The organism is Marinibaculum pumilum, from assembly GCF_042646425.1.
GTDB classification, from domain to species: domain Bacteria; phylum Pseudomonadota; class Alphaproteobacteria; order Ferrovibrionales; family Ferrovibrionaceae; genus Marinibaculum; species Marinibaculum pumilum.
On record NZ_JBHRTR010000003.1, the window covers coordinates 1 to 40588 of the forward strand.

Here is a 40588-nt window from a genome sequence, read left to right on the forward strand (position 1 = left end):
GAAAATGCCGGAAAACTACCTCGCACTCATCAAGCTCGCTGCTGTCCGAATTTGGCTGCGCGCTTATGAGTCGGTGTCCTAGTGTCTTCCTAGGTTTGGTAGAAAACGTGTCGTTCTCGGGCTTGACCCGAGAACCCATTCCGCCAGCTGCTCAGAAGCCGCAAAGTTGGCGGAATGGATCCCGGATCAAGTCCGGGATGACGATCGTGGTCGCGTCACCGCTTCCACTTGAGTTGGGACCGCGCTAGAAGCGTCCGGGCGATGTGTCGGGGGCTGGGTCAGCCGGAGGCGCGGTTCTCCCACCCCTTTTCGCCATGCTGCCAGTATTTCAGGCTGGCGCCCGCCGCCTTGGCCTTTCGCCAGCGGTCGCGCGCCGCGGCCACGGCACCGCTGTCGCTGCCGTCGAACAGGTCGCAGACCCGCTCATAGCCCTCCGCCGCCTCCAGGTCCGCCCCGTCGACCAGGAACAGGACCTGCGCGCCGTTCGGGTTCTCCGCCTGGTGGGTCAGCCAGATCGGCTGCGCGGCGGCCTCGCCGTCCTGCGCCGAGCCATGCGGCAGGAAGCTTTCCCGGTCGTAGTCCCAGAGCTGCCCGGTCAGGGCCTCCACCCGCTCCGGCGTGCTGGCGCGCACCACCGCGCGCCAGCCGCGCTGCAGGCACTTTTCCAGCAGCTGCGGCAGCGCCTTCTCCAGCGGCAGCCGCTCCAGGTGGTAGAAATGGACCTCTGGCACGGTGCAGGCCCGCGGGCCGGCCCGACGGCTCAGCCCTCGTAGTGGGCCGCCACCAGGGCGTCCAGCAGGCGCACGCCGAAGGCCGTCGCACCGCGCGGCGCGCCCGGCTTGTCCTTCTTGCTCCAGGTCACGCCGGCAATGTCCAGATGCGCCCAGGGCACCTCGTTGACGAAGCGCTGCAGGAACTGCGCCGCGGTGATCGAGCCGGCGCCGAAGCCGGGGCCGGCGATGTTCTGCATGTCCGCAATCGGCGATGCGAGGCCCTTGTCATAGGCGTCGCTGAGCGGCAGCCGCCACAGCGGCTCGCCGACCGTCTTGCCGGCGGCCAGCAGGCGTTCCGACAGGGCATCGTCGTTGGAGAACAGGCCGGCATGCTCGCTGCCCAGCGCGATGATAATCGCGCCCGTCAGGGTCGCCAGGTCCACCATGAACTGCGGCTTGTACTTGTCCTGGCAGTACCAGAGGGCGTCTGCCAGCACCAGGCGGCCCTCGGCGTCGGTGTTCAGCACCTCGATGGTCTGCCCGGACATCGAGGTGACGACATCGCCCGGCCGCTGCGCATTGCCGTCGGGCATGTTCTCGACCAGGCCGACGATGCCGATCGCATTAGTCTTGGCCTTGCGGCCGGCCAGGGCGGCCATCAGGCCGGTCACCACGCCGGCGCCGCCCATGTCCCACTTCATGTCTTCCATCGACTGGGCCGGTTTCAGCGACAGGCCGCCGGAGTCGAAGCAGACACCCTTGCCGACGAAGGCGACCGGTTTTTGGGACTTCTTGGCACCCTTCCACTCCATCACCACCAGCTGCGGCTTGTGCGTGGCGCCCTGCCCCACGCCCAGGAGCGCGCCCATGCCCAGCTTCTTCATCTGGGCCTCGTCCAGCACGGTCACGTCGATTCCCAGGCTGGAGAGCTTCTTGCACTCCTTGGCGAAGGTTTCCGGGTACAGCGTATTCGCCGGCTCCGACACCAGGTTGCGGGTCAGGAAGACGCCGTCGGCGATCTTGTCGAGCGGGCCATAGACCTTGCGCGCGCTGGCCGGCTTGGCGACGCCGATCTTCACCGCCTTCAGGCTCGGCTTCTCGCTGTCCTTCTGCTTGGTGCGGTACTTGTCGAACCGGTAGCCGCCGAGCCGCGCGCCCAGCGCCAGCCGGGCCGCCGCCTCGCCCGCCTTGAACGGCAATCCGTCCATCGCATCGACCAGGACCGTCAGTTCCTCCACGCCGGAGGTCAGCAGCCGGCGCACGCAGTCGCTGCCGGCGCGTTCGAACACCGCGGGCTCCGCCTTGTCGGCCTTGCCAATGCCGAACAGCAGGATCCGGTCGGCGCCCAGCTTCGGCGGCGCCATCAGCTCGAGCATCTGGCCGGCCTCGCCGGTGAAGCGGCTGCCCTTGATCGCACGGGCCACCATGCCGCCGGTCTGCGCATCCGCCTCCTTCGCCGCGGCGGAGAGCTTGCCGTCGGCTGCGACCGCGGCGGCAACCGCGCCGCCCTTCGGCCAGGACTGTTCGACGAAATTGATCTTCATGGATGGCAACCTCTCGCGGCGTGGCCCCGTCCGACGGCCCGCCTCTGGCCCGCTGACGGATCGGCAAGCAATTGGATTCGTTCGTCACTTCACTTAGCGCGGCGCCGCGCGGCCCACAAGCCGGCGGCATCCGCTACGATGCCGAAGGCCCCGCGCCGCGGCCTTTCCGGCCACCCGGTCGGACCCCCGCCCGGCCATTGCCGGCGCGACCCTGCGCGCCATGGCGCCATGCTGCGGCGCAGCTATACTGCGGCCGCAATGAGGTCACTCCAGTACTATATCCTGCGCCTTCTGATCGGCCCGTTCGCCTTCGTCGTCCTGGCCCTGACGGGCGTCGTGTGGCTGTCGCAGTCGCTGCGCTTCCTCGACCGCATCGTGAACCAGGGCCTGGACTTCGGCTCCTTCCTGTACCTGACCAGCCTGGTCCTGCCCGGCGTTCTGGCGGTGCTGATTCCGGTCGGCCTGTTCTGCGCCACCCTCTACACCTTCAACCGGCTGGCAACGGATTCCGAGCTTGTGGTGATGTGGGCGACCGGGTTCAGCCGCTGGGCCCTGGCCTGGCCGGCGTTGATCATGGCCGCCTTCTGCACCGTCCTGGTGCTGGCGATGAACCTCTATCTCACGCCGCTCGGCGCCCGCACCCTGCGCACCACACAGTATGAGCTGCGCACCAACCTGGCCGGGGTCCTGCTGCAGGAGGGGGTGTTCAACAACCCGGCGCCCGGCCTGACCGTCTATGTCCGCGAGCGCCTGCCGTCGGGCGAGATGCTGGGCATCCTGATCCACGACAACCGCGACAAGGCCAAGCCGATCACCATGATGGCGGAGCGCGGCGCGCTGATCCGCACCCCCGAGGGGCCGCGCTTCATGATGATCAACGGCAACCGCCAGCAGGTCGGCGGCGAGGGCAAGTCGCTCAGCCTGCTCTATTTCGACCGTTACGCGCTGGACCTGGACGCCTACACGCAGAGCGGCGGCGAAGGCTGGCAGGAGCCGCACGAACGCTACATGCACGAGCTGCTCTGGCCGGACATGGACAATCCCGACGACCGCAACAACTACTGGCGCTTCCAGGTGGAGGCGCATAACCGGCTCGCCGGGCCGCTGGGCACCATGACCCTGGCGCTGATCGCGCTGGCCGCGACCCTGGGCGGCGAATACAGCCGCCGCGGCCGCTACCGGCGGCTGGTGGCGGCGGCGTTCGGCGCCATCGGCTTCATGGTGCTGAGCATTGGCCTGCCCTATCTGGCCAACATCATCCCCTCGACGATCTTCCTGCTCTATCTGTCGCCGCTCATCGTGGCTGCCATCTCTGTCTGGCTGATGCTGCGCGACCGCCCGCTGGGCAGCGGACGGGTGGGCCGCTGGGTCGAGGCGCTGGGCGACCGCCTGCCGTCATGGCGCTTCGCACGGGCCAAAGGCTGAAGGGGCGGTCATGCAGATCTCGCGCACCCTCTCGATGTATTTCGGCCGGCAATATGTCGTCGGCTTCGCCAGCGTCTTCGGCGTGCTGCTGGCCCTCACCTTCATCTTCGACATGGTCGAGATGCTGCGGCGGGCCGGCAAGCGCGACGATGTCGGCCTCGACATGGTCGTGGAGATGTCGCTGCTGAAGCTGCCGGCCCTGTCGATGAAGCTGCTGCCATTCGCGGCGCTGTTCGGCGCCATGCTGGTGCTGTCGCGCCTGACCCGCACCAACGAGCTGACGGTGGCGCGGGCCGCCGGCATCTCCGCCTGGCAGTTCCTGATGCCGGCCCTGGCGATCGCCTTCCTGATCGGCGTCTTCACGATCACCGTCTACAATCCCATCGCCTCGACCCTCGTCTCCCGCTACGAACAGCTGGAGGCGAAGTATCTCAAGGGCCGGGCAAGCGCCCTCGCCGTCTCGGAGACCGGCTTCTGGCTGCGCGATTCCGAAGGCGACGGCCAGGCGGTGGTGCATGCCCTGCGGATGGCACAGAAGGATGTCGAGCTGAAGGACGTGATCCTGTTCTTCTACAAGGGCGACGACCGCTTCGTCCGGCGGATCGACGCGACCTCCGCGCGGCTGCAGCCGGGCGAGTGGAAGCTGACCGATGCGGTGATCACCGGTCCCAACCAGGCGCCCGAATACCAGGAGACGATGGTGATCCCGACCAGCATGACGGTCGGCCGGATCCAGGACAGCTTCGCCTCGCCGGAGACGATCTCGTTCTGGGCCCTGCCGCGGTTCATCAGCACCCTGGAGGATGCCGGCTTCTCCGCCGTGCGGCACCGGCTGCACTTCTACAGCCTGCTGGTCGTGCCGCTGCTGCTCTGCGCCATGGTGCTGCTGGCGGCGACCTTTTCCCTGCGGCTGACCCGTAGCGGCCGCACCGGCCTGTTGATGGCGGCCGGCGTGGCGATCGGCTTCCTGTTCTACTTCCTGTCCGACCTGGTCAGTGCATTGGGCATCTCCGGCAGCCTGCCGCCGACCCTCGCCGCGCTGGCGCCCACCGGCATCTTCCTGCTTCTGGGCATGGCGATGCTGTTCCATCTTGAAGATGGCTGACCGCTTGCCGGCGGTCACCGGCGGAAGGCGCTGTTCTGCGCCGTCGCTGCGCCGCATCGACGGCCGGCGCCTGGCGCGGGCGGTCCTTGTCCTGCTTTGCGTCCTGCTGGTAGCCGCGCCGGTGCCCAGCGGCCGCGCGCAGGTCAGCCAGGACACCAGCCAGCCCGTCCTGCTGTCCGCAGACAGCATGACCTACGACGAGGGCCTGCAGACCGTAATCGCCCGCGGCAATGTGGAGATCACGCAGGGTCCCCGCACCCTGCTGGCGGATACCGTGACCTACAACCAGCAGACGGAAGTGGTCACCGCCAGCGGCAATGTCGCCCTCATGGAACCGACCGGCGATGTTCTCTTTGCCGACTATCTGGAACTGAAGGAAGAGTTCCGGAACGGCGCGATCCAGGGCATCCGGGCGCTGCTGTCGGACAATTCCCGGATGGCGGCGAGTTCCGCGCGCCGCCGCGACGGCAACCGCACCGTGATGCGCAAGGCGGTCTATTCCCCCTGCAACCTCTGCGCGGAGGATCCGTCCCGCGCGCCGCTGTGGCAGGTGCGGGCGCAGCGGATCGTGCACGACCAGGAAGAGAAGGAGATCAGCTACCGCAACGCCACGTTCGATGTTTATGGCGTGCCGGTGCTCTACACCCCCTATTTCGCGCATCCCGACCCCAGCGTGGAGCGCAAGACGGGCTTCCTGCCGCCGGTGTTCCGGCAGAACAGCTATTTCGGCACCAACGCACAGATGCCCTACTATATCGTGCTCGACGATCAGACCGACTTGACCCTGACCCCCTGGCTGTCGACGGAACAGGCGCCGCAGCTGTACGGCGAGGCGCGCCGCCGCTTCTCGACCGGCGAAGTCGTGGCCGATGGCAGCATCACCCGCGGCACGGAGCGCGACGACAACAACAACGAGGTCGGCTCCGAACGCTGGCGCGGCCATGTCCGCGGCGTCGGCCGCTTCCGCATCGATCCGGAATGGCGCTGGGGCTTCAACCTCTTCCGCACCAGCGACGACACCTATCTGAAGCGCTACGACATCTCCAACCTGGATACCCTGACCAGCCGCGCCTTCATCGAGGGGGTCGACTACCGCAACTATGCCGTCGCCAACGCCTACAGCTTCCAGGACCTGCGCAGCGGCGTCGATGACGACCAGATCCCCGTGATCCTGCCCGACCTGCGCTACGAGTGGCAGTCCGATGCCGGCGACTATGGCGGGCGCTACACGGTCGATGCCTCGATGGTGGCCCTGACCCGGAACGAGGGCACCGACACCCGCCGGCTGGCGGTGAATGGCGGCTGGCAGCTTCCCTATACAGGGCCGATGGGCGACATCTACCGGGTGCGGGCGGAACTGCAGGGCGCCGTCTACTGGCTCGACGCCCAGCCGATCCCGGGCAGCGCCTCCTCGGTCAACGACAGCGGCACCTATGGCCGCCTGGTGCCCGCGCTCACCTTCGACTGGCGCTGGCCCCTGGTCCGCCAGATCGGCAATGTCCGGCAGGTGCTGGAGCCGATCGCGGGGATCGTCCTGACCCCCTATTCCGGCAGCAATTCCCTGATCCCCAACGAGGACAGCCAGGACGTCGAATTCGACACCACCAACCTGTTCGAGACCAACCGTTTCCCCGGGCTGGACCGCTGGGACGGCGGCCCGCGCTTCAATTACGGCGTGCGTACCGGCCTCTACTGGCCGGAGAGCGGCTATGGCGAGTTCTTCATCGGCCAGTCGATCCGCAACGGCGAGGATTACGAGTTCGACGAGGGCTCCGGCCTGCGCACCCAGGTCTCCGACATCGTGATGAGCACCAACCTGGCGCCGAACAAGTATTTCGACCTGCTGTGGCGCGCCCGGCTGGACCCGCGCGGCATGAACCTGCGCCGCAACGAGATCATCGCCGGCGCCGGCCCGGATGCGTTCCGGGTCAACGTGTCCTATGCCAAACTGGACGACACCCAGTTCCAAGGCAGCACCGGCGACCGCGAGGCGGTGCAGGTGCAGGGCAATCTGCGGATCAGCAAGTACTGGACGGCGACCGCCGCGCATCTCCAGGATCTCGGCGAGGATGGCGGTTCGCTTTACACAAATCTTGGCCTTCGATACACGGACGAGTGCTTCGACCTGCTACTCTTCGCGGATACCAGCTATTTCCGGAACCGGGACATCCAGCCGGAGACGACATTCGGCTTCCGTTTCCGGCTTGCCAACCTGAACTGACCGGTGGGCGGGGCATCGCCGATGACAGGCCGTGCCGGCCTGGCGGAATCTGCCGCAGGGCATGCAGGCGGCCGCGCGGCCCGGTACAGTCGGCACAGCTAACCCAGACGGATCGAGGCATCCCGTTGCACCCGAAGTCCAAGACCAACTCCGCGAGCCGCCTGCCCGGCGACGCTTCCACCGCCTGGGGCTTCCGCCTCGCCGCCATCCTGGCGCTACTTCTGGGGCTGGCCGCAGCCGGACTGCCGCAGCACGCGACGGCCCAGCAGCTGCAGCGGATCGTCGCGGTGGTGAACGACGAGGTGATCTCCGCCCACGACATGGAGGGGCGGCTGGACCTGGTCGTCCGCTCCGCCAACCTGCCCGACACCAAGGAGACGCGGCAGAACCTGCGACCGCAGATCCTGCGGACCCTGATCGACGAACGCCTGCAGCTGCAGGAAGCGGAAGCCCGCGGCATCGAGGTGACGGAGGAGGAACTGCAGAATTCCTTCGCCGCCCTGGAGCGCAACAACAACATGCAGCCGGGCACCCTGGACCAGGCGCTGGAATCCCGCGGCATCGACAAGTCGGCGGTGGCCGCGCAGGTGAAGGCGGAGATTGCCTGGGGCAAGCTGCTGCGCCAGCAGGTTCTGCCGCGGGTGCAGATCTCCGACCAGCAGGTGCAGAACGAGATCAAGCGCTGGCAGTCGCTGGAGGGGCAGACCGAATACCATCTGGCCGAGATCCTGCTGATCCCGGATTCGCCGGAGGATGCGGCCCGCGCCGGCGAGGTGGCGCAGCGGCTGGTGGAGGATATGCGCAAGGGCGCGCGCTTCTCCGTCACCGCACAGCAGTTCAGCCAGGGCCCGACGGCCGCCGCCGGCGGCGATATCGGCTGGGTCGACAGCGCCAGCATGCTGGAAGAGGTGCGCACCGTCGTGGAGGCGATGCCGGTCGGCGCCCTGACCGATCCGATCGAGATCCCGGGCGGCTGGACCATCATCTTCCTGCGCGACAAGCGGATCATCGGCGCCACCGACGGTTCCAACAGCCGCTTCACCCTGGCGCAGCTCGCCTGGGCGGCGCCAGAGCAGCTCAGTGCCGGCCAGCGGGAGGCGATCGCCCAGAAGGCGCGCGCCGCCAAGGCGCAGATCTCCGGCTGCGGCGATGTCGAGGCGGCGGCGAAGGCCCATGGCGCGGACGAAGCCGGACAGCTCGGCCAGGTCCGGCTGGCCGACCTGCCGCCGCAGTTCCGCCAGGCATTGCAGCCGCTGAAGGCCGGGGACGTGACCGACCCGGTGGACAATGGCCGCGGTTTCGTCCTTCTGGTGGTCTGCAACCGCGTGGACCAGGAGGATGACCGCACCGATCCGGAAAAGGTGCGCGAGCGCCTGGCGAACGACCGCATCGGCCTGCAGGCGCGGCGCTACCTGCGCGACCTGCGGCGCGATGCCCTGATTGAGATCCGCAACTAGGACCGCCGGAAGGAGCTGCCGCCATGAGCGAAGCGGGAGGCCTGCCGATCGCCCCGCTGTGCGTCAGCATGGGCGAGCCGGGCGGCATCGGCGCCGAGATCATGATGCAGTCCTGGTTGCAGCGGGAGGTCGAGGCAGTGCCGGCCTTCCTGGCGATCGATGATCCGGCGCGCCTGCGTGCCGCCGCGCAGGACCTGGGCTGGCCGGTGCCGGTGGCGGAGATCGGCGGGGCCGCGGAGGCCGCTTCCGTCTGGCCGCGCGCCCTTCCCGTCCTGCCGGTCGGCCATCGGGTGCCCTGGCAGCCCGGCCATGGCGATCCCGGGCTGGCCGGCGCGGTGGTGGCGGCGCTGCAGCGCGGCGTCGACCTGGCGATGGCGGGCGCGGCTGCGGCCCTGGTCACCAATCCGATCAACAAAAAGCTGCTCTATGACGGCGGCTTCGGCTTTCCCGGTCATACGGAATATCTCGCCGACCGCACCGGCGCACCGCATCACGCGATGATGCTGGCGGTGCCGGACACGGCGGAAGCCCCGGGCCTGCGGGCAATACCGGCGACGATCCACCTTTCGCTGAAGGACGCGATCCGGCAGTTGAGCACCGACCACCTCGTTATCCAGGGCCGCCTGATCGATCGCAGCCTGCGCCGCGATTTCGGCCTGGACCGGCCGCGGCTGGTGCTGTCGGGCCTGAACCCGCATGCCGGCGAGGAGGGCGCCCTGGGGCTGGAGGACAGGGAGATCGTGCATCCGGCAGTAGAGCGCCTGCGCGACGAGGGGATCGATGCCCGCGGACCGCTGCCCGGCGATACCCTGTTCCATGCGCGGGCGCGGGCCGGCTACGACGCGGCGCTCTGCATGTATCACGACCAGGCGCTGATCCCGGTGAAGACCATCGACTTCGACCGCGGGGTCAACGTCACCCTGGGCCTGCCGATCATCCGCACCTCCCCCGACCATGGCACGGCGATGGACATTGCCGGACGTGGCGTCGCGCGGCCCGTCAGCCTGATCGCGGCGCTGCGCATGGCGGCCGAGATGGCGGCCTGCCGCGCGGCGGCGGATGCCGCCTGAGTCGGACAATGGGCCCAGTGCCCCGGCCCTGCCGCCGCTGCGGGAGGTGATCGCCGCCCATGGACTGACCGCGACGAAGGCGCTGGGCCAGAACTTCCTTCTGGACCTGAACCTGACGGCCAAGATCGCGCGCGCCGCTGCGCCGCTGACCGGTTTCACCGTCTACGAGGTCGGCCCCGGCCCCGGCGGCCTGACCCGTGCGCTGCTGGCACAGGGTGCGGACCGGGTGGTCGCGGTGGAGCGCGACCGGCGCTTCATTGCGGCGCTCGACCATCTGCAGGCGGCCTATCCGGATCGCCTGACCCTGGTGGAGGCCGATGCGCTGCAGGCAGACGAGGAGGCACTGCTGGCCGGCGCGCCGGCGAAGCTGGTGGCCAACCTGCCCTACAACATCGCCACGCCGCTGCTGCTCAGATGGTTCGCAAAATGCGAACTGTTCGACAGCCTCACGGTGATGGTGCAGCGCGAAGTCGCCGACCGCATGACCGCCGCGCCCGGCACGCGGGCCTTCGGCCGCCTGGGCGTCGCGACGCAGTGGCGGATGCAGGCCCGGCGCCTGTTCGACCTGCCGGCCAGCGCCTTCGTCCCGCCGCCCAAGGTGACCTCCACGGTGGTCCAGCTGATCCCCCGTCCCGCGCCGCTTGCCCCCGCCCGGCCCGACCTATTGGAGCGGGTGACCCAGGCGGCCTTCGGGCAGCGGCGCAAGATGCTGCGCTCTGCGCTGCGCAGCCTCGGCACCGACCCGGTGCCCCTGCTGGCGGCGGCCGGCATCGCACCGGAATGCCGTGCCGAGGAGCTGAGCATCGAGGCGTTCTGCGCCCTGGCGGAGGCCCTGCGCCGGCAGGGCGCCTGACCGGCCCCTCTTTCGGGCACCCTGCGGAGCCGGTTAGGCTCGGCGCTGCCGGTCATGGCCGCAAGCGCGAGAGGCCCAGGATGGCAGAAGCGGACGATGTCGGGTTCGGCATGCAGATCCGGCGTTCCCCCTATTTCGAGGCGACGCTGCGCTGGGGCGCCCGCGCCTTCTCGGTCTACAACCACATGTACATCCCGCGCGATTTCGGCGATCCGGAACGGAACTTCTGGAACCTCGTCAACGGCGCGATCCTCTGCGACGTGGCCGTTGAACGGCAAGTCGAGATCACCGGTCCCGATGCAGCCGCTTTCGTGCAGACCCTGACGCCGCGCGACCTGTCGGCCCTGGCGGTCGGCCAGTGCAAGTACGTGCTGATCACCAATGCCGAGGGCGGCATCCTGAACGACCCCGTGCTGCTGCGTTTGGGGCAGAACCATTTCTGGCTGTCGCTTTCGGACAGCGACATCCTGCTCTGGGCGCAGGGTGTCGCGGTGCATGCCGGCATGAACGTGACGATTGGCGAGCCGGATGTCTCGCCGCTTCAGCTGCAGGGGCCTGTATCTGGCGAGATCATGCGGGCGCTGTTCGGCGACGGTATCATGGAACTGCGCTATTTCTGGTTCCGCGAGATGTCGCTCGACGGGATCCCCCTGATCGTCTCCCGTACCGGCTGGTCCAGCGAACTGGGCTACGAGCTGTTTCTGCGCGACGGCAGCCGCGGCGACGAGCTCTGGGAACGGATCATGGCGGCGGGGGCGCCCTTCGGCCTGCAACCCGGCCATACCTCGACGATCCGGCGCATCGAAGGCGCGATGCTGTCCTATCATGCCGATGCCGATATCCACACCAACCCGTTCGAACTGGGGCTGGACAGGCTCGTCAGCCTGGACGGGGATTTCGACTTCATCGGCAAGGATGCCCTGCGCCGCATCCGTGGCCAGGGGGTACGCCGCCGGCAGGTCGGCCTGCACATCGACTGCGCCCGCCTGCCGGGTCCGAACACGACCTTCTGGCCGGTGCGCAAGGACGGCCGGACGATCGGCAAGGTGACGTCCGCGGTCTACTCGCCGCGCCTGGATCGGAACATCGCGCTGGCCATGGTGGCCAGCGACCTGGCGGGGGGCGGCACCACGGTCGAGGTCGCCATGCCGACCGGGGCGGCGGCGGCGAGGATCGTAGAGAAGCCGTTCTTCGACCCGCGCAAGAGTCTTGCCAGGCAGTGAGGCGCCCGCAGGTTGGGGCTGTCGCCGTGACCGCCGTCACATCGGCCCGCCCCTTCCCGTGAAAGGCTGAGGCATTGACGGCGACGGTCCGCCATCCCTGCCGTCACCGGCATGTCATTCGGCGAACGGATCCGGTTCGCTAGACTGTATCCCGGAGCGCAACGACGAGCAGCGGGGAGCCAGAGGATTGACCGACAGCGGGCCGCACCCGGCGCAGAGGCTCAGGAGGATCGCAGCAGCGGCGATCCTGGCGCTGGCCTGTGGCAGCGGCGGCACGCAGCTGGCGGCGCAGGACGAAGCCGCGGATATCGACGGTCCGGCAGCGGTCGGCGACCGGATCCTGCAGGTGGGCGGCGGCTTCGACATCGCGCTGCCGCGGCCGCGGTCCAAGCCCGGCGACCTGGTTGCATCGCCGATGCCGGCCGTCCTGAACAGCGATATCTGGCGGCTGGGCCGCTACCTGCCCGGCGGCGCAGTGATCCTGGACCGCCGGATCGACGGGCGAGACCATCAGCTCGGCTTCGATTCCGGGGCCGGACTGGAGCCGCTTTCTTCCACCGATCCGCTGGGTCACCTGTTCCCCGGCTATTATGCGGCGATCGAGAAATCGGCCCTCGACCAGCGCGGGCCGCGCCGGGTGCATTTCGGCCTCCGCTATCCCGGCGGCCTCATCGCCTTCAAGCCGCGCGAGCCCGATGACGGCGGCCGCTACCGCTGGCGCTGGGGGGGGCGACCCGACCTGCTCTCCGTCGCCGTCGACCCCTACCTGACCGGGGCACCCGGCCTGCGGCTTGACCTTTTCCAGCGCCAGGATGACGAGACCCTGGATCCGCTGGCGAGCACCACCCTGGCCGGCGCGACCGACGTCGACCGCTGGCTGGCCGGCCATCTGGCGCGCAGCGGCCGCTATCGCCTCGCGGCCCATCTCTATCGCCGCGACGACCTGTTTACCCCGGTGGAACTGGCGGCCTTCGACTTCGAGCTCGCGCTGGAGGACCCGCCGGACGATCCGGAAGGACAGGCCCCCCGACCCGCCCCGGGCGAGATCCGCCTGGCCCTGCTTTCGGGCGCCCCGGTCAGCGTCTATGCCCCCGACGTCCGTTTCGACGTCGCGATCCCGGCGGAGCTGCAGCCATCGTCTGAAGCCCCGCCCCTGCCCGGCGAGATCCAGGCCAATCGGCTTTTTCCGGCAAATCCTCTGCCGCCCGCGGCGCCGGCCGCTCGCCCGGCCGCAGCCACGCCGGGCCGGCACGAACCGGGCGTCCCCGGCGTCCGGGTGCCCGAATTCAAGGTCCCTGAGTTCAAAGCACCTGAGTTCAAAGTGCCGGAACTGCAGGTCCCCGCGTTGAAAGTGCCCGGGGTCGACGTGCCGGGCGGCCCAACGGATCGCAGCGGACCCGCGGCGCAACCTGCCGCTGCACCGGCCCCGGAAGCCGATCCGATCGGTCGGTATTTCGTGCGACTGATCCGCCTGCCCTTCGACAGCTATTTCTGCATGCGGCTGGGGCCGCTGGAAGAAGCCGCCCGGGGCGACACCCTGCGGCAGCACGCCGCCGGCGCCTCCCTCCGGGAGCCATGGCAGAAGGTCGGCGCGGATGGTCGTATCAGCGTCCCGGTGCCCCGCCATCCCGGCCGCTACCGACTGAAGCTCTATCGCCTGGACAGCGCCCGGGGCCGGACCTACGCCGTCTATGCCAATGCCCATGTCGACTTCGAGGTGGCGGTGCCCTGGCATGCCGGCCGCCTCAGCCTCGGCCCGCAGGTCGTGCGCCAGGACGCCGAGGCGGCGTCGCCGCCCGGCGGATTCGGCATCGCCGTTCAGGCGCAGTTGCCGGCCGGCGCCGGCAATGGCTGGTCGGCGGCATTGTACCGGCCGCCCTCGCGCCTGGGCGATGGTGGGGACCTGCCCCGGCATTTCGCCGGTTCCGCGCGCCTGGACCCGGACGATCCCCGGGCCTTCCTCGCGGAGGATCTGCACAGCGGCCAGTGGGAAGTGCTGCTGCGCGACCCGCTGAACCGGGTCGTCGACCGCGCCCGCTTCCAGGTCGCCGGCCTCGACCCGGTCCTGCGCATCGACGGCAAGCTGCAGCAGACCGCAGACTTCGTCCCGATCCGGGTGCCGCGGCTGCAGGCGCCGGACCCGGACTGGCCGGAACGCGCCGACCCCCGCCGCGGCCTCTCCGCCTGGCAGAAGGCCCCCTTCGCCTGCCGCGACCCGGTCTTCCCGACCCCGCCGGAGCTGCGTGTCGTGCGGCTGGACGCCGGCGACTGGAGCGATGCGGACGACGACCGCTTCCTGCCGGTCGCGGCCGTGGTGCCTGGCCATCCCTACTTCATCGAGGCCGAGTTCGATGCGGCGCCGGCGGCCGATGCCTACCCGCTGCGGATCGACGGCCGGCGCGCGGTGATGCTGCACCAGACCGAAGAGCCGCGCCTGTTCCGGACCGACGCGCCCGTAACCCTGGTGCCGCCGCGCCAGGAGGCCAGCCGATGAGGCCGCATCGCAGCACGGCCGCCGGGTGCTTGGCCGGCGCCGCGGTCCTGCTGGCCGGCCTCTGGGCCGGTCCGGCGGCTGCGCAGAACGTGCCTCCGAGCACGGCCCCAAGCACGTCCCCAAGCACGTCCCTGGGCATGGCCGACCTCGCCGGCCGCTGGATCGTGCAATACGAGGATGCCGCCCTGGGCCGGGTCGAAGGCGAGGCCATCGTGTTCGACGATGCCCGCCCGTGGGTCGCCTTCACGCCGGCAACCGAATCTCACGGGTTCGGGCGGCTGGCGGACGACCACCAGGCGGATCGGCCGGCGGTACCGGAGTCGAAGGGACCCGTCACCTTGGACGGCGATCGGATCACGATCACCCTGGACGGCGAACAGCCATCCGCGCGCGACCGGGCCTTCGATCCCGCCGGCATCGACCTCGGCACCGCTGGCGGCGACCGGGTCGAACTGGCCCTGGGCAACGGCACGGCCAGCCTGCCTGTGACGAAAGCCGCCGTTGCGCTCGACCGGGTCGAGATCACCCTGAACGCGGCCGCGCCGGACATTCTGGCCGGCCACTGGCGGCAGTTCGTGGACCCGGTCACCGGCCGCACCGACAGCGGCGGCGGCCGCAGCGGCGCCTACCGGCTGGCCGAGGGCGCGGCGCCCGGCGGGCTGATGCAGGGCATCGAATTCTGGCGCCGGCCGATCCCGCAGGTCGTGGAGGTTGTTCCGGTCGACAACCTGTTCGACCGCGACCGGGACGGCGCGCCGCTCTTCCCCTATGGCGGACCGGATGGCGGCGGCCAGGGTGGCGGCACGACCCTCCTGGTGCTGGGCAGCGACCTGCCGGAGCGGACATTGCACTGGCAGGGTGTGGAGATCGAGAGCCGCGAGGACGACGTCGCCTATCGTCCGCGCAAGACCCGCGCCGACCTGGACGCCGGCGATCCCCTGGCGATCGCCATGGTCGAGCGGGGCTTCGAACGGCTGGAGCGGAAATATGCCGGCAATCCGGCCTATGTCGCGGCGCTGCGGGAGCATGCCACCCCGCTGCTGGTCGATGCCAGCTGGGATGCCGGCGTCCTGCCGGGGCGCAAGAATCTGCGCATCGGCGATTCCGAGGCCGGCTGGATGCTCCGTTTCGGCGACCATACCGCGGCGATCTCCTTCGTGCGGGCGAGCGACGGCCCGACCGGCCCGCCGCTGCGCTACATGATCCCCAATGAGGTCGTGCAGGCCCGCGTGGATCTGGCCGGGCCGATGCCGCGCGACACGCTGCCGCTGCAGATCCTGGTCGACGGCGATCCGGTGATGGTCCCCGGGCCCGGCGGCCAGCCGGTCCGCCTGGTGATGATGGCGCGGCCGGCCGATCCGGAGCGTCGGATCTTCCTGACCGAGCCGTTCCTCGTCAGCCGCTTCGAACCGGCGGGGGATGCGCCGGCCGCGCAAGCGGCGGCCCGGGCCGAACGGCTCCAGGCCTACGGGGTCGTCGAGGATGTTACGGTCCCGCCCGGCAACACCCTGCGGGCGGTGTTCGAGGACGATCCCTACCTGGCCCTGTCCACCCCCTATGCGGAGGCGAAGGCGGTGGTGTCGGCGGAAACGATCCCGCTGGCGATGATGGAGACGGAGGACGATCTGCGCAGCCGCGCGGTGATCGGCATGGACTGGCGGCATGCCCTGCGGCGCGCCGCGCGTTGCCACGGCCTGCCGGAACGGGCCGTCCCGGACCGCCGGCTGACGACCGAATATACCCATTTCCTGCTCGCACCGGTCCAGGACCTCCTGGACAACGGCCTGGCAGCCAGGGAGCTGGAGCGGCAGGACTATGACGGCATCGGCCCGGTCTCGAGGGTCGAGACGCATATCCGGGTCGGCAGCCATGCCGCGGCCCTGATGCTGCGCGACTACGGCCTGGCGCTGCTCTATCGCGCCCGCGACCGCTATGCCGCGGTGCAGGGGGACGAGGCCCTGCTCGGCCTGCGCCAGACCCTGGCAGCGGCACGCTTCGACGGCCAGACCTCGCCGCTGCAGGTCTTCACCGTCGCCCCGCCGGCCGGGGCGCCGCCGGCGGACCTTGTCAGGCGCGCCCTCTCGGGCGGGGAGCCCGGCATCCCCTATGGCCTGGCGCTCAGCGACGACTGGCTGCTGCGCGAGGCCGGCCTGGAAGGCCCGTCCCTGCGCGCCTACCAGATCGCCTCCACCCGGGAGGCCCTGCAACAGACCGTTGCGGCGATGGATCGGGCGATCGAGCGGCTGGCCGACGTAGCGCCGGCCAGCGACCCGCTCGCCACGACGACCGGCGGCAGGCTGAGCAGGAACGACCTGCCGGGTGTGGCGACCGATCCGCTGTGCCGTACCACCGACCTGCTGGATGCGGTCGCGCCGCTCGGTCCGCTCGTACCGGAGGTCCTCGCCAGCCTGGCGCTGTCCAACGACGGCTTCGACGCCGGCACGGTCGATCCGACCGCCCCCGGACGGCCGACCTTCACCGTCACCGACGGGGTCGCGCTGCGCACCTTCGCCGACCTGGAGCGCCTGCAGCGCCGCAGGAAGGAACTGCAGGCGGCCTCCGACCTGGACAGTCAGATAACCCTGGCGGCGATCGGCATGACCTCGGCAGGGGTCGCCCTGGCGAGCAAGGTCCTGCCGCTCGCCCTGTCGGGCACCGCAGCCCTGGCCCTCGGCGTCGGCGATATCGGCGCGGCTTTGTGGGTCGAGCCGGCGGCCTACGACCGTCGTGCCACGGAACTGGACTTCGCACAGGGTGTGGCGGCGATCGTCGGCACCGACCGCTACGAGGAGGCCTGGCTGGGCCGGCCCAACCCGATCGCGACCCTGACGGCCCTCGGCATGTCCGGGCTGGACATCTTCGGCCAGGCGGCGGTCGGCGAGATCGGCAGCACCCTGGCCGCGATCCAGAAGACGATCGGCGGCGCAAAGGCGCTGGCGGCGGCGCCGTTCATCGGCGGTGCCGGGCCGGCGGCGCGGCTGATGCGGCGCCTGCAGGGCAACAGCGCGGCCTACACCGCCGCGGCGCAGCGGGGCACCGCGCTGGCGCCGTCCCTGGTCGACGATCCGGCACGCCTGGCCGAACTGCCGCTGGACGACCGTGTCGCCCTCTATGCCGCCTACGACCGGGTCGAGCGGATGGTGCAGAAGGGCGGCATGGAGGCCTGCAACCTGAACCCGGCGGAACTGGACGCCCTGGCCATCGGGCGGGGCCTGAAGCAGGCCGACATCGTCCTGCCGGACCCGCCGCCCCTGTCCGCGCTCCCCGACTGGGTGAATGAGGGCCCGGTCCACAGCTGGGCCGTGCAGGCGCCGGAAGGAGGCCTGTTCGCAACACCGCGTGCGGCCACCCCCCCGCCGTCGCGGGCGCCGCCGCGAGCCGCCGACGATGACGCCGGCTGGGTGGACGCGTCACCGGACATGCCGTCCTGGCTGAGCGCGCCGCCGCAGCCGCTGCCGCCTGGCAGCAGTGTCGCCGATGCCCTCGCCCCCTCGGCCACGGCGCGCCTCAGCGCCGAGGAGATCGCGGAACTGGAGGCGCTCGAGCCGCTCTCCCGGATCGCGGACCCGGATGCGACGGCAGTGTTCCGTCGCGCCTTCGATACCGACGATGTCGCCTACGAAGCGTCACTGCGGGACGCGATCGCGCAGAACCGGTTCGACGGCGTCGGAGAGTTCTACCGGGCCGGCGGCGAGGACACCGAGTTCCTTGCCCATATCCAGACCCCCGGCGGCACCTATGTGCTGAACCTCGACCCGGACGGCATCCGGCGCGGTTCCTTTGCCCGCTTCCTTCCGGCGACCGACAATGCCGGCCGGCGTTTCGCCGTTCGCGAGCCGGGCAATGGCCATCTCAGCGATGCCGGCTACGACGCAGCGGAAGAAGCGGCCCTCTACACAGCCAATGCCCGCGCCGACGCCTTCGGCCATTCGCTGCTGCAGGCAATGCCGGCAGATGACCGGGACATCGTCCGCGCTGCCGAGATCTACCTGCAGTTCCGCATCCCCGGCGCGCCGCCCTGGCGTTTCGGCCAGGTCGTCGAATTCGTGGAGACACGGGCCGGCGACCTGCTGCGCCAGGGGGACCTCAGTCCCGGCCAGTTGATCGCGCTGGACCGCGGCATCCGCAGGCTCAACCGGCGCGGCATCGTCTGGCTCGACAACCATCCAGGCAATTTCGGCTTCCAGCCGGTCGCCGGGAAGCCGGACGCGTGGACCCTGGTGATCTTCGACACTGGCGGCCTGATGCCCGTGCAGCGGTTCGGCTGCCGCTCCGCGTCGGATATCGCCCGGGAACTGCAGGTGCAGGCCTCCCTCGGGATCGGGGCGCGGATGGACGCGGCGGCCTCGAAGTTCGGTCTTGCAGGCGGACGTGCCGCGACGGGACAGCAGCGACGACTGCTCCTGGCCGCCATCCAGGACGAGCTCTACGACGAGTTCCGCGCCCTGCCCTATTTCGAGCCGGAGCGTTTCGTGCCCGGCATGAGCTTCCAGGAACTGGAATTCCTGCCGATCGGCCTGGATCGGGCCGGACCCCGGGCGGAGGAGCTGTTCTCCATCAATGCCGCACCGGGTCGGATGGACGAGATCTACCACCTGCTGCGCAACAGCCCGGACGGCGGCCTGCCGGCGGGTCTGGCCGGCCGCACCCTGGACGATGCCGACACCCTGCCCGGGCTGACGGAGGAACTGGGCGCCGCCCTGCGGGACGGCGGGCCGCGGCGTCTGAGCGACCTGGACAATGTGTCGCCGGACGCCGTGCGCGGGGTGGAACTGGCCGGCCTCGACGAAGCCGCCCACGTCCTGCGGCTTTTCGAGGAGGCGCCGCTGCGCATGTCCGCCCTGGTCGGCGCAAGCGACGATGCCATCGCCCTGCTGCACTACCCGTTCCGCGACACCGGTGATTTCGCCGCGGCCGTCGCGGAGGCCGGCCTGCGCCGCCAGGCCGCGGTGCCGGGACGGGCCGACTACGACGCGATCGTGCAAGGCCGGCCTGGCGCCTGGTACAATCGCCGGACCGATTTTCAGACCACCGGCCTGTCGGACGGGGCGGAACGCTCGCTGACCTATACGGTCATGGACCAGGCCGGCGGCGGCACGGCCCTGGCACAGGCCGCGATGCGGCGCCAGGCGGGCCGCAGCCCGGACAGATGGGTCGCGGTACTGGAGGATGCGCAGACGCCGCGGCGGGTGCTGAGGGGCTATGACGATGCCGGTCCGGCCGCCGACGAGCCTCTGGCCTCCATGAACATGGCCGGCCTGACCCCGGGCGGCGCGGTGCAGCTCGACCGATTCAACCTGCTGCGGAACCTGGATCGGCTGGGCTTCCGATACGGCGACCCGTCCCTGCAGGCGCTGCGGCTGGAACATGTCGTCGATGCCGCCACCTTGCTGGAGATGGGGCATCTGATGCGGCGCTTCCCGGGCAAGGACCCCAACCTGCTGTTCCGCCAGACCGGCCGCTACCTGGAAATGGAGGAACTGGCGGCCGGACTGGGCCTGCGGATCGACGGGGTGCGCACCTCCGGCGGCGATGTGGCCAATGTCGCGGCGCTGGAAGCCGCAGCGCCCGGAACGTTTGAGGCGCGGGCCTATCCGGCGCTCGCCGCCGTGCGGCGGGACCATTTCGACCCGACCAAGCTGCGGGTGCCGATGGCGCGCAATGCCGGCCTGGACGAGGTGCTGGAACGGTTGGAGCTGACGCCGGACGCGATGCTGCCCTATGGCTTCGATGTCGAACTGCTCATGAGTCCGCTCTGAGCGATCGATTCGGCAATCCCGGCGGTCAGATCTCGCGCAGGCCCTTCACGAATTCCACCAGGCCGGTGCGCCGGTTGCGGCGCAGCCGCTCGGCACGAAGGATCGAATGCACCTCCTCCAGGCAGGCATCGACATCGTCGTTGATCGCGACATAGTCGTATTCTGCCCAGTGGCTCATTTCGTCCGCGGCCTTGGCCATGCGCCGCGCCACGATCTCCGCCGAATCCTGGGCGCGGGCATAGAGCCGGTGCTCCAGGTCCTTCTGGCTGGGCGGCAGGATGAAGATGCTGACCAGGTCCTCGCGCGCCCGCGCCCGCAGCTGCTGGGTGCCCTGCCAGTCGATGTCGAACAGGATGTCGCTGCCGGCGCGCAGCTTCTCCTCCACCGTGGCAGCGGGGGTGCCGTAGTGGTGGTCGAAGACCTTCGCATGCTCCAGCAGCTCGTCGCCGGCCACCATCTCCTGGAAGCGGGCCGGGTCGATGAAATGGTAGTCCACCCCGTCCCGCTCCCCCGGCCGCCGGGTCCGGGTGGTCACCGAGACCGACATGCTGAGCTGTCGGTCGCGCTGCAGCAGGCGCCGCGACAGGGTGGTCTTTCCCGCGCCGGAGGGCGAGGACAGGACCAGCATCAGGCCGCGACGTGCGACCGTGACCCGCGCATTGCCGGACATCGCGTTCATTCCACGTTCTGCACCTGCTCGCGCAGGCGGTCGATGGCGAGCTTCAGGTCCAGGCCGATGCGGGTCAGGTCCAGGTCGTTGGCCTTGGAACAGAGGGTATTGGCCTCGCGGTTGAACTCCTGCGCCAGGAAGTCCAGCTCGCGGCCGACCGGCGCATCGGCGGCCAGATGCCCGCGCGCCTGCGCGACATGAGCCTTCAGGCGGTCGATCTCCTCGGCGATGTCGGCCTTCACCGCCAGCATCGCCAGCTCCTGCGCCAGGCGCTCCTCCGGCACCGGGGTGCCGGCATCCAGCAGCTGGGACACCTGCTCCCGCAGCCGGTCGCGTTGCCGGGCCTGGCGCTGCACGGCGGCGGCCGCCGCCGCCGTCACCAGTTCCTCGATCCGGTCGATCAGCTCGCCAAGCACCACGGTCAGGCGGTCGCCTTCGGCCCGGCGCGCCGCAACCAGGCTGTCGGCGGCCTGCTGCAGGTCGGCCAGGAGCGCCCGTTCGACGGCCTCGCGGTCCTGCGACGGCTCCGGCTCCACCGGCTCCAGCACGCCGCGCAGCGCCAGCAGGCCGTCCAGCCGCGGCGGCGCAGCTTCCACATCCGCCGCCACTTCGGAGGCAAGCGCCGCCAGCTCAGCCAGCAGCGGCCGGTTGATGCGATAGCTGACACCCTGGGCCACCGTGGCGACCTGGAGATTGCAGGTGACGGAACCGCGCCGCAGCTGCTTCGACAGCAGCGCCCGCGCCGGGGCCTCGACCCCTTCCGTGCCCGGCGGCAGCCGCAGGCGCAGGTCCAGCCCGCGCCCGTTCACGCTGCGCAGTTCCCAGGTCCAGGACTGCGCCTCGTTGCCCCCCTGCTGGCGGGCGAATCCCGTCATGCTGCTCAGCGGCACCCTGTCATCCCTCGCTCTCGCCCCACTCTGGCCCACCCTGCCGTCGCGCCGGCGTCGGGGCGCACGCGTCCCTCACTCGGAAACCCTGTCCTTGCGCTGCTGCGCCCGCCAGGCGCGGACATTGCGATTATGCTCCGCCAGGCTGGCGGCAAAGACATGGCCGCCGGTTCCGTCGGCCACGAAATAGAGATAGTCCGTCTCGGCAGGGTCCAGGACCGCGGCCAGCGCCGCCCGGCTGGGATTGGCAATCGGCGTTGGCGGCAGGCCGGCGATCACATAGGTATTCCAGTCGGTCGGGGTCTTCAGGTCGGTGCGGCTCAGCGGCCGGCCGAGGGTCCCCAGGCCGTCTGACACGCCGTAGATGACCGTCGGGTCGGACTGCAGCCGCATGCCCTTGCGCAGCCGGTTGGTGAACACGCCCGCAACCAGCGGCCGTTCCTCGGCAATGCCGGTCTCGCGCTCCACGATCGATGCCAGCACCAGGGCCTCGTCCGGGCTGTCGATAGGCAGACCTTCCGCGCGGCCTTCCCAAAGCTGCTGCAATGCCGCGTCCATCGCGGCCGCCATCCGGTCGATCACCGACTGCCGGCTGTCGCCGCGCTCGAAGGCATAGGTTTCCGGCAGCAACCGGCCTTCCGGCGGCAGTTTCTCGATCTCGCCGGTCAGTTCGGATTGGGCCTGCAACAGTGTGGCGACCTGGCGGACGGTCAGCCCTTCCGGCACGGTGACCTGGTGCAGGACGCGATCGCCGGACCGCAGCTTCGCCAGCACGCCGGCCGGCGAGATGCCCGGATCGAAGGCATATTCCCCGGCCTGCAGGCTGCGGCTCGCGCCTTCGGCGAGCACGCCGGCGCGGAACAGGGTGGCATCGGCGACGACGCCGGCCTGCTCCAGCCGCGCGGCGATACCGCCGACGCCGGTCCCCTTCGGGATGACGACATTGACCTGTTCGGTCGACGGGCCCGGCCCGATCCATTGCTGCCAGCCCCAGAACGCCACCGCGGCGGCGATCAGGAGAAGGCCGAACAGCCCGGCAAACAGCCGGAGAATCGCACGGCGCATGCGCCGGCCCTCTCAGGTCAGTTCAACTGACGGATCACCAGTGACGCGTTCGTGCCGCCGAAGCCGAAGGAGTTGGACAGGGCGGCCCGCACCTCCCGTTCGCGCGGCTGGAACGGCACCAGGTCCATCGTGTCGGCGCCTTCGCAGGGATCGTCCAGGTTCAGGGTCGGCGGTACCACGTTGTGGTGGATCGCCAGGGTGGAGAAGATCGCCTCCACCGAGCCGGCGGCTCCCAGCAGGTGACCGACGCTGGACTTGGTCGACGACATCGACACCTTGCCCGCGGCATTGCCGAACAGCTGTTTCACGGCGCCCAGCTCGATCTCGTCCCCGAGCGGGGTCGAAGTACCGTGGGCGTTGATATAGTCGATATCGTCCGGGCTCATGCCGGCCCGCTTCAGCGCCGTCTGCATGCAGCGGAAGGCACCGTTGCCGTCCGGCGCCGGTGCGGTGATGTGATAGGCGTCGCCGGTCAGGCCATAGCCGACGATCTCGCCGTAGATGCGGGCGCCGCGCTTGCGCGCATGCTCCAGTTCCTCCAGCACGACCACGCCGGCGCCTTCGCCCATGACGAAACCGTCGCGGCCCTTGTCCCAGGGCCGTGATGCGGCCGTCGGACGGTCGTTGTAGCTGGTGGACAGCGCCTTCGCCGCGGAGAAGCCCGCAATGCCGATGCGGCAGATGCTGCTCTCCGCGCCGCCGGCAACCATCACGTCGGCGTCGTCCAGCATGATCATGCGGGCCGCGTCGCCGATCGCATGGGCGCCTGTCGAGCAGGCGGTGACCACGGCATGGTTGGGGCCGCGGAAGCCGAACTCGATGGAGACATTGCCCGAGATCAGGTTGATCAGGACCCCGGGCAGAAAGAACGGGCTGATCCGCCGGGGGCCTTTCTCGTTGAGGGTGTCCGCCCCGTCGACGATATTGCTGAGGCCGCCGACGCCGGAGCCGATCAGCACGCCGGTGCGGATCTGGTCCTCATCGCTCTCGGCAACCCAGCCGGAATCGGCGATCGCTTCTTTCGCCGCGGCCATGCCGTAGAGAATGAAGTCGTCGACCCGACGCCGTTCGCGCGGATGCATCCAGTCATCGGGATTGAACAGCGCCTCCGACGGCACGTCCGCCGGAAGGCCCTCTTCGTCGATGAAGGGGATCATGGCCGCAATCCGGCACGGCATGTCGTCGACCTTGAACCGCTCGATGCGGCGCAGCGCGGAATGGCCCTTGAGGAGCCGCTCCCATGTCGCTTTCACGCCGCTGCCCAACGGCGTGACCATGCCGAGGCCGGTGATGACAACCCGGCGCATCGTCACCCTCCGATCACATGTCCGATCAGGACCCGTGTTCCTTGATGAACTCGATCGCGTCCTTCACGGTCAGGATCTTCTCCGCCGCGTCGTCCGGGATTTCGACGCCGAACTCTTCCTCGAACGCCATCACCAGCTCGACCGTGTCCAGGCTGTCGGCGCCCAGATCGTCGATGAAGCTGGCGGATTCGGTGACCTTGTCCTCGTCGACCCCCAGATGTTCGACGACGATCTTCTTAACGCGCTCTTGGATGTCGTTATCGCTCATGATCTGGTCCTCGATCCTCCCGCGACATATGCGGCCCGCCCGAACCTGTTTCCGGCGGCAATGATGGGTGACCCTTCGCTCTCCGGGAAATGCCCGCCGACACGATGACCGCGACAGGCATGCCCGTCTTGGCCAATCGGCGTCGCAAGCCTGCCGGCCGGGAAGCGTGCCTGCGCGGGGCTGTGGATGCCCGGCGGGCGCTCCGCCCCCGGTGCGGTGCGCTTGCACATCGCCGCCGCGGGATCATCCGAAAGCCTGCGGATGCCTGCCGGCGGCGAAAGGGTGTGGGTGGATAGCACAGTTTCCCCAGAGTGCAAATTGCCGGACCGCGCTTTTTCCCGATCCGATTCCGCCGGCCGTACCTGCCCCCGGACCATGCCGGTTCGGTGCGGTTCCGACAGCGTCCCCGAACTCAAATCATCGCCATACCGCCGTTGACGTGCAAGGTCTGGCCGGTGACGTAGCCGCCGGCATCGGAGGCCAGATAGTGGACCGCGGCGGCAACATCCTCGCCGCTGCCGAGTCTCGCCATCGGGATGCGGCCCAGGAGGCCCTCTTTCTGGGCATCGGTGAGCGCATCGGTCATCGGCGTCTCGATGAAGCCGGGCGCGACGCAGTTCACCGTGATGCTGCGGGCGGCCAGTTCCTGCGCCAGCGCCTTGCTCATGCCGATCATGCCCGCCTTGGCGGCGGCATAGTTGGCCTGGCCGGGATTGCCGGTGACACCGACGATCGAGGTAATGCCGATCACCCGGCCGTGCCGGCGTTTCATCATGCCCCGCATCAGCGCCCGCGCGAGCACGAATCCGGATGTCAGGTCGACCTCCAGGACATCGTCCCAGTCCTCGTCTTTCAGGCGCATCGCCAGGTTGTCGCGGGTGATGCCCGCATTGTTCACCAGGATATCGACCTGTCCCAGCGCCTCTTCCGCACGGCCGGCCAGGGCGGCGACCGCCGCCCGGTCGCGCAGGTTGCACGGCAGGATCGGCGTGTCGCCGCCCAGCGCCTCGGCGACCTGCTGCAGCGCGTCCTCCCGCGTTCCGGAGATCGCGACCTTCGCCCCGGCGCCTTTCAGGCGGCGGGCGATGGCCGTGCCGATGCCGCTGCTGGCCCCGGTCACGAGTGCGGCGCGGCCGCTCAGATCGAAGTCGCTCATCCGCTGGTCCTTTCCTTGATGGCCGACGCAGGCCGGTTGGTGGCAGGGCTGTCCGGTCGCCGCTCAGAGCGCGCGCAGCAGGGCCTCGATCTCGGCGGGTTCGCCCGCCGCCTCGCCCTTCATGTCCCGGTCGATCCGCTTCAGCATGGTGGTCAGCACCTTGCCCGCGCCCAGTTCGACGACCTCGGAAACGCCCTGGTCGCGCATCCAGAGGACGCTTTCCCGCCACCGCACCGTGGCGGTGACCTGTTCCACCAGAAGGCGGCGGATGGTCTCCGGATCGGATTCGCCCTGCGCCGTCACGTTGGCCACCACGGGCCGGCGCGGCGGCGCGATCGTCTGGCCGGCCAGCGCCTCCGCCATCGTGTCGGCGGCGGGCCGCATCAGCGCACAATGGAAAGGGGCGCTGACCGACAGTGGCACCACCTTCTTCGCGCCGCGCTCCTTCGCCAGCGCCGTCGCGCGATCGATCGCCTCCGCGCTGCCGGCCAGCACCGCCTGTCCGGGCGCATTGTCGTTCGCCATCTCGCAGACATCGCTGCCGGCCGCGTCCCGGGCGACCGCCTCGGCCACCTCCGCGTCCGGTCCCAGCAGGGCGATCATCGCCCCCTTGCCCACCGGCACGGCGGACTGCATCGCCTGGCCGCGCCGCTTCAGCAGGCGGGCGGTATCGGCGAGCGGCAGCGCACCGGCCGCGGCCAGCGCCGTATATTCGCCCAGACTGTGGCCGGCGAAGAATGCCGCCTTGTCGGACAGCGGTGCGCCGCCCTGCCCCTCCAGCACGCGGACCGCCGCCATGCCGACCGCCATCAGGGCGGGCTGCGCATTTTCGGTCAATGTCAGGTCGCCCTCCGGCCCGTCGAACATCAGGGCCGAGAGCTTCTGCGACAGGGCGTCGTCGACTTCCTCGAAGACGAGCCGGGCTTCGGCAAAGGCTTCCGCCAGGCCGCGGCCCATGCCGACCGCCTGGCTGCCCTGACCCGGAAAGACGAATGCACGGCTCATGTCTGGCCCTTCCCCTCTTGTTGCCACCGGTGCCGCCGATGCGGGGCGCTAGTGTTAGGAGCAGCCGCGGCGGCGATCAAGCGAGCGGGCCGGCGGCGGTCGTCGACGCCCGGTTCCGGCGCGCAACAATCGCTTGCGTTGACGGCGCGGCTGACTATATTGCCGCGCTCGTCTCCTTGCCGGGCCGGAGGGCCGGTCCGGCTAGGTCCGAACCGTCCCTTCCATGGCACCAGGCCGCCCGGCTTTCCGGGAACCGGTTGCCGCGGCGGCGACGCCGGGCCGCTGAACAGCCGAAGGGAGAGCTGATGCCCTATTATGAGACGGTCTTCATCGTGCGCCAGGACGTGTCCGGCGCCCAGGTGGAGTCCCTGGCCAACGAGTTCAAGGAACTGGTCGAGGCGCAGGGCGGCTCGGTCACCAAGGTCGAACCCTGGGGACTGCGCAGCCTGGCCTACCGGATCAAGAAGAACCGCAAGGGCCATTACACCCTGATGAACATCGATGCGCCGCCGGCCGCGATCGCGGAGCTGGAGCGGACGATGCGCATCAACGAGGATGTCCTGCGCTACCTCTCGGTGCGCGTGGACGAACTGAAGGAAGGCCCCTCCGCCATCCTCACCAACAAGGGCCGCGACGACCGGGATCGCGGCGGCCGCGGCGGGCGCGACCGTGACCGCGGCGACCGCGGCGGGCGTGATCGTGACCGTGGCGACCGCGGCGGACGCGACCGCGGCGATCGGGGCGACCGTGGCGATCGCCCGTTCCGCTCCGAGGGCCGCCCGTCCCATGGCGAAGCCGCTGAAGGAGGGATGTCCTGATGGCCGCACCCCAGGCAAAGGCTCGCACCTCGCCGCCGCTGCGGCGTCCGTTCTTCCGCCGGCGCAAGTCCTGCCCCTTCTCGGGCGCGAATGCCCCGGTGATCGACTACAAGGATGTGAAGCTGCTGCAGCGCTTCGTGTCCGAGCGCGGCAAGATCGTGCCGAGCCGGATCACGGCGGTGTCCGCAAAGAAGCAGCGCGAACTGGCAAAAGCCATCAAGCGGGCCCGCCAGCTGGCGCTTCTGCCCTACATCCTGCGCTGAGGCGAACCGCGGCAGGCAGCCGTCATCCGGCGGCGGCCTGCCTGCGGCCGGCTGTCGCCGCCGCTGCGGCCGGCCGCTGATGGATCAGGTTGGAACCGAGAGGGTGCGGCAATGCGCCAGGGCTGGCTGTTCGGGCTCTGCTGCGGTCTCGGCGCGGTCCTGCTGCTGGCACTGGCGGAACTGGCCCCGGCCACGGCTCTGCTGGTCTACGCCATCCCGATGGGGCCGTTCCTCGCCGGGCTGATGGCCGGCACCGGTCCGGCGCTCGTGGCGGCACTGGTGTTCCTGCTGGCAGCCGTGACATTCGCCCCGGCGAGCGGCGCGATCCTGTTCGTGGCTCTCGCCCTTCCTGCGGTGCTGCTGAGCTGGCAGGCCCTGCAGAGTCCGCCGCAGGGGCAGGTCGGCCCGGGCTTCGGGCCGGCGCAGGGCAATGTCGCGGCAGCGCCGAAATGGATGAAGCCGGGGCCCCTTCTGGGCAGCCTGGCGGCCGGCGGCGCGGCCATCGGCCTGGCCGCCCAGATTGCCATCGGCAGCCAGGAGGAGGCGGCGACCCGCTTCCTGATGGCGCAGATGGCGCCCCTGACGGAGGCGGGCGCCGGCGGCGGCGCGCAGCTGGACAGGGAACAGCTGCAGGCCCTGGTCGAGGGATCGCTGCGGGCGGCGCCGCTGGGTGTCGGCATCCTCTGGGTGCTGGTGATGACGGTGAACGGCGTCCTGGCTCAGGCGATCGCCACGAGCCTGGGACGCAGCCAGCGTCCGACGCCCGCCTACCGGCAGGTGCAGGTGCCCGGATGGGTGCTGTACGGCATGGGTGGCGGATTGTTGCTGGGGCTTGCGCCGGAGCCCCTGGGCCAACTGGGCACGATCGTCGGGATCGTGCTCGCCACGGCTTATCTGATGCAGGGGCTTGCGCTGGTGCATGCCTTTGCGCGGCGGACGGGCAGCGGCCGGTGGCTGCTGGTCCCGTTCTACATACTGTTTCTGGTGGTCGGCCCGCTGATGCCCTTCGCGGTGGTAGTGCTGGGTCTGGTCGAAGACCATGTCCGATATCGCGACCGCGAAGGCGGACCGGTCGGCAAGGAGGACGAGTGATGGAAGTCATTCTGCTGGAGCGCGTGGACAAGCTCGGTCAGATGGGCGAAGTGGTCCGCGTGAAAGACGGCTATGCCCGCAATTTCCTGCTGCCGCAGGGCAAGGCGCTGCGCGCCAACAAGGGCAATATGGCCCGCTTCGAGAAGGAGCGGGCCCAGCTGGAGGCCCGCAACCTGGAGCGTCGCCAGGAGGCCGAGACGGTCGCCGGGCGGATGACGGATTTCTCCGTCGTGCTGCTGCGCCAGGCCGGCGAGAGCGGTCAGCTTTACGGTTCGGTGTCCGCCCGCGACATCGCGGACGCGGCCACCGAGGCCGGTGCCAGCCTCGGCCGCGAGCAGGTGCGCCTGGAGCGTCCGATCAAGACCCTGGGCCTGCACGACGTGCGCGTCGACCTGCACCCGGAAGTCACGGTGGAGATCCAGGTGAACGTCGCGCGCTCCGCCGAGGAGGCCGAGGTCCAGGCCCGTGGCGGCGATCCGACCGCGATGCCGGAGGACGACGACGAGGACGAGGACTACGAGGCCGAGGACCTGCAGGACGAGGTCGAGGGCCTTGGCCCGCAGCCCGACGTCGACCTGCCGGTCGACGAGCAGGAAGAGCAGGCGCGCCAGTAATGCGCGGGGCGGCCGGCCCGCATCAGCCGGCCGGCCGCCCCCCGTCGCTTCCCGCGGCCGTCGCTTCCCGCGGCCGTCGCTTCCCGCGGCCGTCCCTTCCTGCGGCCGCCCCATCCCTTCCCGCGGCCGACCGCGCGTCCAGGCCCCCGCCACACCCAGGCCCCCGCCACAAAGGCCCGCCACAGTATCCGCGAAGTTGCCTGCCCGGGTGTGCAGTACCATCTTGCCGGGGGCGCGAACTCTGGTAACTTTTCGCCATGTCTTTTCGCGAGAAGCTCTTCAACACTGTCATCCGCACCGGCACCCTGTCGGTGATCGGCACGGACGGTTCAAAGGCGACCTACGGCGACGGCAGCGAACCGAAGGTCACCATCCGCCTTCATGACCCTGCCCTGCCCCGCCGGATCGCCCTGAATCCGGGTCTGGCCGTCGGCGAAGCCTATATGGATGGCGGCCTGACGATCGAGGATGGCGGCGACATCCGGCAGCTCCTGGACCTCGCCCTGCGCAACATGGGCTGGGGCATCGGCGAGCACTGGATCATGCGGCTGGGCTACCGGATCCGCATCGCGATGCGCCGGCTGGGCCAGATCAACCCGGTGGGCAAGGCGCAGGCCAATGTCGCCCACCACTACGACCTGTCGAACACCCTCTACGACCTGTTCCTGGATTCGGACCGGCAATATTCCTGCGCCTACTACGTCTCCCCCGATCAGAGCATCGAGGATGCGCAGCGGCAGAAGAAGCGGCATCTGGCCGCCAAGCTGCTGCTGGAAGACGGCCAGAAGGTGCTGGATATCGGCTCCGGCTGGGGTGGGCTCGGCCTGCACCTGGCGCAGGCGCACCGGGTCGATGTCACCGGCGTGACCCTGTCGACGGAGCAGCACGGCGTGTCGCAGGACCGTGCCTCCCGCGCCGGCATGGCCGACCGGGTGCGTTTCAAGCTGCAGGACTACCGCCACGAATCGGGGGTCTACGACAGGATCGTCTCCGTCGGGATGTTCGAGCATGTCGGCGTCTACCACTACCACGAGTTCTTCCAGAAGCTGCACGAGCTGCTGGACAAGGACGGTGTCGCGCTGCTGCATACCATCGGCCGCGCCGACGGTCCGGGCACCACCAACAGCTGGATCCAGAAGTACATCTTCCCGGGTGGCTATACCCCCGCCCTGTCGGAGGTCATGCCGCATATCGAGCGCGCCGGCCTCTACGTCACCGATATCGAGGTGCTGCGCCTGCACTACGCGGAGACCCTGCTCGCCTGGTATCGCCGCTTCCAGCTGAACCGGGAGCGGATCAAGGGGCTCTATGACGAGCGGTTCTGCCGGATGTGGGAGTTCTACCTGGCGGGGTCGGAGATGACCTTCCGCCATGCCGGCCATGTCGTCTTCCAGATCCAGATGGCGAAGCGGCAGGATGCGGTTCCGCTGACCCGCGATTACATCACCGACTACGAGCGGGCCACGCCGCTGGCGGAAACGGTGGAATCGCCGAATTCCACGCCGCCGGAACTGGACGGCGCCGGACAACCCAGCGCCGGCGATCCACAGCACCAGGCGGCCGAATAGCCGGACGCCGCCGCCCGAGTCGCGACTTGTCCCCGCCATCCACAGGCTGGGGACGGATCTTATCCACGGCATTTTTCTCAGGCCCCGGGGTTCGCCCGGGGCATGGCCGGGTATGCGCTGCTATGCTGTCCCGCTCCGCCCCAGCATCGTGCAGACAGTGACCGCAATGGCGATTCTCAGTTCCGTGGATTCCGGCAGCGAGGCGAATGCGCCGCGCGCCCTGCCCCACAACCTCGAAGCCGAGCAGGAAGTGCTCGGCGCAATCCTGGTGGACAACGACCTTGGCGTGGAATTCCGCCAGTTCCTCTCCGCCGAGGATTTCTTCCACCCCGCCCATGGCCGCATCTTCGCCGCCGCGATCACCATGATCGAGCGCGGGCAGCTGGCCGATCCGGTCACCCTGCGCGACTATCTGGCGAAGGACGAATCGCTGGCCCAGGTCGGCGGCGCCGGCCCCTACCTGGTGGGACTGACCCAAGCACTGTCCTCGCGCATAACAGCGCCCGCCTATGCCCGCGTCGTGCGCGACCTGGCCCTGCGCCGCCACCTGATCAAGGTCGGCGAGGAAATGGTGAACAATGCCCAGGCCGCGGATGTCGAGGAAGAGGCCAACAGCCTGATCGAGGCGGCGGAGGCGCAACTCTTCACCCTGGCCGATACCGGACGGGCGGAGCGCGGCCACAAGACATTCCGTGAGAGCCTGGACATGTCCCTCACCATGGCCGAGCAGGCCATGCAGGCGGGCGGCATCTCTGGCGTTCCCACCGGATTGAACGATCTGGACGCCAAGCTCGGCGGCCTGCAGCGCTCCGACCTCCTGATCCTGGCCGGCCGGCCGTCGATGGGAAAGACCGCACTGGCGACCACCCTCGCCTTCAATGCAGCCCTGGCGCATTTCCGCTCCGGCGGCCGCGAAGGCGCGCCGGTCCTGTTCTTCAGCCTGGAAATGTCAGCGGAGCAGTTGGCGACCCGCATCCTGGCGGAGCAGACCGGCATCGCCTCCGACCGCCTGCGCAAGGGCGAGATCACCGAGGAGGAGTTCCGCGACCGGCTGGCACCGCAGGCGCAGCTGATCGCCGACGTGCCGTTCTTCATCGACGATACCGGCGCCATCGGCATCGGCGCCCTGCGTACCCGCGCCCGGCGGATGAAGCGGATCAACAATATCGGCCTGATCGTGGTCGACTATCTGCAGCTGGTCCGGGGCTCCGCCCGTCACGCCGACAACCGGGTGCTGGAGATCTCCGAGATCACCCAGGCGCTGAAGGCGCTGGCGAAGGACCTGAACGTGCCGGTGATGGCGCTCAGCCAGCTGAGCCGGCAGGTGGAGAACCGGGACGACAAGCGCCCGCAATTGTCCGACCTGCGCGAATCCGGCGCCATCGAACAGGACGCGGACGTGGTGATGTTCGTGTTCCGGGAAGAATATTACGAGCAGCGGCGCGAACCGCGGGCCGGCACCCCCGAGCATGCCGAATGGCAGGCCAGGATGGAGGAAATCCACAACATTGCGGAAGTGATCATCGGCAAGCAGCGGCATGGACCGATCGGCAATGTGAAGCTGTTCTTCCAGCCCGATTCCACGCGCTTCAGCGACTTCGTGCCGGACGATCACCTGCCCCAGAGCATCTGACCGCCGTGGCCGCGGCATCTGGGGCGGACGGCCGGTCCTCCGGGACGGCGGTCCTGTCACGCCTGATCGTGGATATCGACGCCGTGGTCGCGAACTGGCACCTGCTGGCCGGGCGCGCCGGTGCGGCCGAATGTGCTGCGGTGATGAAGGCGGACGGCTACGGGCTGGGTGTGCGCCAGCTCGCCCCCGCCCTGGCGGAAGCCGGCTGTCGCAGCTTTTTCGTCGCCCACCCGGCGGAAGGCGTCGCCATGCGCCGGCATCTGGCGGAGGCCGGCGCCGGCACGGCGCGGGTCTTCATCCTGCATGGCCTGCAGGAGGGCGAGGCCGCGCTGTTCCGCGCCCACGACCTCTGCCCGGTCCTGTCCACGGAGCGGCAGATCCGCCTGTGGCAGGCCGCGGCGCGCGAGGCCGGCCGGCCGCTGCCGGCGGCCCTGCATGTGGACAGCGGCATGAACCGGCTGGGCCTGGCGGAGGACGCCTTCCGGCGCCTGGCGGCCGACCGTGACGGGTTCGAGGGCCTGTCGCTGCAGCTGCTGCTGACTCACCTGGCCTGCGGCGACGATCCTGCCGACCCGATGAACGCCATGCAGCGGGCGCGCTTCCTCGCCCTGCGGGCGCTTCTGCCGCAGGTGCCGGCCAGCCTGTCGAACTCCGCCGGGATCTTCCATCCGGAGCATCCGCCGCTCGACCTGGTCCGGCCCGGCATCGCGCTCTACGGGGTGGACCCGGTGGACCGCCCGCCGGCGCAGAATCCTCTGCACCCGGTGGTGGAATGGCACAGCCGGATCCTGCAGATCCGCGAAATTGACGCTTCCGAGGCCGTTGGCTACGGTGCGGCCTTCCGCGCGAAGCGGCGGACCCGCCTGGCCACCGTCTCCGTCGGTTATGCGGATGGCTATCTTCGCGGTCTCTCCAACAAGGCATATGGCGCGCTCCATGGGGTCCGCGTCCCGCTTGCCGGTCGGGTTTCGATGGACCTGCTGACCTTCGACATCACGGATCTGCCGGCGGACCGGGTGCGGGAAGGCGACGAACTGGAGCTGGCCGGACACACGGTGTCGGTTGGAGAACTGGCGCGGTGGGGCGGCACGATCGGCTACGAGATCCTGACCCGGCTTGGCCCACGGATAAACCGACGCTACAAGAAAGCCGGACAACTCATTGATAATGAAGATGCGTGCGGAAATGCCCCGGTCTGATTCGGAACCTGCATCGTGAACCCGCTGCGCACCATCGGTCGCTTCTTCCTGGGCTTCCTGGGCGCCACAGGCCGGGTTGGCATGTTCGCCGGCCAGGGCCTGATCCATGCCGCCGCGCCGCCCTTCTACCTGCGGATGCTGCTGCGGCAGATGCTGGTGATCGGCTACTACTCGCTGCCGGTGGTCGGCATGACGGCCCTGTTCACCGGCATGGTGCTGGCGCTGCAGACCTATATCGGTTCCGCGCGCTTCAACGCCGAGAGCGTGGTCGCCCAGATCGTCGTCGTCGCCATCACCCGGGAACTGGGCCCGGTCCTGGGCGGGCTGATGGTCGCCGGCCGGGTCGCCTCCGCCATGGCGGCGGAGATCGGCACCATGCGGGTGACCGAGCAGATCGACGCGCTGGTCACCCTGGCCACCAATCCGTTCAAGTATCTCGTCGCGCCCAGGCTGATCGCCGGCATCCTGATGCTGCCGCCGCTGGTCGCCGTGGCGGACATCATCGGCATCTTCGGGGCCTATCTGGTCGGCACCCAGGCGCTGGGCTTCAATCCCGCCAGCTATCTCGACAATACGTTCAGCGTCCTGGAATGGAGCGACGTCATCTCCGGCCTGGTGAAGGCGGCGATTTTCGGCTTCCTGATCGCCCTGATGGGGGCCTATCACGGCTTCAACTCTCAGGGCGGTGCGCAGGGCGTGGGCAAGGCGACGACCAACGCCGTGGTCTCCGCCGCAGTGCTGATCCTGATCGCCAACTACATCACCACCGCGGTCTTCTTCCAGGAATAGGATGTGAGCGGCTCCCCGGACAACAATGAGCGGCCGAAGATCGAACTGGCCGCGCTGCGCAAGCAGTTCGGATCGAAAGTGGTCCTGGATTCCGTCGACCTGAAGGTCCCGCAGCGGCAGTCGCTGGTCGTGATCGGCGGCTCCGGCACCGGCAAGTCGGTGTTGCTGAAATGCATCCTGGGCCTGCTGCATCCGGAAGGCGGCTCGATCCGCATCGACGGGCGCGAGACCGTCGGCCTGGGCCATCGCGACCGCGAGGAGGAGATGCGCAAGTTCGGCATGCTGTTCCAGAATGCCGCGCTCTTCGACAGCCTGAAGGTCTGGGAGAACGTCGCCTTCGGCCTGATCCAGGGCCTGCGTGTGCCGCGCGCCCGCGCCCGCGAAACCGCGATCGAGAAGCTGGCCGATGTCGGGCTGCGCCCCGATGTGGGGGAATTGTTTCCGGCGGAACTGTCGGGCGGCATGCGCAAGCGCGTCGGCCTGGCGCGGGCGATCGCGACGGAGCCGGAGATCATCTTCTTCGACGAACCCACCACCGGCCTCGACCCGATCATGGGCGACGTGATCAACGGCCTGATCGTGGACTGCTCTCGCCGGCTGGGCGCGACCACCCTGAGCATCACCCACGACATGGCCAGCGTGCGCAGCATCGCCGACCGGGTCGCGATGCTGCATCAGGGAAAGATCATCTGGGAAGGCCCGGTGTCGAAGATCGACGAATCCGGCAATCCTTATGTTGACCAGTTCATCAACGGTCGCGCCGACGGGCCGATCCAGATGGATGTGAGGAAACCCTGAGGTCCGGGCCTGTCCGGCACTGGCCAGGCGGCTCCCGACAGAAGAGGCGGAAACCAGGATGGCACGCAGGGAACGGCAGTTCGTCTGCCAGGATTGCGGCGCCGTCTACCGCAAATGGCAGGGCCGCTGCGACGCCTGCGAGGCCTGGAACACCATCGTCGAGGAGGCGCCGGTCGAACGCCGGCCGGGCGGCCCGGAGATCCTCGGTGGGCGGGCCCTCTCCTTCGCGTCCTTGGACGGCGGCGAAGCGCCGGTGCCGCGGGTGCCGACGGGCCTGGCGGAACTGGACCGGGTCCTGGGCGGCGGCATCGTGCATGGTTCCGCGATCCTGATTGGCGGCGATCCGGGCATCGGCAAGTCGACCCTGCTGCTGCAGGTCATGGCGGCGCTCGCCGCGGCCGGCCATCCCAGCACCTACATCTCCGGCGAGGAAGCGATCGCGCAGATCCGGCTGCGGGCCCAGCGCCTCGGCCTCACCGGCGCGCCGCTGCGGCTGGCCGCCTCCAACAGCCTGCGCGACATCCTGACCTCCCTGAACGCGGAAAGCCGGGAACGCGCGGTCGCGGCCGGCGGCATCCCGGAAATCGTTGTGGTGGATTCCATCCAGACCGTCTATGCGGACGGGATCGATTCCGCGGCCGGCACGGTGTCCCAGGTGCGGGCCTGTGCGCACGAGCTGGTGCGCCATGCCAAGGCCAGCGGGGCGGCGGTGCTGCTGGTCGGGCATGTCACCAAGGAAGGCCAACTGGCGGGCCCGCGGGTTGTGGAGCATATGGTCGACACCGTCCTGTATTTCGAAGGCGATCGCGGTCACCAGTTCCGTATTCTGCGTGCAGTCAAGAACCGCTTCGGCGCGACCGACGAGATCGCCGTGTTCGAGATGGGCGATGCCGGGCTGGCGGAGGTTGCCAATCCCTCCGCCCTGTTCCTGGCCGATCGCGAGGCACCGGTCAGCGGCGCCTGCGTCTTCGCGGGGATCGAGGGCACCCGGCCGCTGCTGATGGAGCTGCAGGCGCTGGTCGCCGAGAGTCCGCTGGGCACGCCGCGCCGCGCCGTGGTCGGCTGGGACGGGGCGCGGCTCGCCATGGTTCTGGCGGTGCTGGAAACCCGCTGCGGGGTGCGCTTCGGCGCCTCCGACATCTATCTCAACGTCGCCGGCGGCCTGCGTGTGCGCGAACCCGCTGCCGACCTGGCCGCCGCCGCGGCGCTGCTTTCGGCCCTGACCGACAAGCCCTTGCCGCAGAAGATGGTCGCATTCGGCGAGGTCAGCCTGGCCGGCGAGATCCGCCCTGTGACACAGATGGAGGCACGCCTGAAGGAAGCGGCCAAGCTCGGCTTCACCGAGGCCCTGGTGCCCGCCGGCGCGGCCGACAGCCGCACCGGTGGGGCCGGCATGCGTCTGCGGGAGGCTCGTCACCTGCACGACATCGTGCCGATGATCGCCGCGGAAGCGGCCTGAGGACGGACCGGCGCCATGGACAGCCTGCCAATCAGTCCCGTCGATATCGGCGTGCTGGTGCTCCTGCTGATCTCCGGTCTGCTCGCCTTCTCCCGTGGCTTCGTCCACGAGGCGCTGGCGGTGGCGGGTTGGGTCGGCGCTGCGCTTGCCGTTCTGTTCCTCCTCCCCTATGTGTCGCCCTATCTGAGAGAAAATATTTCGAACATCTGGCTGGCGGACGGTATCGGCGCGGCGGTGATCTTCATCGTCGCCCTGATGCTGTTCTCCCTGATCGCGCATCGCGTCGCTTCGGCGGTGCAGGACAGCGCGCTGGGGCCGGTCGACCGGAGCCTGGGCTTCGTCTTCGGGCTGGTGCGCGGGGCGGCGATCGTCTGCGTCGCCTATCTGATCTATGCCTGGATGGTGCCGCCGGCGGAATTTCCGCCCTGGCTGCGGGAGGCACGCAGCCTGCCGGTGGCGCAGGCAGGCGGCGCCTTCCTTCTGGATCTGGTGCCGGGTGCCGCGGACGCGGCGCCGCATCTGCGCGAACCGGAACTGAGGATCGGCCTGGACGACCTTTTGCCGCAACGCGGCGCACCCGCCCCGGACTCGGCCCGACAGCCCGATGCGGGCGGCACGGCGCCAGGGGCCGGCACCACCGGCAGCGGCACCGCGGACGACCCGGCCGGCTATGATCGCCGCAGCCGGCAGCAGTTGGAGAACCTGATCGGCACGCAGGGCGAAGGCGCGCCGGCAAAAGACTAGCCCCTGCGGCCGCGCCGGCCGACAGAGACCGGCCGAGGCGGGGGCGGTCGAGGTGGAGAAAACCACGCGATGAGCGATATCGACATGCGCCATGTGGACAACGACATGACGGCGGATAACGACGGGACGGCCGGGGACGACGTGACGGCCGGCGATGCCTGCCTGCTGCCATGGGCGTCAGACGACGGCGACGACAAGTTCCACGAGGAATGCGGCGTTTTCGGCATCTTCGGGGCCGCGGACGCTGCCGCCCACACGGCGCTGGGGCTGCACGCCCTGCAGCATCGTGGACAGGAGGCATCTGGAATCGTTGCCTGCGACGACGGTCGCTTCAACATGCACCGGGCACTGGGCCATGTCGGCGCGAACTTCTCGACGCCGGATGTCATCCAGCGACTGCGCGGTGCCGCCGCGATCGGTCACAACCGCTATTCCACCAGCGGCGAGACCATGTTGCGGAACGTGCAGCCGCTGTTCGCGGACCTGGCCTCCGGCGGCATCGCGCTGGCCCATAACGGCAACCTGACCAATGCACTGGCCCTGCGGCAGGAACTCGTCGATCGCGGCGCGATCTTCCAGTCGACGATGGATACCGAGGTGGTGGTCCATCTGATCGCCACCAGCCAGCGCAAGACCCTGGTGGAGCGGCTGATCGACGGCCTCACCAAGGTGGAGGGCGCCTATGCCTTCGTCGCGCTGACCGAGGATTCCCTGATCGGCGCCCGCGACCCGCACGGGGTGCGGCCGCTCTGCATCGGCCGCCTCTGGGGCACGTCGGGCGAGGCGACGATCCTCGCCTCGGAGACCTGCGCCCTGGACATCATCGGTGCGGAATATGTCCGCGATGTCGAACCGGGCGAGGTTGTGGTCATCACCGAGGCTGGCATCGCCAGCATCAAGCCCTTCCAGCCGGTGCAGAACCGCTTCTGCATCTTCGAATATATCTACTTCGCGCGCCCGGATTCCTGGGTGGATCGCAAGAGCGTCTACGAGGTGCGCAAGGCGATCGGCGCTGAACTGGCGCGCGAGAGCGGCGTCGATGCCGATGTCATCGTGCCGGTCCCCGATTCCGGCGTGCCGGCGGCCCTGGGCTATGCGGAGCAGGCGGATATCCAGTTCGGCCTGGGGATCATCCGGAACCACTATGTCGGCCGCACCTTCATCGAACCGACCGACCAGATCCGCCATCTGGGCGTGAAGCTGAAGCACAATGCCAATGCCGCGATTCTGGCCGGCAAGCGGGTGGTCCTGGTGGACGATTCGATCGTCCGCGGCACCACATCGATGAAGATCGTCGAGATGGTGCGCGAGGCCGGCGCGGCGGAGGTGCATATGCGCATCGCCTCCCCGCCCACCACCCATTCCTGCTTCTACGGCGTGGATACCCCCGAGCGCTCCAAGCTGCTGGCGGCCCGTCACAGCGTCGAGGACATGCGCCGGCTGATCCGGGCCGACAGCCTCTCCTTCGTCAGCCTGGACGGCCTGTACCGGGCCATGGGGCGGACGGAGCGCAATCCGGAGCGGCCGGCCTATTGCGACGCCTGTTTCACGGGCGACTACCCGGTCCGGCTGACCGATTTCGACGCCACAGACCGGACCGGTCCGGTGCGTTCGATCTCGCGCCTGGCCGCCGATCGCGGCTGACCGGCCGGGCGACACGCCCGATGGCCATCATCCGCGACCTCTGGAACGGGCTGTTCGCGGTCGGCGGCGCGGCCGGCGCCAGCCAGGGGCCGGCCTTCCTGCAGCAATACCTGCAGCGGCTGGGCGGCACCATCGACGGCATGAAGCGCGCGGCCGAGAGCCTGGAGGAGGTGCCGCCCGCGCTGATCTTCCAGATCAACACCTTGACGGGGCACGAGGCGGCGCTGCGCGAGGCTTCGGTGCTGGCGCGGCCATTTGTCTTCGCGCAGACCCTGGACCAGCGGGTTCTGGACGGTACATTGGCGGCTTTCCAGCCGGCCGTGCCGCTGACCACAGAAGCCCTGGTCTACGGCGCGATCGGCATGCTCCTCGCCATTCTGCTTGGCGGCCTGCTTGCCTGGCTGCTTGCGGTGCTGTTCTGGCGGCCGCTGACGGGCCGCCGCCGGCGGCACCCGCGCGCGCCCTCGCGGCGCGACCGGCAGGACCGGCGGGACGATGACGACCGTTTCGAGCGCGGCCCCGCCCCTGCGACCGCGTCGGGGCCCCGCCTGAGGCGCGACTGGCTCCCCCCTCCCGGAGATCCCTATGAGCGATAGTCCTTCCGCCGTGTCCGATACGCCCCGCCTCGCCGGGAAGATCGCCCTGGTGACCGGCGCCAGCCGGGGCCTGGGGCGGGCCGCGGCGCTGCGGCTGGCCGGCGCCGGGGCCCATGTGATCGCGGTGGCGCGCACCGTCGGCGCGCTGGAGGAACTGGACGACGAGATCCAGAAGGCGGGCGGCAGCGCCACCCTGGTCCCGCTGGATTTCCAGGAGCCGGCAGCGATCGACGGCCTCGCCGCCCCGCTGGCGGAGCGCTGGCGCCGCCTGGACATCCTGGTCGCCAATGCCGCCATGCTGGGCCGCCTGACCCCCACGCCGCAGATCCCGCCGGACATCTTCCAGCGGGTGCTGAACGTGAATCTCGTTGCCAACTGGCGGCTGATCCGGGCACTCGACCCGCTGCTGCGGGCCGCGCCGCATGGCCGGGCGGTCTTCGTCACCTCCGGCATCACCCGCCACCTGCCCGCCTACTGGGCCACCTACAGCACGACCAAGGCGGCGCTGGAGGCGATGGTCATGACCTACGCCCAGGAAGTCGAGAAGACCAACCTGCGTGTGAACCTCTACAATCCGGGGCCGATGCGCACCGGCATGCGCGCACAGGCCTTCCCCGGCGAGGACCCGCAGCGCCTGCCGCCGCCGGAAGAGCGGACGGACGGCATCATGGCACTGGTGGACGAAAGTTGCTCACTGCATGGCGCATGGGTCGCCGGCGATGCGGAAGTGCCAGCGGCGGCGGCGCGCCACTGAGCGACGCTGGCGTATCCTGCGTCCGGTTGGACGTAGCAAAATGCTCTATCTTATTGAGAACGATCAATTTATTTGGCTCGGATGCGTCCATCCGAGCGCATGTTGATCTAGAGCGTTCCCGCTTTAGGTGGAAGCATAGCCTGAGTTTGCGAAGTAGGCGGCACATTCCTGCGGCTGAAAGCGGTTGAGGACGTTGCCGATAGCTTCGACGGTTTCAGAGATCGACCGCGCCTGCGCGCGTCGCAGCCAATGCTTCAGCTTTGCGAAGACCTGCTCGATCGGATTGAGGTCGGGGCTGTAGGCCGGCAGGAAGAACAGTTTGGCGCCGGCTGCACGGATCGCCGCCCGCACCGGCCTGCCCTTGTGGCTGCCGAGATTGTCGAGCACGACAATGT

33 protein-coding genes are annotated in these 40588 nt (G+C 69.4%); 23 read left to right on the forward strand and 10 right to left on the reverse strand.

The window, feature by feature from the left end; all coding sequences use genetic code 11:
• Positions 1 to 278: 278 nt before the first annotated feature.
• Together ACFOGJ_RS00315 and ACFOGJ_RS00320 are read right to left on the reverse strand one after the other, a co-directional pair.
• A complete protein-coding gene (locus ACFOGJ_RS00315; protein ID WP_379897386.1) occupies positions 279 to 731 on the reverse strand; it encodes a DNA polymerase III subunit chi in 453 nt (150 codons plus the stop codon).
• 29 nt (positions 732 to 760) lie between these two features.
• On the reverse strand, positions 761 to 2257 hold the full coding sequence (locus ACFOGJ_RS00320; protein ID WP_379897387.1) for a leucyl aminopeptidase: 1497 nt from the start codon (positions 2255 to 2257) through the stop codon (positions 761 to 763).
• Between the two features lie 258 nt (positions 2258 to 2515).
• Between ACFOGJ_RS00320 and lptF the strand changes: the two genes are divergently transcribed.
• The 9 genes from lptF (at position 2516) to ACFOGJ_RS00365 (ending at position 19864) form a co-directional block, all read left to right on the forward strand.
• Positions 2516 to 3682 (forward strand): LPS export ABC transporter permease LptF, encoded by a 1167-nt coding sequence (gene lptF / locus ACFOGJ_RS00325; protein WP_379897388.1) that lies wholly within the window; start codon positions 2516 to 2518, stop codon positions 3680 to 3682.
• Positions 3683 to 3692: 10 nt separating this feature from the next.
• Positions 3693 to 4787, forward strand: a complete 1095-nt coding sequence (gene lptG / locus ACFOGJ_RS00330) for an LPS export ABC transporter permease LptG (RefSeq protein ID WP_379897389.1) — start codon at positions 3693 to 3695, stop codon at positions 4785 to 4787.
• Entirely contained in the window at positions 4780 to 7008 is a 2229-nt protein-coding gene (locus ACFOGJ_RS00335; RefSeq protein ID WP_379897390.1) for an LPS-assembly protein LptD, read from the forward strand. The genes lptG and ACFOGJ_RS00335 overlap by 8 nt, the downstream gene beginning before the upstream one ends.
• A gap of 125 nt (positions 7009 to 7133) precedes the next feature.
• Entirely contained in the window at positions 7134 to 8465 is a 1332-nt protein-coding gene (locus ACFOGJ_RS00340; protein WP_379897391.1) for a peptidylprolyl isomerase, read from the forward strand.
• A gap of 23 nt (positions 8466 to 8488) precedes the next feature.
• Positions 8489 to 9535 (forward strand): 4-hydroxythreonine-4-phosphate dehydrogenase PdxA, encoded by a 1047-nt coding sequence (gene pdxA, locus ACFOGJ_RS00345; RefSeq protein ID WP_379897392.1) that lies wholly within the window; start codon positions 8489 to 8491, stop codon positions 9533 to 9535.
• Complete coding sequence (gene rsmA / locus ACFOGJ_RS00350) at positions 9525 to 10388, forward strand: 16S rRNA (adenine(1518)-N(6)/adenine(1519)-N(6))-dimethyltransferase RsmA (RefSeq protein WP_379897393.1); 864 nt, start codon at positions 9525 to 9527, stop codon at positions 10386 to 10388. Before pdxA ends, rsmA begins: the two co-directional genes overlap by 11 nt.
• A gap of 80 nt (positions 10389 to 10468) precedes the next feature.
• The gene (locus ACFOGJ_RS00355; RefSeq protein ID WP_379897394.1) at positions 10469 to 11611 is read left to right on the forward strand and encodes a glycine cleavage T C-terminal barrel domain-containing protein; all 1143 of its coding nucleotides are present in this window, start codon (positions 10469 to 10471) and stop codon (positions 11609 to 11611) included.
• A 187-nt stretch (positions 11612 to 11798) separates the two neighbouring features.
• Entirely contained in the window at positions 11799 to 14105 is a 2307-nt protein-coding gene (locus ACFOGJ_RS00360) for a hypothetical protein (RefSeq protein ID WP_379897395.1), read from the forward strand.
• A gap of 137 nt (positions 14106 to 14242) precedes the next feature.
• A complete protein-coding gene (locus tag ACFOGJ_RS00365; RefSeq protein WP_379897396.1) occupies positions 14243 to 19864 on the forward strand; it encodes a hypothetical protein in 5622 nt (1873 codons plus the stop codon).
• A gap of 25 nt (positions 19865 to 19889) precedes the next feature.
• Here the strand turns inward: ACFOGJ_RS00365 and gmk are convergent, their stop codons facing one another.
• From gmk to fabD, 7 genes are all read right to left on the reverse strand, one after another.
• Positions 19890 to 20543, reverse strand: a complete 654-nt coding sequence (gene gmk, locus ACFOGJ_RS00370; protein ID WP_379897397.1) for a guanylate kinase — start codon at positions 20541 to 20543, stop codon at positions 19890 to 19892.
• Entirely contained in the window at positions 20540 to 21424 is an 885-nt protein-coding gene (locus tag ACFOGJ_RS00375) for a YicC/YloC family endoribonuclease (protein ID WP_379897398.1), read from the reverse strand. Before ACFOGJ_RS00375 ends, gmk begins: the two co-directional genes overlap by 4 nt.
• Positions 21425 to 21496: 72 nt before the next feature.
• Entirely contained in the window at positions 21497 to 22486 is a 990-nt protein-coding gene (gene mltG, locus ACFOGJ_RS00380; protein ID WP_379897399.1) for an endolytic transglycosylase MltG, read from the reverse strand.
• Between the two features lie 17 nt (positions 22487 to 22503).
• The gene (fabF, locus tag ACFOGJ_RS00385; protein WP_379897400.1) at positions 22504 to 23793 is read right to left on the reverse strand and encodes a beta-ketoacyl-ACP synthase II; all 1290 of its coding nucleotides are present in this window, start codon (positions 23791 to 23793) and stop codon (positions 22504 to 22506) included.
• Positions 23794 to 23818: 25 nt separating this feature from the next.
• The gene (locus tag ACFOGJ_RS00390; protein WP_379897401.1) at positions 23819 to 24061 is read right to left on the reverse strand and encodes an acyl carrier protein; all 243 of its coding nucleotides are present in this window, start codon (positions 24059 to 24061) and stop codon (positions 23819 to 23821) included.
• Between the two features lie 412 nt (positions 24062 to 24473).
• Complete coding sequence (fabG, locus tag ACFOGJ_RS00395) at positions 24474 to 25217, reverse strand: 3-oxoacyl-[acyl-carrier-protein] reductase (protein WP_379897402.1); 744 nt, start codon at positions 25215 to 25217, stop codon at positions 24474 to 24476.
• Positions 25218 to 25280: 63 nt separating this feature from the next.
• Positions 25281 to 26222 (reverse strand): ACP S-malonyltransferase, encoded by a 942-nt coding sequence (gene fabD / locus ACFOGJ_RS00400; RefSeq protein WP_379897403.1) that lies wholly within the window; start codon positions 26220 to 26222, stop codon positions 25281 to 25283.
• A gap of 305 nt (positions 26223 to 26527) precedes the next feature.
• Between fabD and rpsF the strand changes: the two genes are divergently transcribed.
• From rpsF to ACFOGJ_RS00470, 14 genes are all read left to right on the forward strand, one after another.
• Positions 26528 to 27040, forward strand: coding sequence for a 30S ribosomal protein S6 (gene rpsF / locus ACFOGJ_RS00405; RefSeq protein ID WP_379897404.1), 513 nt, complete (start codon positions 26528 to 26530; stop codon positions 27038 to 27040).
• Positions 27040 to 27303 carry a 30S ribosomal protein S18 gene (gene rpsR, locus ACFOGJ_RS00410; RefSeq protein WP_379897405.1) on the forward strand — a complete coding sequence of 88 codons (264 nt, stop codon included), beginning with the start codon at positions 27040 to 27042 and terminating at the stop codon, positions 27301 to 27303. Before rpsF ends, rpsR begins: the two co-directional genes overlap by 1 nt.
• A gap of 111 nt (positions 27304 to 27414) precedes the next feature.
• Positions 27415 to 28395 carry a DUF2232 domain-containing protein gene (locus ACFOGJ_RS00415; protein WP_379897406.1) on the forward strand — a complete coding sequence of 327 codons (981 nt, stop codon included), beginning with the start codon at positions 27415 to 27417 and terminating at the stop codon, positions 28393 to 28395.
• The gene (rplI, locus tag ACFOGJ_RS00420) at positions 28395 to 29009 is read left to right on the forward strand and encodes a 50S ribosomal protein L9 (RefSeq protein WP_379897407.1); all 615 of its coding nucleotides are present in this window, start codon (positions 28395 to 28397) and stop codon (positions 29007 to 29009) included. The genes ACFOGJ_RS00415 and rplI overlap by 1 nt, the downstream gene beginning before the upstream one ends.
• 257 nt (positions 29010 to 29266) lie before the next feature.
• Positions 29267 to 30577, forward strand: a complete 1311-nt coding sequence (locus ACFOGJ_RS00425; RefSeq protein WP_379897408.1) for a class I SAM-dependent methyltransferase — start codon at positions 29267 to 29269, stop codon at positions 30575 to 30577.
• A 166-nt stretch (positions 30578 to 30743) separates the two neighbouring features.
• The gene (locus ACFOGJ_RS00430; RefSeq protein ID WP_379897409.1) at positions 30744 to 32210 is read left to right on the forward strand and encodes a replicative DNA helicase; all 1467 of its coding nucleotides are present in this window, start codon (positions 30744 to 30746) and stop codon (positions 32208 to 32210) included.
• Positions 32211 to 32215: 5 nt separating this feature from the next.
• The gene (alr, locus tag ACFOGJ_RS00435) at positions 32216 to 33409 is read left to right on the forward strand and encodes an alanine racemase (RefSeq protein WP_379897410.1); all 1194 of its coding nucleotides are present in this window, start codon (positions 32216 to 32218) and stop codon (positions 33407 to 33409) included.
• Positions 33410 to 33424: 15 nt separating this feature from the next.
• Complete coding sequence (locus ACFOGJ_RS00440; protein ID WP_379897411.1) at positions 33425 to 34198, forward strand: MlaE family ABC transporter permease; 774 nt, start codon at positions 33425 to 33427, stop codon at positions 34196 to 34198.
• A 3-nt stretch (positions 34199 to 34201) separates the two neighbouring features.
• Positions 34202 to 34996 carry an ABC transporter ATP-binding protein gene (locus ACFOGJ_RS00445; protein ID WP_379897412.1) on the forward strand — a complete coding sequence of 265 codons (795 nt, stop codon included), beginning with the start codon at positions 34202 to 34204 and terminating at the stop codon, positions 34994 to 34996.
• Positions 34997 to 35054: 58 nt separating this feature from the next.
• Complete coding sequence (radA, locus tag ACFOGJ_RS00450; protein WP_379897413.1) at positions 35055 to 36455, forward strand: DNA repair protein RadA; 1401 nt, start codon at positions 35055 to 35057, stop codon at positions 36453 to 36455.
• A gap of 15 nt (positions 36456 to 36470) precedes the next feature.
• Positions 36471 to 37199 (forward strand): CvpA family protein, encoded by a 729-nt coding sequence (locus ACFOGJ_RS00455; protein ID WP_379897414.1) that lies wholly within the window; start codon positions 36471 to 36473, stop codon positions 37197 to 37199.
• Between the two features lie 69 nt (positions 37200 to 37268).
• Positions 37269 to 38843, forward strand: a complete 1575-nt coding sequence (gene purF / locus ACFOGJ_RS00460) for an amidophosphoribosyltransferase (RefSeq protein WP_379897415.1) — start codon at positions 37269 to 37271, stop codon at positions 38841 to 38843.
• Positions 38844 to 38863: 20 nt separating this feature from the next.
• Positions 38864 to 39439: a DUF2937 family protein gene (locus tag ACFOGJ_RS00465; RefSeq protein ID WP_379897416.1), complete on the forward strand. Its 576-nt coding sequence runs from the start codon at positions 38864 to 38866 to the stop codon at positions 39437 to 39439.
• Positions 39429 to 40193, forward strand: a complete 765-nt coding sequence (locus ACFOGJ_RS00470) for an SDR family NAD(P)-dependent oxidoreductase (RefSeq protein WP_379897417.1) — start codon at positions 39429 to 39431, stop codon at positions 40191 to 40193. Before ACFOGJ_RS00465 ends, ACFOGJ_RS00470 begins: the two co-directional genes overlap by 11 nt.
• Before the next feature lie 123 nt (positions 40194 to 40316).
• On the opposite strand, the gene ACFOGJ_RS00475 is transcribed toward ACFOGJ_RS00470, so the two are convergent.
• A partial coding sequence (locus ACFOGJ_RS00475; RefSeq protein ID WP_379897418.1) for a transposase occupies positions 40317 to 40588 on the reverse strand: 272 nt, incomplete at its 5' end.

What these genes read in the sequence shown, in the direction of transcription:
- ACFOGJ_RS00415 (WP_379897406.1), top strand. Translation starts at nt 27,415, where the DNA reads ATGCGCCAGGGCTGGCTGTTCGGGCTCTGCTGCGGTCTCGGCGCGGTC.
- purF (WP_379897415.1), top strand. Translation starts at nt 37,269, where the DNA reads ATGAGCGATATCGACATGCGCCATGTGGACAACGACATGACGGCGGAT.
- ACFOGJ_RS00355 (WP_379897394.1), top strand. Translation starts at nt 10,469, where the DNA reads ATGGCAGAAGCGGACGATGTCGGGTTCGGCATGCAGATCCGGCGTTCC.
- ACFOGJ_RS00430 (WP_379897409.1), top strand. Translation starts at nt 30,744, where the DNA reads ATGGCGATTCTCAGTTCCGTGGATTCCGGCAGCGAGGCGAATGCGCCG.
- rsmA (WP_379897393.1), top strand. Translation starts at nt 9,525, where the DNA reads ATGCCGCCTGAGTCGGACAATGGGCCCAGTGCCCCGGCCCTGCCGCCG.
- gmk (WP_379897397.1), bottom strand. Translation starts at nt 20,543, where the DNA reads ATGAACGCGATGTCCGGCAATGCGCGGGTCACGGTCGCACGTCGCGGC.
- fabF (WP_379897400.1), bottom strand. Translation starts at nt 23,793, where the DNA reads ATGCGCCGGGTTGTCATCACCGGCCTCGGCATGGTCACGCCGTTGGGC.
- rpsR (WP_379897405.1), top strand. Translation starts at nt 27,040, where the DNA reads ATGGCCGCACCCCAGGCAAAGGCTCGCACCTCGCCGCCGCTGCGGCGT.
- fabD (WP_379897403.1), bottom strand. Translation starts at nt 26,222, where the DNA reads ATGAGCCGTGCATTCGTCTTTCCGGGTCAGGGCAGCCAGGCGGTCGGC.
- fabG (WP_379897402.1), bottom strand. Translation starts at nt 25,217, where the DNA reads ATGAGCGACTTCGATCTGAGCGGCCGCGCCGCACTCGTGACCGGGGCC.
- lptF (WP_379897388.1), top strand. Translation starts at nt 2,516, where the DNA reads ATGAGGTCACTCCAGTACTATATCCTGCGCCTTCTGATCGGCCCGTTC.
- ACFOGJ_RS00465 (WP_379897416.1), top strand. Translation starts at nt 38,864, where the DNA reads ATGGCCATCATCCGCGACCTCTGGAACGGGCTGTTCGCGGTCGGCGGC.
- radA (WP_379897413.1), top strand. Translation starts at nt 35,055, where the DNA reads ATGGCACGCAGGGAACGGCAGTTCGTCTGCCAGGATTGCGGCGCCGTC.
- mltG (WP_379897399.1), bottom strand. Translation starts at nt 22,486, where the DNA reads ATGCGCCGTGCGATTCTCCGGCTGTTTGCCGGGCTGTTCGGCCTTCTC.
- ACFOGJ_RS00470 (WP_379897417.1), top strand. Translation starts at nt 39,429, where the DNA reads ATGAGCGATAGTCCTTCCGCCGTGTCCGATACGCCCCGCCTCGCCGGG.
- ACFOGJ_RS00455 (WP_379897414.1), top strand. Translation starts at nt 36,471, where the DNA reads ATGGACAGCCTGCCAATCAGTCCCGTCGATATCGGCGTGCTGGTGCTC.
- pdxA (WP_379897392.1), top strand. Translation starts at nt 8,489, where the DNA reads ATGAGCGAAGCGGGAGGCCTGCCGATCGCCCCGCTGTGCGTCAGCATG.
- ACFOGJ_RS00365 (WP_379897396.1), top strand. Translation starts at nt 14,243, where the DNA reads ATGGCCGACCTCGCCGGCCGCTGGATCGTGCAATACGAGGATGCCGCC.
- ACFOGJ_RS00335 (WP_379897390.1), top strand. Translation starts at nt 4,780, where the DNA reads ATGGCTGACCGCTTGCCGGCGGTCACCGGCGGAAGGCGCTGTTCTGCG.
- rplI (WP_379897407.1), top strand. Translation starts at nt 28,395, where the DNA reads ATGGAAGTCATTCTGCTGGAGCGCGTGGACAAGCTCGGTCAGATGGGC.
- ACFOGJ_RS00320 (WP_379897387.1), bottom strand. Translation starts at nt 2,257, where the DNA reads ATGAAGATCAATTTCGTCGAACAGTCCTGGCCGAAGGGCGGCGCGGTT.
- ACFOGJ_RS00425 (WP_379897408.1), top strand. Translation starts at nt 29,267, where the DNA reads ATGTCTTTTCGCGAGAAGCTCTTCAACACTGTCATCCGCACCGGCACC.
- lptG (WP_379897389.1), top strand. Translation starts at nt 3,693, where the DNA reads ATGCAGATCTCGCGCACCCTCTCGATGTATTTCGGCCGGCAATATGTC.
- ACFOGJ_RS00390 (WP_379897401.1), bottom strand. Translation starts at nt 24,061, where the DNA reads ATGAGCGATAACGACATCCAAGAGCGCGTTAAGAAGATCGTCGTCGAA.
- rpsF (WP_379897404.1), top strand. Translation starts at nt 26,528, where the DNA reads ATGCCCTATTATGAGACGGTCTTCATCGTGCGCCAGGACGTGTCCGGC.